We start from the raw sequence: 57,671 nt of genomic DNA, 5'->3' as shown, positions 1-57,671 counted from the left end.
GTCGCCACGCAGTGGAATTTCAAAAAGTTGAACAATGACTACAAGAATGATGGTGGCTTCGATGATACCAACAACAATCCCCGGAATAGCTTTACCAATTAGAATCTCAACCGGTCGCATGGGGGTAACGAGTAATTGGTCAAAAGTACCCGCTTCGCGCTCGCGTGCTACAGACAGTGCGGTTACTAATAAGGTCACTACAAGTATCAACATGCCTAAAATTCCCGGAATAATAAACCATCGTGACTGCAAGTTTTCGTTAAACCAATAGCGTCCGCTCAATGCCACATTGGTCCCCGTTATGCCGTGATCTTCATTCCACTTTTGGTTAAAGGCAATGCTTAGCGTCGCAAGGTAATTCATGGCAATGCTAGCAGTGTTGGAGTTTCTGCCATCTAGAATCACTTGAATGCCGCCTGAGCTGCCCTGAGCAATATGGTCACTAAAGTTAGGTTCTATATTGACCACCAGTAACACTTCTCGGTTATTAATCAGTGGTGCTATTTCCGCATTTTTTGCAATAATAGTGGTGATTTCAAAGTTAGGTGAGCCATTTAGCTTACTGATGTATTCACGAGAGGCTACGCCTTGGTCTTGGTTGTAAACCGCGATAGGGACATTATTAATATCGTATGAGGCTGCAAAACCGAAGATCAGCATTTGAAAGATCGGAGGGGCAATCAAGACCATGCGACTGCGACTATCGCGCAGTAACGCTAAAAATTCTTTTTTGGCTAGCGCAATAATTTGTGCAATGTTCATCGGCTGCTCACTCCAAACGCTTTTTAAATTTACGTAAAACAATGACGTAGAAAAATATCAACATCGCTAACAAAACAAGTGAATTTGGAATAATCACGGGCCAAACATCACCCGCTAGAAACAGGGTTTGCAGTAATGAAACAAAGTAACGCGACGGCACAATTAGCGTCACTGCCTGAATCGCAGTCGGCATGGAGTTAATATCAAACAGGAAACCCGACAAGATAAATGCAGGTAGAAACGTAATGATAATAGCGAGTTGGCCTGCTACGAATTGGTTTTTTGACACGATAGAAATCAATAAGCCAATCATCAATGACACCAACATGAACAGTGCGGAAGTGACAATGACGATCCAAAATGATCCGCGCAGTGGCACTTCAAATTGCCATACGGCCAGTGCTAGGCTTAAAAACATGCTTGCCATTCCTAGTATGAAATAAGGAATCAACTTACCGACCAGCATTTCTTTCATGCGCAGCGGCGTAACCATCAGCGCCTCCATCGTGCCCCGCTCCCATTCACGAGCCACCACCATGGCCGTTAACAGCGAACCAATAATGGTCATGATGATGACGATGACGCCAGGGACTAAATACATGCGGCTGGATAGCGCGGCATTGAACCAGACACGCTGTTTAATCTGTACCGTCTGACTCAGTTCAACGCCTTTTGACTCAGCAAAATGTGTCAACCAAGCTTGCCAGACTCCCTGAATATAACCGTTGGTAATGTTGGCTTGGTTGGAGTCAACACCATTGATAATGATATTAATAGGCGCATCCAGACCCGCTTGTAGGTTGGATGAGAAGTTACTGCGCATCCATACAATCCCATCGATCAGACGTTCATCAACCGCTAACTGCGCTTCTTGTATCGAGTTGAAAGTCATGAGATTAAAAAACTCAGAGCGTTCAAATGACCCTTGTAATGATTGGGTAATCAAATCAGGTTTGTCCGCGACTAAACCTAGCGGAATGTCTTTAGCATTGAGAGAAATACCGTAGCCAAACAAATACAGCAGTACCACAGGCATGACAAAAGCAATCGCAATACTCGAAGGGTCACGCACAATCTGCCAAGCTTCTTTACGAATAATTCCCCATAAGCGCATGTTAGATGGGCTGATCATGCAATCACCGCCTGATGTTTTTGATCGTTACTGTTCAGCAGATAAATAAACGCATCTTCCATGGATGGGTCAGGCTGCTCATCGTTGCGGGCTAGGTTTTTCATATCTAGCGGTGTACCTGCGGCTAAAATTCGCCCCGCTTCCATAATCACTAGGTGATCACAGTAGTTTGCCTCATCCATAAAGTGAGTGGTGACAAGGATGGTTACCCCCATTTCTGCAAGATGATTGGTGCGTTCCCAAAACTCACGCCGAGCCAATGGATCTACACCTGAGGTTGGTTCGTCTAAAAATAGGATCTCTGGCTCATGCATTAACGCAGCGGCAAATGACAGTCGTTGCTTGTAACCTAGAGGCAAGTTTCCAGCATTGGTGTTTTTGTAATTTTCTAGCTCAAAGGTTGTTATCGCCCACGCCAGACGTTGTTTTTGTTGTTTACCACTCAAGCCGTAGGCACTTGAGAAGAAGTTTAGGTTTTGCGTGACGGACAAGTCGCTATACAGTGAGAATTTTTGCGCCATGTAACCAATACGTCGGCGTGCATCAGCGGCGGCGACACGTAAATCCAGCCCTGCTACTGATACCTTGCCACTACTAACGGGTAACAGCCCGCATAGCATGCGAAAGGCCGTAGACTTCCCCGCCCCATTAGCACCTAATAAACCAAATACTTCGCCTTTTTTGACGTTAAAGCTGATTTTATTTACAGCAATGAATTCACCAAAAGTCCGTGTCAGATTATCAACACTGATGACTGCTTTGTCAGCTGAACTGCTGACTGATAACGGTGCAATGGTTGTTTGTTGAGTGATAGTAGACTTGGTTTTTAATCGAGCGATAAAGGCATCTTCGAAGCGTGGTTTAACGGGATCAATACTGACCGTTCCATGAGTCTCTTGTGTCAACACTTGAGGTAACACGATTGCTTTAGCATCAACCACCTGTTCCATGACGACACGAACACCTTCGCCTTCGATTAAGGCATCTAGTACATCTGGGGCATTACTTAAGACTTGTTGTAATGTTCGGTGTCGCACGCCCTCAACACTGATATGAAAGGTTCGCCCAGACAGTGGTTGGCTAAGGTCTTTGGGTTTACCCTGCATGAGAAGCTTACCTTCGTGCAGTAGCACAACCTCATCACAGCGCTCGGCTTCATCCATGTATGCGGTACTGAGCAATACACTCATACCCACTTGACTGACTTGTTGGTAAATGATTTCCCATAGTTCTCGACGAGAAACAGGATCAACACCGACGGTAGGCTCATCAAGTATCAAGAGCTTTGGAGAGCGTAATAGTGTGCAGGCGAGGCCGAGCTTTTGTTTCATGCCGCCGGATAAGTTTCCCGCTAATCGTTTGGTAAACGGGCTCATACCCGTCATATTCATCAGTTGATCAAAACGGGGCTGACGGTCTTTATAAGCGATATTTTGTAGGTCAGCATACAGGTCGAGATTTTGCTGAACCGTTAAGTCATCATACAAACCAAAACGTTGAGGCATATAGCCAAGTTGGGATTGCACCGCTAATGGGTCGCTAATAACATCAATACCGACGACCTCGATGGCGCCGCTTGCAGGGACCAATAAGCCTGAAATAAGTCTCATCAAGGTTGTCTTGCCTGCGCCATCAGGGCCAATCAGTCCTGTAACTTTTCCCGCTTGGATTTCAAAGCTGACATCATCCAGTGCTTTTATGACACGACCATGACTCTCAAACAGCTTGCTAACAGAAGATAGTTTGAGCGCCGCATCTGACATCATTTATTCCCACAATTCTGGATACCACTTTCCTGTGATGCAGGCGGTTTGCTTATATCCACACTCACTGTCGTCGGCATGCCTAAGCGTAATTCATTCTGTGGGTTGCAGGCATAAATACGTACCGAGTAAACAAGTCTCGTGCGTAATTCACTGGTTTGAATGGTTTTAGGGGTGAACTCGGAGGTGGGTGAGATATAACCCACCCAGCCTTCATACACTTTATCGGGGTAGCTGTCAGTGGAGATCATTGCTTTACTACCGATGGCAACTTTGCCCAAAGCCGTTTCAGGTAGGTACGCTCTCACCCATACAGGGTTGATAAACGCTAACGTCATCACCGGCGTTGCTGGAAATGCCATGCTGCCCACTTCGAGAATACGGTTTCGAATTATGCCGTCCGCTGGCGCGTATAACTTTGCGTTATCGAGTTGTTGCTTAACAAGAGAAACATTGGCTTCCAGACTTTTTAGGGTGGCAATAGCAATTGCAATATCTTCTTTTCTAGTACCGCTCTGTATTAATAACAGAGAGTGTTTTGCGGCTTCTGCTTGCGCTTTTGTGGACTCTGACAAGGCTCTCGCTTTATCGTAATCATCTGGTGATATGACGCGTTTTTTTAATAGCGGGATGGTTCGTTTATAACTACTCAATGCTATTTTATAGGTGGTTACCGCGGCATTGTATTGCGAACGGACTTGTTCAATCTCTTCCTTTCTAGACCCTGCCTTGAGTTTAACAATGGTTTCTGACTGAGCATGTAGTTGAGCCTCAGCCTGTTGTAATTGAGCCTTTAGGATTTCGTTATGTAGTCGTGCGAGTAATTGCCCTTTTTTAACCTGCTCACCTTCTTGTACTAAAATTTCGGTGATATGTTCAGAGCTATTAAATGCGAGTTGTGCCTCTCGAATATCAATGTTTCCGTAAAGTAACAGTTCGTTTTCATTGATGGGTTGTTTGCCAAATAACTCACTTATTTGAAGCTCTATTTTAGGAATGATGTCACTCCCCGTCACTAAAGGGTTTTGCAGATGCCAATAATAAGCACTGCCCCCGCCAGCCATTAAAAGAATGAGTAGGGTTAAGATTTTTTTCATGCTGTTTTGCTCTGATCTGGGTGTACGACAAGGACATCACACATGGCTTGCTCTTTAACGATATTAATATTTAATTGGTTGTCATCCGTCACCTCATCACCATGGTACGAGCCAATAATGATGAGGTTAGCTTTGATTTCTTTGGCCACTTCAATGATCTCATTTTCAATGCTGTCCTCAGATAAACGCAGCATTGGCGTGGTATTTTTGATCGGAATTGCTTTGACGAACGTATTAATCTTGGTTCGGTTTGTTTCCATTAGTTCTTCAAAGGTATCAACACTCCCTTGAAAGTCTTCAGGGTGACGTTGGATAACATGTAATAGCGTGATCTGGGCATTAAAGTGCCCCGCAAGATTGACAGCCTTTCTGGCAACTTCTTCACTGAGTTTTGTTAAGTCAGTGGTCAGTAAAATCTGTTGATACGCTTTCATATGCTTTGCCTACATTTTCTATAGTCGTCTAATGATTATTTATTGTTATGTTGATTTTGAATAAATTATAGGCTTTATAGAGTGCGGTTGTGATAAGGAGATATTCGTAGATTGACTGTGGTAACTACGTAGTAATATGATTCTAACTACGCATATTTACCGATGTGTGGCCTAAATAAACCTGTTAGGATTTTAATATACTAGTTTTGTTATTTCTCTAAACACTAGATTTTAAGCTTTTCAGAGACACTTGGAGTCACTCATGGATAATTTTGAACGCGATTTAGTACCTGATATGACGGAAATATTAAGGCGTGCAGAAGAGCCTTCTCCGAGTATCAATCATGATGACTTTTCATTTGAAGCATGGAAGCCAATAATGGACTCTATTCGCCCTTTTTTGGCTGATGAGGTAAAGCGTTTGGGTATTTCAACAGGCGGGAAATCTGAAATTGAGTTAGTTAAAGAAGTCTTTACCGCTCAAAAAAATATGAAAGCCTAATATGCTGAATATCTATTCGTTACAAGATGGCGCGTTGGTTGAAACAAGCATCGTGTGTTTTGAGCAACTGAAAGAAAATGCATTGTGGGTCAACCTTACAACGCCAACGGAAGACGAGCGTCAATGGGTCAGGGATGCCTACGAACAAGAGTTAACAACAACAGAGTTGATGGAAGAGATCGAGGCAAGCTCTCGGTTTTATGAAGATGAGCAAGGTCTGCATTTACATGCCTACTTTCTCAAATCTGTTGGTGACCGGGTAGTGAATGTTACGGTTGGGTTTACGTTAAATCAGAATCGTATATTTACCCTAACCCCAGAAGACTTGCCTGTTTTTACTGATTTTGCACAACTGTTAAAACGCACACCAAGCCGGGTCAATTTGCCCTTTTCTATTCTGCTTGGTTTGTTTGAAACTGAAATCGATCGTTTGGCCGATTTATTGGAAAGACTTTATAAAGAAGTCAGTCAATACGACAAGGCATTTTTTAGCTCTGGCCAAAAGGATCTTGAAAATATATTAATGCATATTGCCAGTATTGAAGAGATGAATGGTCGTGCACGCTTAAATCTGATTGATGAGCAGCGAACTTTATCTTCGTTGTTACGCAGTGGTAAACTTTCTGAGAAGCAACAAGTGCGACTCAGTGAAATGTTGAGAGATATTGATTCTTTACTCTCTCATTCAGCAGCACTGTTTGAAAAAGTAAAATTTCTTATGGATGTGATCATGGGAAAGATTAATATTGAACAAAACAAAATCATTAAAATATTCTCTATTGCCGCAGTAGTGTTTCTTCCTCCTACGTTGGTGGCTAGTGTTTACGGAATGAATTTTGAATTTATGCCGGAGTTATCTTGGGAACTAGGTTATCCATTTGCGATACTATTGATGGTGACTTCCGGAATTGCGCCTTATTGGCTATTTAAACGTAAAGGATGGCTGTGATATTGGCGGCAAAAATATTATGAATAATAAACGCATACTTTCAATGTTAAAAACGGCAGTTTCAAGCGCTGCTTTGGTGTTAATTGCATCTTCGAGCGTTGCAGCGACGGCAGATGAGTTGGTAATCAACTATAATTATATCGAGGGTGCAATAGAGTATTCTGATACTGATGAAAACTCGACGGATGTGGAACGCTTGACGGTCTCCTACGGCGTCACTTCAGAATATAATGTGTTAGCTGACTACTCAACAGGTCAAGACATCGACTCTACAATCGATTTTGATGAAGTGTCACTAGGTGCTGGGTACCATAAAGAGGTCGCTCATAATACCGACCTTACTGCTAACGCTAAGCTGGTTTATCAAGACTTTGATGAGGGGTCTAGTGACACAAGGCTTGCTGCTGGCGTCGGTCTTAGGCATCAACTCATGGATGATTTAGAGGTGAATGCGAATCTAGACTACAACGATGGTGCAACTTTTAGAGTCGGTGCGCGTTATTATTTAATTGATGCGTTATCTGCTGGCTTCAACTTTAGTGCATCAAGTGGTGAACAAATTGCTTATATCAGTCTTCGATGGGATTACTAGCTGGTTAGGTTTTTTCCTCCTAACTAACCAGCCTATTAATCATCTTCTGTTTTCAGAGGGTGATTTTTTTTGTCAGTTATTTAGGTGTTTACAGGCGTTCAGTTTTACTTGATCACTACATACACATCAAAAATTAGATAATAAAAGAAAATATATAAAGCGATACGGTTTTATCGGTGCGCTACCGAACAGATGGAAAAGCTTAAATGGCATAGTCTTAAGTTTGTGCTGGCTAAACAGACACGGTAAATCTGCATGGGTCTAACCAGTCAACAAGGAATGTAAAATGCTTAATTTTATTGTAGTTGTATTGATTGTCCTTTGGTTGCTGGGCTTTGTTTCTTCCTACACGATGGGCGGATTCATTCATATCCTATTGGTCATCGCTGTTGTGATGATACTCGTTCGTCTCATTCAGGGGCCACGTTTATAACGCTGTCTGCTTAGTTTTTGGCTATCTGAATTCCCTACTCAGGTAGCCTTTTTTCTGATGCTGCTAATTATTCAGTATTTTAAATAATTAGTTTCATGTGTATTAAATACCACTAAAGGATAAGTAATTATGGAAAATTCAACCGTAGAACTGGTAGACAACATTAATAACATTATTGAGGAATTTAGCGTTGCGATGTTGATTAGTACCGACACAGAAGGTGTCATGCATGCACGTCCAATGTCAGTGGCTTATCATGAAACAAAAACCGGCAATATATTTTTCGCGACCAGTGCCGTGAATGGCAAAACAGCCGAAATTGAAAATAATCCACAAACAGCATTAACGCTTCAATCTAATAATCAGTTCGTGTCGCTATCAGGCCAGTCGGACGTTATTAATGATCGCGCACTGATTCGCGAATTATTTAGCCCAGCATGGAAAGCATGGTTCCCGCTAGGAGCCGAACAGGTAGATATTCGCCTCATTAAGTTCTCTCCCGAGCATGGTGAATATTGGGATTTATCCGGCTCAAAGGAGCTTAGGTTCTTGTGGAAGGTCGGTAAAGCTATTTTTCAGGACGAAGAAAAGGTCACCATTGATGGCCCGGGAAATCACGGCAAAGTGATCATGTAAAGCTATGACGCCATTCGCTTATTTAGGAGAAGAAAGATGATTCGTTTTGAAAATAAATCAGGCTCGGGGTTCAGTATGGTAGAAGAGGATGCAAAACAACTCCTTGGACTAATGAAGCATAGCAGTGATGTACCGGGCACTATCCCCTCTCAGGACATCAGCGCTTATCTGCAAAATCTACAATCAGCAATTATTGCTGAGTCCAGTGAAGAGCAGGCTGAAGATATAACAGAAGACGAACCTGCTGTAGTGATTGGTACCCGTGCATACCCTTTGATTGAGTTATTTAAAATGAGCTTATCTAAGGACGAAGATATCTTTTGGCGCCAAAATAAAAGTGGTTTATAAAACTATTTTTACTTATCTACCTAACCACACAAGGAATAACAGCATGAGAAATAATAAAATTTTAATAGCAACTTTACTTTCGGTTAGCCTGTCGACACTTACAGGTGTGGTCACCGCAAATTCACACATGGAAGGTTATAACAGTTCTGTTGAGTACTCTCAGTACAGAGGCGAGAAAAGCCCTTATAAATTACGCATTAGTGACCTAATGGGTACACATCTGAAAAACGCTGACGGCGACAACATCGGTAAAATTGATGACCTGATCATCGCCCGAAATGACAACAAACTGATGGCAATTGTATCCGTTGGCGGTTTTTTGGGAATGGGTGATCGCTTAGTTGCAGTCCCTTACGAAGATCTACGCATCGGCACCGATGAAAAGGCGTTTTATCTAAATGCGACCAAGACAGACCTAGAGGCAAAACCTGAGTTCAAATATAACGAGGGTGAGCGCACGGGCATAATGATGATTAAAGAACGGAAGCGCTATACCGCTGAAGTTGAAGAATATCTCAATCAAACTACACAAGAAATCAAACAGAATGTGCAAGAAGCTAAGCAGGAAGTTAAATCTGCTGCAGCCACAACAATTGCCGCTGTTAGTGATACAGCCAAAAGCTTCAAAAACTCCGTGAGCTATACCGAAGTCAGGGATAGTGAAAGCCCTTATCACCTGCGTATGAGTGAAATTGTCGGTGAAGATGTTAAAAATGCAGCTGATAAAAAAATTGGCCACGTCGATGATCTGATTATGTCCAGAGAAGATGACTCTCTGATGGCGATTATTTCTGTAGGTGGTTTTTTAGGAATGGGTGATCGACTGGTTTCCGTCCCTTACAAAGATCTCCGCATGAGCACCGATGGTAATGATGTGTATCTTGACTCTACCCAAGCAGTGCTAAAAGCAAAACCTGAGTTCCAATACAACGAAGGTGAAGTATTTGGCAGAAACACACTTCAGAATAGAATGAATGCTGATAAATAACGACGGCCAGTCCACCCAACACCAGAACCCTGTTTAATTGGCTAAAAATTGCCATTGCCAATGCCACGAAATTTGGCTCCTTAATTTTTACTGCTTACCAAAGAGAGATAATGGAATTAATCGCATCACAAATAAAGGATCTATATTATGAATACCAAAGAAGATTATCAACAGAAAATCCAAGCTGAATTAGAGCTAACCCAAGTCAAGATTACGGAGCTTAAGGCGCGTGCAAAACTGGCCTCAGCCGATGAGCGTGTTAGCTACAAAGAGCATATTCACGACATGGAGCAGAAGCTGGCTACAACCAAAACGAAGTTGAAAGTGTTTAGTGAGGCCGGCGATGAGGCATGGGAAGAGCTAAAAAGTGGCGTTGACACCGCATGGAAATCGTTTAGTGCTTCCGTTCAAAAGGCTTCGGATAAATTTAAAACCTGAAACGGATTTCGTCGCTAGTGTGATATAGAAAATAGGGATCTAAAATCAATACCTTAGCCACTCAAAGGAGTATCTCAATGGAGCAAAATTCAGATAAACATGAGATGGCGGGTGAGCATAGTGCCCATCAAGATCATCATGCCCACATGGCGGCTGATTTCCAGAAACGGTTCTGGATCGCACTGGCGCTTACTGTCCCCATTCTGATCCTCTCTCCCTTACTCCAAAAGCTGGTTGGTTTGCGCGATACCTTCAGTTTTTCCGGCGACCTCTATGTTCTGTTCGGGTTTTCTTCCGCCGTCTTCTGGTATGGCGGTTGGCCATTTTTAAAAGGAATGATCGAAGAGCTTAAATCCAAACAACCGGGGATGATGACACTGGTGGCGGTCGCCATCACTACCGCTTATGCCTACAGCAGCGCCGTGGTGTTTGGCCTGACCGGGAAAGTATTCTTTTGGGAATTAGCGACTCTGGTTGATGTGATGTTACTCGGTCACTGGATCGAGATGAGGTCGGTGATGGGCGCATCCAAGGCCCTAGAGGAATTGGCAAAACTGATGCCCTCCAACGCCCATAAACTCATGCCTGATGGCAGCGTAAAAGACGTGCCGTTAAACGAACTGGAAGTGAATGATACCGTCCTGATCAAACCGGGTGAGAAGATTCCCGCCGATGGCCTTATCAAAAAAGGGGAAAGCGCGGTCAATGAGGCCATGCTCACCGGAGAGTCAATGCCGGTGACCAAAAAAGTCGACGACAAAGTCATCGGTGGCGCTATTAACGGGGAAGGTTCGTTGACCATCGAGGTCAAAGGTACCGGCAAGGATTCGTTCCTGTCGCAGGTCATTGACCTGGTCAAGCAAGCTCAGGAAAGCAAATCTAAAACTCAGGATCTGGCTAACACGGCGGCGATGTGGCTTACCATTATTGCCTTAAGTGGTGGTGCGATTACCTTCTTTATCTGGTTGGGCCTCATGGGTAAAGATCTCTCCTTTGCCATCGAGCGCGCCGTCACCGTTATGGTCATCACCTGCCCTCATGCACTGGGGCTGGCCGTGCCGCTGGTCATCGCGGTCTCCACGGCGTTGGCCGCGAGCAATGGGCTGCTGATCCGCAATCGTCCCGCTTTTGAGCGTGCCAGAAACGTTCAGGCGATCATTTTCGACAAAACCGGCACACTGACGGAAGGCCACTTTGGGGTGACCGATACCCTGTTGTTATCGCAGGACATTGACGAAGACACGCTGCATTGCTATGCGGCCTCGGTAGAAGCGAATTCTGAGCATCCTATTGCGAAAGCCATCGCCACTACGGTCGAAAACACACTACCCGTTGAAGATTTTAAAAGTATTACCGGCAAAGGTGCGCAAGGCCGGGTCGAAGGCAAAGAGATTAAGGTGGTGAGTCCGGGCTTCCTGCAAGAGCAGACTATTGCCGTAGACGACAAGCGCGTGGAAACTCTGAAAGCACAAGGCAAAACCGTCGTCTTTGTGCTTGTTGATGGAGAATTGAAAGGCGCGATAGCACTGGCGGATATTATCCGGCCAGAGTCGAAGCAGACCATCACCGCACTCAAGGCAATGAACATCAAGTGCATGATGCTCACGGGGGACAACCAACAGGTTGCCCAATGGGTGTCAGATCAGGTCGGTCTGGACGAATACTTCGCCGAGGTTCTGCCGCAAGATAAAGCAGCCAAAGTCAAAGAAGTCCAGTCCCGGGGCATATTAGTGGGCATGACCGGCGATGGTGTCAACGATGCCCCTGCACTGGCGCAGGCGGATCTGGGTATTGCCATTGGTGCCGGCTCGGATGTGGCGGTCGAAACCGCCGACATCGTTCTAGTGCGAAGTAATCCATCAGATGTGGTCGCGCTTCTGGAGCTATCCAAAGCGACCTATCACAAGATGATTCAAAATCTGGTTTGGGCTACCGGTTATAATGCCTTTGCCATCCCGTTGGCCGCTGGCGCACTTTACGCCTGGGGTGTCGTGCTTTCCCCAGCATTGGGCGCGGCACTGATGGCGGCCAGTACAGTGATTGTGGCGATCAACGCACGACTGCTGACGATCCCCCGGAGTTCCAATGCAACAGCGGGGAAATGAAAATGTTGAGTGAGCACCATTGTCAGGGCTGGCTCGAAGGTTACTTGCTGACCGGACGTCATGGTTTTTTTTCATGCTATGAAGCCTTTATCCACATTGTTGATTCGATGTTCAACCAGCATGCCAAGTGGCTTGATGTGTCGCGTGACAAGCTGCTCGACCATAAAGCCTACATCGAAAAACACGGCCAGGACATACCGGAAATTCGAAACTGGAAGTGGCAGGATTAATAAACCTAAGACCTCAATCTGGACCGGTTTTCGATTTGATCGCTATGTACGGTAGCCAACAGATAAACCAATGGCTTCCGCTCAGTATCTGTTGTCGATACCTACTTTCTGTCAATCCATTAATTTCCAATCAAAAGGCAAACAACATGTACACCATCGGCACCTATCTCGCAGAACGACTTTCACAAATTGGCCTTAAACACCACTTTGCAGTAGCTGGCGATTACAACCTGGTCCTGCTAGACCAACTGCTGACCAACAAGAGCATGGAACAAGTCTACTGTTCTAACGAACTGAATTGCGGCTTCAGTGCTGAGGGCTATGCGCGCGCTCAGGGTGCTGGTGCTGCCGTCGTCACCTTCAGTGTCGGAGCGCTCTCCGCATTAAACGCCATCGGCGGGGCCTATGCCGAAAATCTTCCTGTCATTCTGATTTCTGGCACACCAAATAGCAATGACCGGGCGACTGAACATCTACTTCACCACACCTTGGGCACGCACGACTTTCTCTACCAATTGGAGATCGCCAAAAAGCTTACCTGTGCCGCTGTGTCCATTACGTCTGCGCAGGATGCCCCAGCACAGATCGACTACGCAATTCGCACCGCACTGCGTGAGAAGAAACCGGCCTACATCGGTATCGCCTGCAATATCGCTGCGGAGCCTTGCGCAGCGCCGGGCCCGGTCAGTGCCTTGATCAACGAAGATCCCACTGATAGCGAGACATTAACTGCCGCCGTATCTGCAGCCACTGAATTTATAATGGGCAAGGAAAAGCCGGTGCTACTTATCGGCAGTAAACTACGTGCGGCGGGAGCCGAAAAGGAAGCCATTGAGCTGGCAGAAGCACTCGGTTGTTCCGTTGCGGTGATGGCTGCTGCCAAAAGTTTTTTTCCGGAAGAACATCCCCAATATGTAGGCACCTATTGGGGAGGAATCAGCACACCTGGAGCACAAGCAATTGTAGATTGGTCAGATAGCACTATATGCGTCGGTGCACTCTTCAATGATTACTCGACTGTGGGCTGGACTGCCATGCCAGACGGACCCGGCGTGATGCTAGCAGACCAGAACCATATCAGCTTCGAAGGTCATGATTACAGCCGGATTCATCTTCGCGACTTCCTTTCAGCACTGGCCAAAAAGGTAAGCAAGCGTGATGCGACGATGATCGAATATGAGCGCCTACGTTCTGAATCACTATCAGAAGATCCCGCAGCACCTGATGTCAAGTTGATGCGCTCAGAAATGGTTCGTCAAATCAGACCTCTAGTCACCGCTGATACCACGGTCATTGCCGAAACCGGTGATTCCTGGTTTAACGGTGTCGCTTTGGCATTACCCGATGGCGCGCGCTTCGAGGTTGAAATGCAATGGGGCCACATCGGCTGGTCAGTGCCAGCCAGCTTCGGCTATGCGCTGGGCGCTCCTGAGCGGAGAGTCATCGCCTTGATCGGTGACGGTGCATTCCAGCTCACCGCCCAAGAAGTAGCACAAATGATTCGTCAAAAACTACCAGTCATCATTTTCCTGATGAACAATCATGGCTACACCATCGAAGTCGAAATCCATGATGGCCCATACAACAACGTCAAGAACTGGGATTACGCCGGGCTGATCAAGGTCTTCAATGCTGAAGACGGACATGGGGTGGGCCTGCGAGCCAATAACGGTGGAGAACTCGCCGCCGCTATCGAAACAGCACTGGCCAACCACGATGGCCCGACGCTCATAGAATGTATTCTGGATCGCGACGACTGCACTCCGGAACTCATCTCTTGGGGAAACCTGGTTGCAACCGCAAATGGTCGGCCACCAGCTTCGATGTAATTCTAAAAATCTTTGGTATCTTACCCCGAGCTTACTCACTCGGCCCTAACACTTTTACGATTCAAAAGAGAACTAATGTCAACTTCCTCCGAAAACAAAGATCAGAGTGTGCCGCAGACGAATAACGTTCCGGGTAAGAGTGATACCTCCCCTCCGCAGGATTTGAAACCCCTGTTTTTCTTGGCGTGGCTGATCTGCGCGCTCTTTTATTTCTTCCAATATGCTGTCCGTTCCGTTCCTGGAGTGATGCAAGAGGAACTCACGTCAGCTTGGGGAGGGAACCATATCGGTGCGATGATCTCGGCCTATTATGTTGCCTATGCCCTGATGGCGCTGGTGGCAGGTATACTGCTTGATCGCTACGGCCCCCGCCTCACCATTCCTTTTGGAATCGCAGTAGTCGGCATCGGTTGCCTGATTTTCGCGCAAGGCAGCGAGGTGGCGGGGATGGTCGGCTTTGTTGTACAGGCGCTCGGCGCGATTTTCGCCTTCATCGGCTCGTCCTATGTTGCGGCTCGCTATCTGCCCTCGAGAATGTTGGCAATGTTCATCGGCTTGACGCAAATGCTTGGTATGGCAGGCGCAGCATTCGGGTCGAAGCCTGTCAGCATGGCGATCAATCCGGCCGGCAGTTTCAATATCGGATGGCAATATGTCTGGATCGCCTTTGCGTGCATGGGCTTTGTTCTGGCAGTTGTGAGCTGGTTCGCCATGCCGAAAGAGAAAGGCGACAGCGCGAGTCACCATGGCCCGTTATCAATAACCAGCGTGCTTCATCCATTTAAGATCGTCTTCAGCAATCTGCAGAGCTGGCTGGCCGGTATCGTCGGAGGTTTGTTGTTCCTGCCCACCACTATCGGCGCACTGGTCTGGGCTACGTCATTTCTTCATTCAGCGGAAGATTTGACGATGGCTGCGGCAGCAGCAGACGCAGCGATGGTTCCTATCGGCTGGGTAATTGGCTGCCCATTGTTAGGATATATCTCGGACAAGATCGGCAGACGTAAGCCAGTTCTGATCATCGGCGCGCTGCTTATTCTGGCCGCCAGCCTCGCCGCTATTTATGTGCCGGTGGGAACGCTGCCGACCTATTCTGTGGCGCTTGTTCTTGGTATCGCTTCTGGCGCAGCGATGCTTCCTTTCTCTATGATTAAAGAGACCAATCCTTCGCAGGTAAAAGGTACGGCAGCGGGTGTGATGAACTTTTTGGTATTCGTGACGACCGGAATTATGTCGCCCTTCATTTCGCGTTTAATGATCCCTGCAGACGGAATAGCACTGACGCTGAGCGAATACCAGACCGCCTTCCTGCCGCTTGTCGGCGGTGTTATCGTCGCCATTATCCTGAGCTTCTTCCTGCACGAAACCGGCTCCTCGGGAACCAAGACCGCTATTTAGGAACAACATTCGGCGGTAGGCTAGATTGCCGGATTGCAGAATCTTGAACATTACCGATTATTCTGCGATCCGGTCTGGTAATAAGCGATCGCACTCGGTCTTGACCACGGCATAGCATTCGCAACAGCGATCTTCCAATCCTTTGCGGTCTACCACGGTAATATGGCCACGTGAGTAGGCAATAAGGTTTGCTTGTTGAAGTTTGCCTGCCGCTTCAGTGACACCCTCGCGGCGTACGCCCAGCATGTTGGCAATCAGTTCTTGAGTCATCACCAACTCATTTGAAGCCAGACGGTCAAGACTGAGTAATAACCACCGGCACAGTTGCTGGTCAACAGAATGGTGCCGGTTACATATCGCAGTCTGCGTCATTTGTGTCATCAGCGCCTGCGTAAAGCGCAGTAACAAATGCTGCATGGGGCCGCCGCGAGTGAATTCGTCTTTAATTATTTTGCTGGACAGGCGATAAGCTATTCCAGCGCTCTGAACCACCGCTCGGTTAGTGGTCGTTTCACCACCCATAAACAGCGCCATACCAACGACACCTTCATTACCGATTACGGCAATCTCGGCAGAACCACCATCGGCCAGCAGGTTGAGCTTTGACACAATCGCGGTGATGGGGAAATAGACAGCGTGAATGCTGCCTCCCGATTCGTGCAGCACATCCCCTAACTTGAATGTAACTAACTTCAAATGCAATTCAATGCGTTTAAAGTCTTCCACAGGTAATGAGGCCAGCAAGTGGTTTTGTTTTGGATCAGTGGAAACTGACATTCGGAGCCTTATTACGGCGGGGTAAAGAGCATAAAGTATGTCACATTACTCAGTCGAACATATCAGTCATTACTCCTTTCCAAATGGATAGCTCTGTTCGATGGCGTACAGACGCTTAAAAGATAGGTCTGTATAAAAAGAATATTAAACCCTTAAAAGGAGTTAACCATGAAACGCATGAACCTTCGCAAGTACTTGAACGTTGCCGTCTGGATAGGTGGAAGTGGTGTGACGACCAGCGCACTGGCCGACATGCACCAAGGCGGTTACGGCATGATGGGGATGGGTGGATATGGCGGAATATGGTTGCCGATCTTGCTTATCGCCGTGATTGCCGGCTTCATGGGATGGGTCATCGGGAAAAAAAGAAAGTGAACCTAGCCTCAAGAAATAAAGAACATTCCGTATATCCACAACCCCACAGGAGAATCTCATGAAGATCCAACTCAACACCGACGTCCATATCAACGGCACCGAGTCACTGGCTGCCCAAGTATCCGCTACCATCGAGCAAGCGCTGGAGAATTTCAGTGAACGGGTCACCCGAGTGGAAGTTCATCTGAGTGACGAGAATGGCGACAAGAGCGGACAACAAGACCAACGCTGCATGCTGGAAGCCCGTCTCAAAGGCCTCCAACCGGTGGCGGTGACGGACCATGCCGCGACGCTCGATCAGGCGGTGAATGGAGCCGCGCAAAAGCTGGAACATCTGCTGAGCAGCACTCTCGGACGGCTGCATGAACACTGAGTAGCCATCCCTCATCATTTAACAACCGGAGTGCAAATATGCCGAGCATGAACTCTCTCCTCCTTGATCAGGATCCTTACGGATGATTCCGGGCGAGCGAAGCAACAGACTTGATCGGCCTGTCGATCAGCAGATTGATCATGTTCTCGGTCCCGAGGATGCGGAGATCACGCTTGTCGAATATGGAAGCTATGGCTGCCCGAACTGCCGAGCTGTCAATAATGTAATCGCAGGGTTACGCGATCAGTTTGGAGATCGCCTGCGCTACGTTTTTCGGCATCGGCCGTTGGTGGACAGCGACATAGCGCGTCGTGCCGCGGAATTAACAGAGCGGACGACCGACAACGAACAATTCTGGACAATGCATGTAGCACTGATGTCGCGCTCCAATCCACTAACCGAAAATGATTTGCAAGTAGTCGCTTCGTCACTGGAAACGCCGAACGAATCGGGAATACCCGACACAAACGACGCAGATATCCGTGCCAGGGTGGACAGTGATATCAATAGCGCAGAGGCAAGCGGTGTATTGGTTACACCCACATTTTTCATTGATGACCGTCGCTACGAAGGGCCTTGGGATCAACATGCTCTGAGTGACGCAATGCTTCATATGCCTGGTCAGCGCTCCCGACTAGCTACCCTGGATTTTCTGCGGTGGGGGCCATCCGCTGGGTTGCTGTTACTGCTGGCGACGATTTTGGCCGTTATTCTTACCAATTCATCATTAGGCAGTGCGTTTACCGAGTTATGGCAGCAACCTTTGGGGTTTACGCTCGGCAATCTCTCGTTCGGAATGTCAATCCATCATTGGATCAATGATGGATTACTGACGTTTTTCTTCCTGGTCGTCGGTCTGGAAATCAAGCGTGAATTTACCGTGGGGCATCTCACAAATCACCGCACAGCTGCACTACCAATCGCAGCTGCATTAGGTGGTATGGTGGTTCCAGCACTATTGTATGCCTTGCTCATTCCTGACGGGCCGTGGGCGTCTGGATGGGGCATTCCAATGGCAACGGACACCGCCTTCGCAATTGCAGTGATTGCGGTATTAGGTTCACGGGTCCCAGTGGAGCTACGCGTATTCTTGACCGCTGCTGCGGTGGTCGATGACATCGGCGCAATTCTGGTTATCGCGATTTTCTATTCATCTGATTTACAAATTACTTACCTTATTTCTGTAGCCGCGGCTACAGGCGTGCTTGCATTGCTTAATCGTGCTCACGTTTACAGGCTTTCGCCGTACGTATTTGTTGGCGTCCTGCTGTGGGTTTTCATTTATGCGGCTGGAGTGCATGCCACTCTGGCCGGAGTCATACTGGCAATTTTTATCCCAACCAGACCACCGCCAAACCTCAAGGCACTGGTCGCACAAGCGAATGCTATTCTCGCCGCAGACATGCGCTACGGTGGTGACGTGTTACGCGACGGGCCTTCTTTGCCCGCGCTCAACGCAATTGATACTGTGCATAACCGACTGGAATCACCTGCCGCCCGACTGCTAAGACAAGTCGGTACCCGATCAAGCTACGTAGTTCTGCCGCTTTTTGCATTGGCGAACGCCGGCGTTGTAATATCAATGGATGTGGTCGGTACTCATTCGAGCCTGATGCTGGCAATCGTGGCCAGTTTAGTCATCGGTAAGCCCATAGGAATGATCGCCGCCGTGACATTAGCTGTACGAACCGGCATCGCCAGTAAACCCGGCACCTATTCTTGGCGTCAGTTGATTGGCGCTACAGCTTTAGCAGGGATTGGTTTCACCATGTCCATATTTTTTGCTGGCGAGGCGTTCGAATCTGAAATGGATTTAGCGGCAGCGAAGATAGCAATTTTTGCCGCGTCTGTTATTGCTGCTTGCATAGGAGCTGCTTTGTTATGGCGCGATTCAACCAAAACTAAAGATCATTAAGTGCGGCAGCGCACCGACATGGCTACTGATTGGAAGCAAACTAAAAATTTGAAGAAGGAGCCACTCATGTCTAAGAAAACTGTAATGACCGATATCAAAATATTGCGTAGCAATGCACGTAAACATATTGAGCAAGGGGCGGTTACCGCTGGATATTCTGCAGACCGGACACAAGTGCTGAAGTTGCTTAACGAAGCACTTGCTACCGAAATTGTTTGTGTGCTGCGTTACCGACGCCATTACTTTATGGCCCGAGGTATTCATGCAAAAAGTATCGCCAATGAGTTCCTTGTTCATTCTAATGAAGAACAAGGACATGCTGACCAGATTGCCGAACGCATTGTACAGCTGGGTGGAGAACCGGATTTCGCACCTGAGAGTCTTGCTAGTCGAAGTCATGCTGAATATGTGGCAGGTAGCTCATTGCTTGATATGATCAAGGAGGATTTGGTGGCGGAACGTATAGCCATCGATAGCTATCGCGAAATGATTCAATACCTCGGTGATCAAGATACAACGACTAGTGACATGCTGAAAGTTATCTTAGCGGTTGAAGAAGAACACGCCGATGAGCTTGCTGACTTACTAGAAGATAAGCCAGCAGATTTGCTCAACAATTGAAGCGCAAAGAAAATCTAAAAAACCAACCCCGCGGAACTTAGGGGGTTGGTTTTGAGTCGCCATGCTTCACTGCCTCTATCCAGTAACCAGTAAGGCCATAATGTTTGTAGATATACATTTCTGTCTTACGATCCACTTGCATCTCTGGGTTATACGGAGGAGAGTCTTTCACTGCCTGTCGTGTTAAGTTGACAGACACTTGAGCATCTGGCCAATTCATATTTTGGATACAATTTGGCGGAATAAGTACTTGATGACCAAGCCACCAGTTACTTGTATTCACTATCATATACCGCATAGCCCAAGACTCGTCATCGACTAACATGTCTTGTATGTGGCCTATATCACCATCAGTGGCATGAACATGATAGTCCTTTACCGCCTCACAACTGCGCAGGTGGAGGTCATCATCCTTGTGTAGCGCGGCTTGGGCTTCTACAGAAGCCCTCTTTAATTCTGGATCTTCATGATTGTGTGGTGGACTCAAGTTAGCGTAGCCCGACAACAACAGGTTCGGATAGACCCCTCCACCCATGCTCCCGTAACCCTCCCAATAATAAGGGTAGCCGTAGTGGTCTAGAACCTGCATTTCCTGCTGCCTAGAGACTGGCATGTCGGTGTTGATGCTGGGGCTATTCCTCACCTGATCTTTTGTGATCGAGACGGGTAATACTTTATTTTCCCAGTTCGGATTGCCAATCGCGATTGGCGAGATTAATACTTTTTGATTCGAAAGCCAGGTTCCGGTGTCGACAACGAGATATCGAATAGCCCAAGTCTGGTCATCAAAATAGACATCTTTCACGTGACCAATGTCGCCGTCGGATGCGCGGATGGCGTAGTCTTCTAGATCATTGATGGTGCGTAACATAGGTTCTCTCCTTCGAATTTCAGATTTCCCAAAAGGGTCGGTACAGAGTTTTTTATACGCCAAACGGGTAGACCCATCTGTGCGACAACGAACATACCTGCCGATCGCTTGAGCAAAAGCTATGGTGTTGAACAAGCTGGGTGGCTGCCACAAACACCTAGGAAATACTGTGGAGCAGAATGTTCGCTAGCGTACATATGACGCAATGCTTGAGTGATATCGTTTTATAAAACACCTACTGATGTGTCGCTACTGAACTTTTCAACTGAATCAGGGGCACTCTGAGGCCAAATGAGAAAAAGTTATGTCTATGAAAACGAAAAAGGAAACTAAAAGATGAATACTAAAGACAAAGTCGCGCTAATCACGGGCGCCGGTCAGGGAATTGGACGAGCCATTGCTCTAAGGCTAGCAGAGGATGGTATGGATATTGCTATCGTCGATCTCAAGAAAGATAAAATGGATGCCGTCGCCAAAGAGGTACAAGTACTCGGCCGCAAAGCAACGGTTTTCGTTGCAGATGTGACGAGTCGCGACCAAGTCTATGCCGCAGTTGACCATGCCGAAAAGGAATTGGGCGGCTTCGACATAATGGTCAACAATGCAGGGATCGCTCAGGTACAGCCGTTGGCCGATGTCACACCACAGGAAGTGGACACTATTTTTAAAGTAAACATTGAGGGTGTGATCTGGGGAATTCAGGCGGCAGCCAAGAAATTCAAGGCTCGCGGACACAAGGGTAAAATCATCAATGCATCGTCGGTTGCCGGTCATAACGGTTTTGCCATGCTCGGCGTGTATTCTGCCACCAAATTCGCCATCCGCGGCTTAACTCAGGCTGCAGCGCTCGAATATGCCAGCGACGGCATAACTATCAATGCCTACTGCCCGGGTATTGTTGGAACGGACATGTGGGTTGAAATTGACGAACGCTTTGCAGAACTGACTGGTACGCCAAAAGGCGATACCTACAAGAAATATGTGGACGGGATTGCACTGGGCCGAGCGGAGACACCAGAAGATGTAGCCGCTTTCGTCTCATATCTGGCTGGTCCGGATTCAGACTATATGACCGGACAGGCACCCATCATCGATGGCGGAATCGTTTATCGCTAATGCAGCACCAGTGTAAAAGGATGATATCTTCAAAGTGTCAGGAGACGCCTAGTAGGTTTTCTACTAGGCTTTCTGTTTAACACTTCAAACAAACCATATTTTATTAATTATCCACCACTACCCAATAGCGCACGATCACAAATACTCAGGAAGGTGCTCACGAATCTCTTGAGGCGTCATCATCGTCAAGTCCTTATCAAGTTGAAATGATACAACCTCATCAATGGCCGCACTTAAGTCTTTACGAAGCATCCCTAAAAAATGAGGTGCTGCGACCAATGTTAACCTCCCAAAAGATTTGCTCTGCAAACTAGCTTCTAAATATTCACTCACTTCTTTTGAAAACCGAATAGCATATTGCGCTTTATGAGACGTTTTTTCTTCAAAAGCGTGCTTCCTTGCACCTGAGTTACTCTCCCCCCTTCCCGGCTTATCCGATACTAAGTCCTGCTCTAACATAGTCGCCTCTGACGAAGTCATTTCTTTTATTTCCGTAAGTGTTCCCTTCGGCTTCTCGGCAGAAAATATTCTCACTTTAGCCTCGTCTGCAACTACTACCCATATCTTTGACATATCAATTCTCCTGTTAGTTGGTAAATAGCAAATCATTTACCCAACTTGAGTTTTTATATTGGCATGGCTGTCGTGTTTACAAGTTGACCTGCATCAACTATCAAATCTCACCCCTATGTAAACATGGTCAGGTATAGGGTTCCCCACCCTCAACAACAAGATTAAAACGACAGTAAAAACAAAAGGAGATGCATGAAACTATTTACCATGGAACATAGCAAAATAGCTTATCGAGCTGATTTTGCACTATATGGCATCGCAGTAATGGTGCTAGCAGCTTTTATCATTATTGCTGAGCCACACGGACAGTGGTTGGAGTCGTTGGTTTTATTAGGGATAGGATTGGTGAGCTGGACGCTTCTAGAGTATGTATTGCACCGTTTTGTGATGCATGGCTTGCAGCCATTTAGCCGTTGGCATGCAGAGCATCATCAGCGACCAAGAGCGCTAATTTCTACGCCCACAGTTTTAAGCATGATGTTGATCACAACCCTGATCTTCCTGCCTGCATTCATGTTATCAGACAATCTGTGGAGTGCCTGCGCCCTGACTCTCGGGATTGTCATTGGTTACCTGTCCTTCGCCATTGTGCACCATGCAACTCACCATTGGAGCACTAATAGCGCTTGGTTAAAACGGCGCAAGCACTGGCACTCACTGCATCACCGCAGTAACAAGCAGCCTAGCTGTTTCGGTGTGACTAGCACATTCTGGGACTATGTATTCGGAAGTACCCGCAAGCAGAGAAAGTGAGTTCGGCGTGACCGAGCTTACACATTGAGGTTATTTCATAAAGCAGGCCTGGCCTGTTAAATCTTATGATTAAAGGAGCAATAATGTCATCAAAGAACGATAGTAAAGACACTTGGCAAGATATCGCCACAGATTCTGATAATCTCCAAGAAATAGTCAGCAAGGGACAAAGTAAGTTTAAACAAATTTCCCTTGTTGGCCGGCTAATTCCCATTGCCCTAATCCTATTAATCGGCTTTGGCATCATGACCGCGTGGTACACCGTACCCAGTGACTCAGTCGCGGTGGTGCAACGTTTCGGTAAATACCTTAAGAACGTCGAGCCCGGTTTACATTTCAAGTTACCACTAGGGATAGATGTCACGACCATTGTGCCTGTTAAGCGACAGCTAAAACAAGAATTTGGCTTCACTACACCGGGAGCAAAAGACCCTTACCAAAGCCCACGTGGTGGCGCTCAAGAAACAAAACTTGAAACAGAAATGGTAACGGGTGACCTCAATGCGGCGTTGGTTGAATGGGTCATTCAATACCGTATTGCAGACCCTGTTAAATTTTTATTTGAAGTGCGTGAACCGAGTGAAACATTACGTTACGTCTCGGAATCCGTGATGCGGGAAGTGGTCGGTGACCGTACGGTAGATGAAGTCATTACCATTGGCCGCCAAGAAATCGAAGTTGAGGCGCTGACTAAGATGCAGGGTCTCTCAACCAAATATGCGATGGGTATCAGCATCGATCAAGTACAGTTGAAAAACATCAACCCACCAAAACCTGTGCAGGCGTCTTTTAACGAGGTTAATCAAGCTCAGCAAGAGAAAGAGAAGTTAATTAACGAAGCCCGTCGCGATTACAACAAGGTCATTCCTCTAGCCGAAGGTGAGAAAGATCAGCGTATTCGTGAAGCCGATGGTTACCGACTCAAGCGAGTCAATGAAGCAGAAGGTGATGCTGCCCGCTTCAGTGCGCTGTTTGCAGAATACAGCAAGGCGCCAGAAGTCACTCGTCGCCGCATTTACATTGAAACCCTGCAAACCGTATTGCCGAAGATTCGCTCAAAAATAATCATCGATGAAAAGACACGCGGGATTTTACCGTTACTAAACTTGAGCAGCCTAAATGGAGAACAACCATGAAAAAATCCCTTATCACTTTGGCGATTATCGGGGTTGGAGTCTATCTGTTGAGCGGCTCAGTCTACACAGTAAGCGAAGTTGAACAGGTGATCATTACCCAGTTCGGCAAGCCGGTAGGTGACCCAGTGACCTCTGCTGGACTAAAGTTGAAACTCCCCTTCGTCCAAGACGTTAACCCTATTGACAAGCGGGTACTCGAGTGGGACGGTAATCCGTCAGATATGCCCACCAAGGACAAACTCTACATCTCCGTCGATTTGTTTGCTCGCTGGCGTATTGTTGATCCTCTTCAGTACTTTCTGCGACTGCGTGATGAGCGTAGTGCCCAGTCACGGTTGGATGACATTTTAGGCAGTGAGACTCGCAACGCCGTTGCCAAGCATGAGCTGATTGAAATTATCCGCACCACCAAGGGCCGTGTGCCGTTACGTGATGTTGTTCTACTGTCGGATGTCAAACAGGATTTTGGAGCATTGGTGCCCATTACCAAGGGTCGTGAAATGGTAGAAAAAGAGATCTTCACTAAGGCCGCTGAAAAGGTGCAAGTGTTTGGTATTGAATTGCTTGATATCCGCTTCAAGAGAATCCATTACAACGCCAGCGTGCGACCGAAGATTTATGACCGAATGATCAGTGAACGACGACAGATCGCAGAACGTTTCCTTGCAGAAGGAAATGGTGAAGCTGCCAGAATCCGAGGTAATCGGGTACGTGATCTCAATAAAATTCAGTCTGAAGCCTATCAGCAAGTCGAGGAGATTCGTGGTGTCGCAGATGCAAAGGCCGCCGCGATTTACGCGAATGCTTATAACCAAAGTCAGCAAGCGGTGGAATTTTACGAGTTCACACGAACCCTACAATCCTACCAATCCATAATTTCTGAAAATACCACGCTGGTGCTTTCCACTGACAGTGATCTGTTTGAGTTTTTGAATGCAATGAAGCCTGTTGATTAGACTTGATAGTCATCTCATAAGCACTTGCACAACAATGTCGTATCGTTGCGATGGCGGCGATGGCATTGAACTCGGAGTCCGTGATCAGTAATGCGCTCAGGTTACGTAATAAAACGTTGTAATGAGGGTAAAAAATCCCCTCTCAGCTTGAGCTTTATTTGACGTTTTTGGTAGATGTAACTCTGATATAAATAATACCAAGGATTGCGGATAACAATGAGGCAATCAGGATTGATGTTTTCGCGGTTTGAAGATGTTCTGGTTGCCCATCAAAACCCAGTGCGGCAATAAACGTGGACATGGTGAAGCCAATCCCTGCGATGAGCGAGATCCCAATGACATGTTTTAAAGTAACCTCATTAGGCAAACTGCCGAACTTATAGCGGAGGCCCAACCAGCATGCACCAGAAATACCAATAAACTTACCAAGCACGAGTCCGGTAATAATGCCTAAGCCAGTGGGTTGCAGGAAGCTCTCAGTAATCGAGCTAGCGCTAAATACAACGCCAGCATTGCACAAAGCAAACAGCGGCAAGATAAATAATGCGACGGGCAAATCTAGTGCATCTTCCCAGCGTCGTAAGGGTGTACCAGCAAGCTCCGCATAAGCGCGAACTTTTAGTAATTTCTCATGGTCTCGTTTGCTACCCAGGACATCCACTTCTTTTGTTTTATTTTGCAGTGAAGTGATCAGCGATTCTTCTTTATCAAGAAATTTTCCCGACGCTAACTTAGCTCTGGCAGGTACAGTCAAAGCAATGGCGACACCTGCCACCGTCGGGTGAACGCCTGATTTGAGCATCGCCCACCACGCAGCAATACCGACAATAATATAAAAGATTGGCTGCCTAACACCTGCATAGTTAGCCAACGCCAAAAATGCAATAAGCGCGAAAGCACTGGATAGGTATATTAGCGATACTTCTTGTGTGTAGAAAAGTGCGATGACCAGTATCGCACCTATGTCATCAACGATAGCGAGACCGACAATGAAGGCCAATAAACCAACCGGTATATGTTTTCGTAAAATGGCCAATACGCCTAGCGCGAAAGCAGCATCGGTTGCCATGGGTATCCCCCATCCAACCTGTGAATCTAGTGACCAGTTGAATAAGGAGTAAATCACAGCAGGACAAACCATGCCACCCACTGCACAGATAATTAACATACGTCGGTTTTCAGGCTGAGCGAGGTCACCAGCGAGTACTTCACGTTTGATCTCTAAACCGAGTAGGAAGAAAAAGATCACCATCAAGCCATCATTAATAATATGTTTGAGTGACGCTCGCAGTTCAAACTCGCCAACAGAAAAACCAATAGGAGTGTGTATTAGGTTTTGATAACTAGCAGAGTAGACTGAGTTTGCCCACCAAAGGGCTGCTATAGTCGCGATCAAAAGGAACAGACTTGAGGTAGTCTGGGTGCGAATAAAGTTGGAAAATGGATGGTGGATATTCTCCAACCCACGTTGCAACTTATTTTTAGGGGTTGCCGCTTGCTCTGATCGCATTGAATAAATTCCTTTTTGCTTACTGAGTTAGCTATTGCACTGAAACATCTATCGACACCATGATTTATGGTTAAAACAACGTTCTAGGCTAAAGTGGCCCTAACATTAATTCTGGCCTTACCCATTTATCGTACTCTTCTGCGCTAAGCACACCACTCTTAACAGCCTCTTCACGCAAGCTTGTATCGTTTTTATGAGCTTGTTTCGCTAGTTCCGCAGCTTGGTCATAACCAATTTTTGGCACTAAAGCAGTCACTAACATTAGTGATTGTTGAAGGTTCGCGCTGATATTAGTAAGTCGCGGTTCTATGCCAATAACACAGCGCTGATTAAACGATGCTACGGCCTCAGTGAGTAGTTGAATGGACTGTAAAACGTTGTAGGCAATCATCGGTTTATACACGTTCAACTCAAATTGGCCCTGACTAGCAGCAAAAGCAATCGCGGCATTATTACCATGGATATGTGCACAAACCTGAGTCAGTGCTTCGCATTGAGTTGGGTTCACTTTACCGGGCATAATAGATGAACCTGGCTCATTTTGTGGTAGCGCCAACTCGCCTAATCCAGCACGGGGGCCAGAAGCAAGTAAGCGAATATCATTGGCGATTTTATAACAAGCCATCGCAGTAACATGAATAGACCCATGCACGGCTAACACGCCGTCATGCGCAGCCAGCAAGGCAAACTTATTGGTAGCACTTTCAAACGGATAACCACTGTCATCGGCTATTTGCTGTGCGACCATTTCGGCAAAACCAACGCTGGTATTCAGCCCTGTGCCGACCGCAGTGCCGCCTTGAGCAATCATTAGTAATTCAGAAGCACTTTGTGTTATTCGCCGGATGGAAGCATTTATTTGCTCAGCATAGCCAGAAAACTCATGCCCCAAAGTCAGTGGCGTTGCATCCTGAGCATGTGTGCGGCCAATTTTGATAATGGCGCTCCACTGCTCAGCCTTAAACTGCAAAGTCTCAGCGAATGCAGCTAATGATGGAAGCAACTCCTGATGAAGCTTCAGTGTGAATGCCACATGCATCACGGTTGGGAAAGTATCGTTTGATGACTGTCCCAGATTGACATGATCGTTCGGATGCACCGGTTTTTTTGAGCCCAAATCGCCCCCCAATAACTCAATGGCACGGTTAGCAATCACTTCGTTGGCATTCATATTAGTTTGAGTTCCAGAGCCAGTTTGCCAAACGACCAAAGGGAAATGATCGTCTAGCTCACCGACAAATACTTCGTTGGCCGCTTGTACGATAACCCCACCAATGGTTGAGTCCAATACGCCAAGTGCCATATTGGTTTTAGCAGCAGCGGCTTTCACGAGGCCAAATGTTTGAATAATTGGGCGTGGCATAGGCTCATTTCCAATAGGAAAATTCTGCAAACTACGTTGTGTCTGCGCACCCCAATAACGGGATGCCCCCACTTCGATCTGGCCGAAACTATCTATTTCAATTCGTGAAATTACCTTGTCACTCCCAATATTCATTGCTGCTGCCTCTTCGCCGTTTTAGGTTGATTGTTTAAGTGCCAGATCTCGTAATACATAATGCAAAATGCCACCGTGTTCGTAATATCGCCACTCAATATAAGTGTCGATTCTAACCTTAGTTTCAAACTCAATTAATAGGCGATCTGGGTGTTTTGCGGTTACTTTTAATGTGTCAGGATGGCCTTCAGGTGACTCAATAGAGAACAGTTCATCACCCTTTAAACCTAGTGTCTCAGCACTGTCATTGTCACAAAATTGCAACGGTAAAATACCAAAGCCCACCAGATTTGAGCGATGAATACGTTCGTAGCTTTGCGCGATAACCGCATGAACGCCTAATAATTTAGGTCCTTTCGCTGCCCAATCACGACTCGATCCTGTTCCGTATTCTTTACCAGCAATAACAATTAACGGTACCTTTTCTTCGGCATACAGCATAGCCGCTGCAAAAATAGTGGTGTCAGTCGCATCAGGGAAATGTCGGGTGAATCCGCCCTCTGTACCGGGTGCTAGTAGATTACGAAGCCTGTTGTTGGCAAAGGTGCCGCGCATCATTACTTCGTGATTACCACGACGTGACCCTAGACTGTTGTAATCTTCCTTTTGGACACCCTTTGACGCAAGATACTCTGCGGCCGGACTGCCAACAGCAATCGCGCCTGCCGGAGAGATATGGTCAGTGGTGATTGAATCTCCCACCATGACCAAGCACCGAGCATCATTTATAGGCTTTAGTGGTTCTATCTTTAATGTCATGCCCTCAAAGTAAGGGGGACGCCTGACATACGTTGACTCTGACCATGTATAGAGTGAACCCTCGGGAGTCTCTAGTTTCTTCCAATCTTCGGTGCCTGCAAACACATCAGCATACCGTGACTTAAATATTTCAGCCGACACGTATTTTTCAATGTAGGCATTAATTTCGCGTTGCTCAGGCCAAATGTCAGCAAGAAAAACAGGCATGCCACTAAAATCATTTCCTAACGGGTCTTTGTAAAGATCATGCAGCATAGACCCAGCTAATGCGTAGGCGACCACTAAGGGTGGAGATGCAAGATAGTTAGACTTTATACTTTGATGAATTCGCCCCTCAAAGTTGCGATTACCCGATAACACCGCAGCAACATTCAAATCCCCCTTCTCGATCGCCTGATCTATCACTGGCGACAATGGGCCTGAATTTCCGATACAGGTAGTGCAACCAAAACCCACTACGTCAAACCCCAGCATGCGCAAAGGCTCCATCAGTCCTGCATCATCTAGGTATTGAGGTACAACCTGTGATCCTGGCGCTAATGAGGTTTTAACCCATGGTTTAGCGGTTAGTCCAAGATTTATGGCCTTTTTTGCCAATAGACCTGCCGCAATCATTACTGCAGGGTTAGAAGTATTGGTGCAGGAAGTAATAGCAGCAATAACGATATCGCCATGATCTAAGGAGTGATTAAACCCATCCAGATTAATCTTGACTGAAGACTGACTCGTTATTTCATTGATGTCAGTGTCTGCATTGCCACCATCATCCTCAAAATTCATGACGGACCCAAGGGATACTTCTTTATCAAGAGATTCATGATCCAGAATTTTACGGAAACTATTGGCAGCATCCAGAAGTGATATTCTGTCTTGAGGCCTTTTAGGACCTGCAATGCTCGGTACCACCTTATGAAGGTCAAATGAAACCAAGTCGCTATACTCAGCCGGCGTATCACCATCGGATCGCCACAGGTATTGTGCTTTGCAATAAGCTTCGACCAAATTGACAGCATCCTCGCTTCGTCCTGAAAGCCTGAGGTAATGTAAAGTCTCATCATCAACCGGAAAGAAGCCACAGGTTGCGCCGTATTCAGGTGCCATATTACTGATGGTCGCTCGATCAGCCAAAGACAATGAACTGATGCCGTCGCCAAAAAACTCGACAAATTTACCGACCACACCCTTGTCTCGCAATAGTTCAGTGACCATTAAAACCAAGTCTGTGGCTGTGGTACCTGCGATGAGTTTGCCCTTAAATTCAAATCCGACTACTTCAGGTACCAGCATTGACAATGGCTGTCCTAGCATAGCCGCCTCAGCCTCTATACCGCCAACGCCCCAGCCCAACACCCCTAAACCATTAATCATGGTGGTGTGTGAATCTGTACCTACTAGTGTGTCTGGATAGGCTACTAGCTGAGTCCCCTGTTTCGTGCTGACAACATCCGCTAAATACTCAAGGTTGACTTGATGAACAATACCAGTGCCAGGCGGAACAACTCGAAAGTTATCGAAGGACTCTTGACCCCAACGAAGGAATTGATACCGCTCCTTGTTACGATGAAACTCAAGTTTAGTATTTAAATCCAGAGCATCAGGCGTACCAGACTTGTCTACCATCACCGAGTGATCAATCACTAAGTCTACTTTTTCAAGCGGGTTAATGAGGTTCGCATCGCCTCCAAGCTCACTAATGGCATCTCGCATAGCGGCCAAGTCGACAAGCGCTGGTACACCGGTGAAGTCCTGTAAAATTACGCGTGCAGGAGTAAAGGCAATCTGCTCAACAGATTTTACCTGTGGCTGCCATTGAGCAATCGCTTTAATTTGTTTGTCTGTAACAATTTGCCCATCCTCATGTCGAAGCAGGTTCTCTAAAAGTATCTTCAAGCAAAATGGGAGGCGCTTGATATTGTATCGTGGCTGGAGTGCATCGAGTGAGTAGTAATGATGATTCGAATTACCGGCATTCAAGGTATTTAGGCTTGAAAAAGTGTCCATATTACTTCCCTTGTTTTAATAAGTTTTTATCAAAAAATGAATATAAATTATTTGAATTTAACTATTATTAATTTATTAATAATAGTTCATATCTGACTAAGGTGGTATCTTCGTCATCGTATGTTTTTTTCATATGTAAATCATTGGCTAAATGTTCCATATGAGTATTGGCTCGCATCTCGTAGGAATAGATTGTTTTTTTATTTTTTGATCGGGCAAACTCAATCAGCGTGTCCATTAATGCTCGACCTAGTCCTTTGTTTTGCCATTCATCTGCAACGGTTAAGGCACATTCGCAACCTCCTTTATCATCAGCTTCATAACGACTTACTCCGACCTCTTGAGGTTTATTGTCCGTACTTTCGTTATTGATAACTGCAACAAATGCCATGTGATCTTCATAGTCAATATCACAAAATCTCGTTGCCATTTCGTCACTTAGCTCGCGAATTCCGCCAAGAAATCTGAAATGTCGTGTTTCTGATGAAAGATTGGTAACAAAGTCTTTTTCTCGCTGTAGGTCTTCAAGAGTAATTGGGCGAATAACAATATTTTCACCATCGATTACGATAGTTTTCTCCAATATATTCATAATTCCCTCTCTTTTTAGATATTGGTTGTATCAAATAAGTCTTTACTTACTATGTTTAATTTAAACATTCTTAAAATATTTAAATCTTGATACACATCAACAATTAGATAATAAATTCATGATTCTAGATTACTTGTATTGTTGACTTCATTAACTAAGTAGATTCCACACCTTTCATAAGTACAATACCGAATGGTATATGGCACTGGAATGGGTGATTATTATCATAATTAAACTATGTTTTTTTAAGGTAACTTTAATATGACAACAAAAAGTCTGACAACAGATATACACAATACTTATCAAATGATGATTGATGCTGTGGAAGAGTTTGTGGTTAAAGAAGGTAAAACTGTACCGCAGGCCCTTGATGCAGCCGAAAAAAAACTGAATGAATCATCAGTAATAAGCAAAGATGAAATCAAGCAAGTTAAACGAGATTTGAAGGATAAATTACGCTTACTTGCAGAGAACGCAGAGGGTGTTAGTGAGGCTTACAAAGAACAAATAAAGCTAAATATGGCCTATGTAAGTACCGAAATCTGGGACAAGTTACTGAAAATATCTGATTCAAACACTGCACATTTAATAGCGTTTAAGAGAGAACGTGAAGAAGCACAACTAGTACTGACTAGCGAGCATCTCTCTGCTCATCAGGAACACAATCTGTGGAATTCTGAGTACGATTTTTGGGTAACTGAAGCTAACTTATGGAAATCAGAGCATGATCAAGCCATAGATAAACTGACAGATATTAAAAAAATACTTAAGCAACAGTCAAAGGTATTGCATGAACATGTTCATGCAATCGAGTTCCATAAGGAAAGGGATCATGACTATGAAGTCGCCATGGCGAATGCTGAGAAAGATCCAGGTAATGAAGACTTTAGAGCAGCAGATCAGAAGGAAGCTGTGCACCAGAAACAAGAACGAAAAATACACGAGCAATATTCAGAAATGCATCATGTGCTAAAAGTGCAGCACTACAAAATAATGGGGATGATTAATATGCTACATAAGAAAGCGACTTAACTGTAATCAATACACCTTCAATGATGAGGTAGGTACTAGAATAAGAAATTAGTGCGAACGATTATAGATAACGGTACCTGCTTTTTCTTCAATAATTTGTAATGCATCTTGCAATTTACCAATACCAGCTTTTCTACCTACAGACATAGCAAAGTCACAAGCAGCTTCAACCTTCGGCCCCATAGATCCCTTTGCTAGGTTCATTTTTTTCATCTTTTGTGCACAGCCATGCCTGATAACTGATTGTTCTGGCCCACCCCAGTCAGTATAAACTGCATCTACATCCGTCAACATAAGCAACATATCTGCACCCAGCTTTTTAGCGAGTAATGCACTCGCCCTATCCTTATCAATCACAGCTTCAACCCCAATCAAACTTCCATCATTTAGACGGACAACTGGAATGCCTCCCCCACCGGCACAAATAACTGTCACTTGCTGTTTCAGTAATAGGTTTATGATAGGAATATCAGGTATTGATATTGGCAAAGGTGAGGCAACTACACGTCGATAATTTTCTCCATCGGGAGCAACTGCCCAACCTCGTGTCAATGCCATTTGATCAGCTTCTGCTTTGGTATAAACAGGTCCCACTGGTTTTGAAGGTGTGCTAAAAGCAGGGTCTGCCGCATCTACTTCAATCTGAGTGATTAGCGTTGCCACCTGATACCCTGCAGGCATGGCATTTTCAAGTTCTTGTTCAATCAAATAACCAATCATTCCATCAGTTTCTGCACCTAACAGGTCCAATGGATACATTTCATCGGGGTTGTAAGCAGCACCTTGTAAGGCTAGCAAGCCAATTTGAGGCCCATTACCATGGGTGACAACAACCTCATGACCTGCATTAATAACCTCAGCAATTGCGCGAGCTGCAAGCTGAACGTTTGCACGTTGATTTTTCGCAGTTAGAGGTTCACCACGATGAAGTAAAGCATTTCCACCCACTGCAATCACTATCAGCATAACTAGTCTCCTATCATCGTGACTAACACTGCTTTAATCGTATAAGCACTTGGAAATCGAGATTGTATTTTGTTTACTAAATTTGAGTTGTCTTTTGTCGCGTCATAAGTTTCATTCATAGATCTTCTCCAATGAGGTCAAGACCGACTGAGGCCTAAATTGACAGAGCTAAATGATCCACTAAAACATCATTCACTTTTAGTCGGAGATATACGTAAGTTAATGCGGAATATACTTAGCAAATAAATATTTCCACTCAGGAGTGAGTGGAAATATTTTATGAATAGAAATAGATAAAATTATCTATCAACTAATACCGCACAGGGTGCATGGCGCACTACCTTTGAAGTTGTAGAGCCTAGTAAATAGTCCCCAAATCCTGGCTTGTGTGGATTAATCAAAATCAAGTCAGCGTTATTCGCTTTAGCTGACTCAATAATATTGTGATAAGAGCCGCCATCACGAACTTCTACCTCAGCTTTTACACCCGATTTATTAATCCATTCATCCAATGTTGAACGTGTCTTTAAAACGTCATAAGGAACGTCTTCGAGGATATGCAACAAGATGATGTGGCCCTGTTCAGATAAATTTTCTGCCTTTTTAAGCGATTGAATAGTTAGATCTTCATTAGAAAAGTCAGTTGGTACAATAATCGTGTTATACATTTAGCACCTCCTTTGTAATTGAAGTTACTTACTTTACTAACTATTAACCATCTAAGGATTGACACAGGTCAACTTTCTATTTTAAAACAAATAAAATCAACAATATAGAATATTAGTTTATTCATTCCAAACTGATAATAGCGTGCACCCGCGTTAGCTTTTTGAGTAGAAGAACGAGCTTCTTCCCTCTGTTAGCAAATATAAATCATCCTTTACCCCGTGGTGTCTTCGTAAGTCAGAGTTATACGTAAGTACTTGCCGCAGTTAGCTAGGGATAACTTCTAATAATATTCTCGTCACCTTAAGCGCATGATGTATCAAATACCTCAAGAAGTGCTTCCCTAAATTTGAATTACAAAGGACATCAGTATGAAAAGAGTAGAAAACAAAACAGCATTGATAACTGGATCAGCAAATGGAATCGGCAAGGCAGTAGCGCTGCTTTTGGCAAAGCAAGGTGCTACGGTCGCCATCACAGATGTAGATGATGAAGCGGGTAATCGTCTGGCAGAAGAAATTGTTGCGGCTGGCAACGTCGCGAAATTTTGGCATCTCGATACTGCAGACGAAGATAACGTCAAACACGTGTTTGCAGACGTTAAACGCGAGTTTGGGGCAATAGACATTCTTGTGAATAATGCGGGAATTGCTGGTGTAAATAAACCAACGCATGAGATATTAAAAGAAGAATGGGAGCACCTCATGAACATCAATGTCACGGGGGTATTTCTTTGTACCAAGCATGTTATCCCTCAAATGATGGAAGTTTCTGCAGGAAGCATTGTTAACCTGTCATCGATTTATGGCTTGGTTGGAGGCGCAGATTTACCGCCTTATCATGCCTCAAAAGGTGCCGTGCGATTGATGAGCAAAAATGATGCATTGACCTATGCCAAGAACAACATCAGAGTCAACTCGGTACATCCCGGTTTTATCTGGACACCGCTCGTTGAGTCACTTGCGAATGAGTCACCGATAGGTCCTGAAGCTTTCAAGAAACATCTCGATAGCCTTCACCCTATGGGGCATGGTGGCGATCCCGATGATGTCGCTTATGGTGTGTTGTATCTCGCCTCGGATGAGTCGAAATTTGTTACGGGTAGCGAGCTGGTAATCGATGGAGGCTATACTGCCCGTTAGAGCAAAGATTGTTTCAGGTGCTTAAAAACCACCTGAAACGACTATCACCATCCTTTTTCACGTATCGCAAAATTTCCAGCATCACACCAGTACTTTCCCCCTGCACCGATCAACATCATGAACATAGGCTCTGTCACGACACTGAGGACAGGGGCGGATTTTTTTGCATGGTAATCACAAACTCAAGCATATCGTCATATTATTCATCACTGATAAGCGACATTAAATAATACGAAACTCTTCCCAAAACAGCTCACTAATCGTATGCCATTTGGTAATCTGTGAATTGTTTAAAATCTTCTTCAGTTCTCCGTCTTTTTCTCTTGTTAATTTGATGAACTCATCGCGCTTGTTGATCTTAGGGTTATTTGAAGCGGCCAAAATATTGTAGCGAGTAGAAAAGTCTTCATTGATAAAAGCTACTTTGTTTTTTTGAACCTCCGTTAAGCTTAACTCCTCCACCATTTTTTCCGTAATTATGCTGGCACGTAAAGTTGGGGAAGTAGAGTTAATCGTATTTGCAAAATTTTGTCTTTTTTGATCTTCATACGTGGCATTTTTATATTTAGAACAAGCAGTTAGACTTGTCACGGCTAGTACAGTTAAAACTAACGCAATCTTTTTCATGGCGATTATTCCTTTGTATTGAGTGTCTAAGTAAAATATTAAGATTTTTTCTGGAGATATTGAAAGACGTTGTTCCAGAGTTACATCATCCTTAAAAACAGGCTTATCTATAAGTCGGGGATATACGTAAATGAGTGCGAGTACTACTTAGTCCAAAATACTTAACGCGCTGCATCATATCGAGCACGCCGTTGATTTCGGTGTTTAAAAACGACCTGAAACAACTGCAGTTGTCCGCTACGGAACGCACCGGCACACGTCAGTAAATAAAAGCGCCACATGCGTCTAAAACGCTCATCATACTGTTCGCTTAACTTAGGCCAGGCGTTCTCAAATCGCTCATGCCAAGCCATTAGCGTTGTATCATAATCTGGCCCCATATTTTGCACATCATCGATTACAAAATACGGTTCGCATGTGGTGGCGATCTCCTCAAGTGCTGGCAATTTTCCATTGGGGAAAATGTAGCGGTCAATCCAAGGATCAGTCACACTAATTTTTTGATCCACACCAATGCTATGTAGTACAAAAGTCCCCTGATCTTTGAGTAATGCTTTGACCACTTTGAAGAACTTGTTATAGTTTTTTGCGCCCACGTGTTCAAACATACCGATAGAAACGACTTTGTCGAACTGGCCTTCCAGTTCTCGGTAATCCATTAGCAAGATGTCGACCTCTAGACCTTTGCAGCGCTCTTTAGCGAGTTTGACTTGCTCTTTAGAAACAGTGATACCAGTGACTCTAGCTCCATACTTCTCGGCGGCATATTGAGCGAAACTTCCCCAGCCACAACCAATTTCCAGTACATGGTCGTTTCGCTGTAAATTCAACTTGCGGCAAAGCAAGTCTAATTTATTTTCCTGGGCTATATCAAGGTCATTGGTTCCTTTCCAGTATCCACAGGAATAACAAAGCCGCTGATCAAGCATGGCCATGAACAAGTCATTACCTAGATTGTAATGCACATCAGCGACTTGATAGGCACGCCCTGAAGACTGGAGGTTAAACAACCTCGCTTGGAGAATATGCCACCAGTATTTAGAGTTTTGCTTAACCTCGTGGTCAAGGTCAGCTTGAAACATGTTCGAAACCATTTGGTCGATAGAGCGACTGTCCCACCAGCCATCCATGTAACTTTCTCCAAGTCCTAGTGAGGCTTGGGATAAAATACGTTTATAAAATTGCTCATTATGAACAGTGATATCGAGATCTTGTAGACCATTAATAGTAATTCCTGCTTTATTGAACAAGGACTCAATAACGCCATGATATCCATCCACCATCGTCAGGTTACTTGCCATACCAGACTCCCTGTCCATTAAATGTCTCAACTAAAGTTCATATCAGATTATGTTGATATTTTCGCTTATAAGTTACCGATTTATCATTCGGAGATGTACGTATTCAAACTTCGGTAACTACTTAAAACCAGCCAGATTTAATTGATTCCTAGGGGAATGGGTTCATAAAGAGCATACTGAAAATACAGTCGATACTAAAATTTGATGAAAAGAAGCACTTTTATCCTGATTGATGAGGAGCAACTCACCTCGTTGGATGTTGTTTTAAATAAAACACTGAATAGGTAGCCTGCAAGTGTTCTTTTTTTCAAAAATAAAGAAATCCTTACTGATTAAGTCCGTGCTGACAGCGGTCTTAATTGTCAGCATCGTGTTTGCGATACTTGTCCCAAGAGCCTTTAAATTATTAGACTCAATCGTCGAAGAGCAAATACGTCATCACAGCTCAGAGTTAGCGGGAGTAATAGATTCTGCCGTTAGAGCCTCGCTACTTTCACGCGACCCAAAGCTTGGTAACAAGGCATTAAATCGATTACTTAAACAGCCAGCATTGAGCTTAAGGTATGCCCTAGTGTATGACAATAAGGGAAGCCTTTTCGCTCAGGCAGGATTGGTAAACCCTGCCTTAATACCTGCTAAAGATACTAGCCTGACGCAGACACAACAGGATGGTATCTACGATGATCACCATATTTTAAAGCTTGAAAGTCTGATAATCGGCAGCGTTGAATATGGCTTTAGTGTCGATAATGAACTTCGCTTCAGAAGCAAATTACGTAGACAAGGTACCATTGTTACCATGTCGGCATTACTGGCTACAGCTGCTTTTTTTGGCCTCTTCGGTTTAAGCATAACGCGCCAACTAAAGAAGCTAATAATAGGGACGCACGCGATTGCCGCTGGCGACTATACAAACAAAGTAAACGTTTCAAGCAAAGATGAAATAGGCCAACTTTCTAGTGATTTCAATAGCATGATTGATGCTATTCGAGATAAAACCGACACGATAGATGAGAGTAAGCGATTTTTAGAAGGTATTACCGATAATATCGAAGGAATGATCTACCGTTACAATAATAGCCAGCAGTGGAATTTGAGGTATGTCAGTGCCGGTGCAGAAAAGTTAACGGGCTATAGCTCTCAAGAATTAATATCTAATGATGGTTTTGACTTTTCAGCCTTCATTTTTCAAGAGGACCGTCAGCTTGTCTGGGATGCAATTCAATACTCTGTCTCTAACCAGCAAGGCTTCTCGATTAATTACCGCATCTTAACTCGTAAGGGTGAGGTGAAATGGGTATTGGATCGTGGCCGACAAATCAAAACTGATGAATCCCAGATAGAAGGGATCATTATTGATATCAGTTCGCAAAAACAGGCTGAAATCGAACAAAAAAAAGCAGAACAGCAATCAAGACAATACTTGGGTCAACTTGCTCAACTAAACCGTGTCAATACGCTAGGTGAGATGACTGCGGGTATTGCCCACGAAATAAATCAGCCGTTGTCCTCAATCGTCACACGCAGTGGCGCTGCTCGTAGGCGTCTTGCATCATTAACGCCAGACATGAAGAAAGTTGATAGCGCCCTAAAGGCCATCTCTGAGCAGGCACTTCGGGCAGGTAATGTGATTCAACGGATGCGCGATCTAGTAAGTGTTCAAAAGAGTGAGCGTGATTCTGTTTATCCAAATGAGTTACTTAAAGAAGCACTTAAAATCATCAAAATTGATGGTGCATGGTTTGATAATTCTATTGAAACCAAGTTCAGCCCAGACCTTCCCCCTGTGCTTGTTGATAAAATACAGATACAGCAGGTCGTTCTCAACCTATTACGAAATGCACAAGATGCAATGCATTTACTGCCACCTGATGAACGAATCATTATATTGAGAAGTACGCAGCTTGATGATGACTTCGTGCAAATTTCTATCATCGATCAAGGTGTTGGTATTGATTTTGAAACTGAGTCAGAGTTATTAAACGCTTTTTTTACCACCAAGAAAACCGGTATGGGAATGGGGCTGTCTATCTGTCGCACAATTATGACAGCACATGAAGGTCAATTATGGTTTAGCCGCAATGACAATAAAGGGGTGAGCTTTCATATCACATTGCCAATAGTGCATGAAAAAAACAACGATGGAGGTAATAAATGAGCAATGAAGATTTGATGGTATATATTGTTGACGACGACGAGTCGGTAAGGGATTCATTAACCGACCTCATGGACTCAGTTGGACTCAAGAATGAGTCCTTCGCCAGTTGCCAAGATTTTTTGACTAGGTATGAACCGGGACAACAAGGCTGCCTTCTCTTAGATATTCGCATGCCAATGATGAGTGGACTCGAATTACAAGAAGAACTCAACAAACGCAATACTTCACTGGCGATTATTTTCATTACCGGCCACGGGGATATCACCATGGCTGTAAAAGCTATGAGTGATGGTGCGCAAGACTTCGTCCAGAAACCGTTTCGCGACCAAGACTTGCTTGACCGTATCAACCATACGCTTGGTAAGTGTAGCAAGGGTTATGAACTTCAACAGGAACGCCAAATAATACAACAGCATCTCCTTGAACTTACCTCACGAGAAAGTGAGGTGATGAGGATGGTCATAGACGGAAAAGCTAATAAAGTAATCGCTATTGACCTAGGTTTGAGTCAGCGTACTGTTGAAGCCCATCGAGCTAAGGTGATGGATAAACTGGGCGCACGTTCGCTAGCTGATCTGGTACGCATCGTTATTCATTCAGACTTAGCTTGATAATCACTCCATAAATACTTATGGGGGTCTTTTTTCAAGCGCCTCTGCCCTGACAACCAGCACATCGCAGCGTGCCTTATCGACCACAGTTTGCGTTGTGGAGTCATGAAATACAGCGAGTCCTTTATTGTTATGAGTCGCAATAACGATCAGGTCTGCTTTGGTTTCGTTGGCAACTTGGATGATTGCGTCCTTTGCAGAATCTATTGACATCCGTACAAGCAATATTGCGCCTTGGTGTTTGATGCGTTTGCTAAACTGCTTGAGCCGCTCACGGGTTTCTTCCATTACGAACTGCGATGTATTTTTATTTTCAGAGGTTGCCATCGGCACTGCACTTTCATCCGAAAAGTGCTCCACCACATGTAGTAAAGTGAGTCTAGCATTGAAATACCCAGCAAGACTGACTGCTTTACTGGCTGCTATTTCACTAAGCTCCGAAAAATCGGTTGCAAGTAGGATATGTTTATACGACTTCATAACAGGCTATGATCCTCTAAACTTGGCGACACTGTAATGCGTACATATCGTAAATTTATTGCGGGAACTACGGAGAAACAATAATCATAAAAATGCACATAGGTTGACAAGCATCAAGACAAGCAAGGCATATAACTGTGTTTAATGTACTGAACGAACCCACCCGTAAAGGAGTTTGAAGATGTCACATAACGTACAGCCAGCGCTGATCAAAAATTTATTATCAAACCTTCGTCAATCACCTGAGACGCCCTCACCCGATAGTGTCACGCTACTGGAAACTCATATTTCATGGATTATTCTCACGGGTAGTATCGCCTATAAGCTTAAAAAGCCGGTAGATCTGGGCTTTCTAAACTTCAGTACCCTAGCTCAACGTAAATACTACTGTGAGGAGGAGTTACGCCTTAACGCTAGACTGGCTCCGGATGTGTACCTGGGTGTCAACACGGTCAACGGATCTGAAGATAAGCCCATGATTGAGGGTGATGGCCCTGTCATCGAATACGCCATTCTTATGCGCGAGTTTCCGCAATCAGCACAGCTGGATAATCGCCTAAAGCAAGGTTTATTAAGTTCTGAAAATATGGAAGCAATCGGCACTATGTTGGCGGACTTCCATCTTCAACTTCCACCCGCGCTTTTAACAAATGAATATGGCGATCTGGCGCAGATTCATCAGCTGGTTGATGACAATATAACCGTGCTAAAAGCCTATTTATCAGATGATGAAACAACGCTTTCTAGCATTGAGGAATGGATAGACAAACAAAACAAAGCACTAGCGCCCTTCTTCATTCAACGAAAGCAAAACGGTTTTATCCGTGAATGCCACGGTGACTTGCACCTCAGAAACCTCATTTGGATAGATGACCACCCCGTCGCTTTTGATTGCCTAGAGTTTGACGAATCACTACGGTGGATTGACGTAATGTGCGAAGTCGCCTTTCTGGTCATGGACTTACTGAGTCGCCAACAGACAGCACTCGCCTACGCCTTTCTCAACCAATACCTGCAACAAACCGGAGACTACGCTGGCCTTGCGTTACTGCCCTATTACATTAGTTACCGTGCATTAGTCAGAGCGAAGATTGATGCGCTGAGAGACCAACAATCAGGCATTAGCCCGCAAGAATTCAAAGCCACCGAGACTGAGCTTCATGCTTATATGGACTTAGCGTTGCAAATTAGTCAGTACAAGCAACCAACACTGATCATTACTCGTGGCTTGTCGGCATCGGGTAAAAGCAGCATTAGCAAACCATTGGCTGCTGAGCTGGGGGCGATACGTATTCGTTCTGATGTTGAGCGGAAACGCCTCAACAACTTGAAAGCGACTGATTCCGCCGCTACTACCGTCGAGACTGGTCTATATAGCAAGCAAGCCACGCAGGATACGTATCACCGATTACTAGAAGTGACCGAGCAGACATTAGCGGCAGGGTTTGATGTGATTGTGGATGCCGTGTTTATGCATAAAGCGCAACGACAGAGTTTTCAAAGGCTGGCTGAAAAGATGGGATACCGATTTGTTATTCTGGAATTTACCGCAAGTGTGGAGCTTTTAAAACAACGCATTGTGTCGAGAAAGAAAGAAGCATCGGATGCGGATTTGAACGTATTGGTGCATCAATTGAGGCAGTGGCAAGCTCTTGACTCCGATGAAGCTAACTATTGCTTAGAAGTCAGCACTGAAGTCCCTGTTGATGTAAATGCACTGGCCATATTGACGACTAACTTTCCGCAACATTAGGCTTGTCCGAATCAATCCTGCCATCGACCAATTCAATAATACGATCACAGCGCTTCGCCAACCTTGGATCATGAGTCACGATAATAAAGCTGGTGTTACTGGTTTGATTCACACGACGCAGCAAGTCAAATATCGTATCGGCGGATTGGGTATCTAGGTTACCCGTCGGCTCGTCGGCCAGTACCAGCGCTGGTTGCATGACCAATGCACGGGCAATGGCGACACGTTGTTGTTGTCCACCCGATAAATTATTACTCATGTGTTTGCCAACGCTAGTAAGCCCTACTTGCTCAATCAATTCTGCCGCGCGTACACCTATCGCTTCATCAGGACGACCTCGGGCGGCGAGCATCGGTAACATGACATTCTCTAACGCGGTGAATTCTGGCAGTAGGTTGTGAAACTGAAACACAAAACCAATGGACTTAGCACGTAACATTGTGAGCTCACGATCCTGTAACTGGGTTGTCGCCTGTCCAGTAATGAACAGCTCCCCCGACGTGGGTTTGTCGAGCAGACCTATGAGATTAAGCAGTGTGCTTTTACCCGACCCCGAAGGACCGATCAATGCCACAAACTCACCCCGTTTGATGATCAAATCGATGCCATGCAGGATCTCTGTTTCAGCGGGCAACCCGATATTATAGGCTTTCCGGATGTCCTTAAGTTGCAGGGTAATCGCGTTAGAATCAACCACGAATAGCCACCGCTGGGTCAAGCCTCGCCGCTTGGAGTGCTGGGAAAAGCGCGGCGAGTATTCCAACCAATGTCGCTCCAACAGCGGCATACACAAACAACATCGGGTCAAAGGTAATCGGGAATAATTGTGTGCCATCGTCGTTTATCGCAACGTTGCGCCACACGGTTAAAAATAACCAACCAGCGCCTGCACCTAGCAACGATCCCATTAACCCGGTCAACGCACCTTGCAGCAAAAACAGTCGCAAGATTTGTCGTCGTGACGTGCCGGTCGCCCTTAAAATACCAATCGCTTTAGATTTTTGTACTACTGACACCACCAGTACGCTGGCGATACCTAAAGCAGCGGTCAGTCCGACGAAAAAACGGATCACATTATTGGACATGGATTGCGCTTCAAGCGCGCTAAAGAACTGTGCGTTAGCAGCAATCCAGCTTTCGACCTCTAAGCCAGTTTGCGCTTGGATGCTTTGAGCGACGGTTTCGGCCGTAAATGGCGCATCCAGATTAAGCTGCACACTGGTAACACCGCCTGATAAATTAAGCAGGCTTTGCGCGGTTCGTAGTGCGATAAACACTGACCGAGAGTTTGCGCCACTATTACCAAAATCAAAAATTCCACGGATGATTAACGTTGCAGTACCACCTGAGGCCGTTTGCAAATTGAGTTTATCACCCGTCCACACACCTAAGTCTTTAGCCAAGTCGCTGCCGACGAGTATGTCCGTACTGCTGATATTAGGCGTTCCCGCAATGATTGAATTACGCAGGGCGATGAGTTGCAGGTAAGTATCAGGCTCAATACCTGTCAGGCTAATGGCTTTATTGGCTTCCCCGCGCACGATAAAACCTGAGCCAGAAACTACTGGACTGACCACCTCGACGGATTTCATTTTCTCTACTCGTTTCATTATTTTTTGCCATTGATCAACCGACTGTATGCGTTGCGCTCGGGGTTGTACCAAGGTAGCTAGCTTTCCATTACCTGCTTGGCGCAAAGAGCGTGACACTTCTTTCGGCGGCAGAATGACGATTTGTGCCTGAAAATCTAGGGTCCGACGAAATAAGTTCGTTTGCAGACCACCAATCAAAGCCGAAATGAACACAATCACTGAGACGCCAAGCGCAACCCCCGACATAATCAGCAAGGTTTGCATACGAGCTTCGCGCATGAAGCGAGTCGCCAAAATCCATTCAAATGGCATTATCGAGTTCATGGCAGCAAAGTCACCCGCACTCGTTGGTCGGCCTTAATGAGCGCCAAACTAGCCAGAATAACTGGCTCACCCTCTTTGATCCCGCTCAGCACTTCTACATTTTCATCACCAAGCAAACCCAATGTTACGACTTGGCGAACGGTATGCTTATTGCGTACCACTAGCACCCATGGCGCATCGCTACTAGCATCATGCAATGCATCAGTCGGTATAACCAACGCCTCCGCCTTTTTAGCGGTTTCTATATCAACAGAAACTGTCATATCTTGAATCAAATAATCAGGGGGGTGTTTGACACGTAACTTCACATCAACCGCACCGCGTGTAGCATCCACACTGGGGTTGATATAGGCAATTTCTGCATCAAAAAGCTGTTGAGGAAAGGCATCAGCAGAGCTTAGTGCAACTTGCCCAAGGGCCAGTTTAGCTAGATTTCTTTCGTCAATTTGCACTTCGATCTGGGTTTCACCTTTTACCGCCAATGACATTAACGTTTTGCCAGTGGTGACAATATCTCCGGGCTCAATACTGCGACTCACCAGCGTGCCATCGGCGGATGCCAAGATAGAATCTTGCGTCAACTTGATCTGAGCCAATTTTTGACTGGCTAGGGCTTGGTCCAGTGAACTTTGCAGGAGCTGTGTATCGCTACCATTGGATTGGTTACTTTGCACTTGTAAACGTGCCGCTGTTAGCTTGCTCTTAGCAATATCATAATTGTGCTGGTCAGTTTGCAGCTCCTTATTGCTGATGTAGTTTTTGCTATTCAGAGTACGACTACGAACGAATTGCTGTCGGGCTTGTTCAACATCCGCTTTTACCTGACGTAAGCTTTCTTCGGCAGTCGGTAATAGCACATCCTGCTGCTGTTTCAGTTTGACCTTCGCCAACGTTACGGCCGCGACGGCTTGTGCGAGACTGGCTCGGTCAGTACTGTCGTCAAGCTGGATAAGCAATTGTCCGCGTTTGACTTTCTGGCCTTCTTTCACCGGAATAGAAATGACTCGTCCGGAGACTTCAGAAGCGACAGAAATGCGTTGTGGCCAAGTCACTCGCCCGCTAGCAACAAGCGATTGGCGCAATTCGCCTTGAGTTACCACATGGGCTTCTACTGGCGTACCTAAAAGGGTGTTGCGTGAAAAATAACCGGTGATTAGCACAATAACTAAAACGGCTATCGTTAGTTTCGAAAAATTAATCATCCCTGTTGATCATATTTCGTAGCACATCAATTTCTAATATTTTTATACTGCGCTGGTGCCCTATGATTCTGATAAACCCTTTTGCGCAGAAACGTGCAAAGACACGACTTAATGTCTCTGCGGCAACCCCTAGATATAAAGCAATATCCTTTCTTGTCATAGGCAAGGTAAATTCATCTGCACGGTATCCACGCTTACTCAAGTTGTCTGAAAACTTGATAAAGAACCAGGCAAGACGACGACCAGCCGAACAGTGCAGTAGCATCATCGTGTGATCTATATCCCTATTATGATTAATACCGACTTGCTGCATGAAGATTTTATAATCACCGCTATTTTCTCTTTTCAGCAATGTATTAAAAGGAATTAAGGAGATATTTGAAGTCTCCAAGATAGTAGCGCTGGATTGACTCTTACCATCACTCAAGGCATCTAAGCCAAAAATATCACCCGCCGTGTAGAATCCAAGAATTTGCTCCTGTCCAGCTTCATTGCTTCTGTACAGTTTTACGGAACCTGAATTAATCCTATAGATACCACTGAGGCGATCACCAATATTAAACAGTTTTTCGCAATTTCTTATAATAAAGTCATTTCTATCTATGGAATGAACATTGCTTAGTGTATTAATTTTCGTATGGCTAACCGAGTGATTCATCTTATTCTCCTTGGAAAAAGTATTTGACTACAACTTAACTAGTTATAAGCCACCATGAATATTGGTATATACCGAGAATAGATAAGTACATATACCTATAGAGGTATTTTTTAGTTTAATCAGGCACTAAGTAGTTAACACATTATTCTAAGTATATTTCCGAATACTTAATATTATTAAAATTAGATAATCTATTTACTAGATTCTAAGCACGAAAAAGTTAATTAATAGAGTCTAATAAAATATAAAACTGAGATTATTATTTATCATCTCATATTTTAAAAAAATGATATTTATCGAAATAGGAAATTATGATGAAAAGCAAATGTATACTATCAATTTCTAGAGCAGTATTGGCAGGATTAGCTTTCTCAGGTCTGTCAGCAAGTGCACAAGCTGCATACAGCTATGGAGATGATGCTCAAGTACCAGAGTTTAGCTATAACTTTGTTGAAGGTGCATACGACAACTATGACTTTGATGGTCTTGATGCCGATATTGGTCGATTATCTATGTCGTATGACGTTGCTTCAAAGCTCAATATCATTGGTGAATATGCCAATGGCGATATTGACAACCCTACTGGTGGAAGCAGTCTGGATTATGAAGCGTTTGCTATCGGCCTGGGATATCACACACCAGTAGCACCAAGAACAGATGTAACCGCTAATATAAAATATATCAATCAAGATATTGACTCTATTAGCGATGATGATGGTTACGGTGTTGGCATAGGTCTAAGACATAAGTTAATGGGTAAAGTAGAGCTTGATGCAAATATTGACTATATGGATCTTGATGATAATGACGATACAAGGTTTGGAGTTGGTGCTCGTTATGACATCAATAACAAGGTTTCTGTAGGTGTTGATTACAGCACATCCTCTGAGGATGTGGATATTATCTCTAGTAATATCCGTTTCAATTTCTAAGCAGGAAGATGTGAGTAAGTGTAAACGGGATTTTGAACATAGTTTTCCCCTAATCCAATATCCCCATTCATCATCTTCTAATTATTTAGAAGGTGATTTTTTTTATAAAATTGCATGACATTAAGTATAAATAAAGGAGATACACATGGACGCTATTCACCGCATTCTAATCGCTAATTTTCCTGAGCTTTTTCAAGAGGAAATTAAGCCTTCAAATATTGCTAAAGAACCAATGGACATGAAAAAATGGCAATCTCTAATTACCTCAGTACGCCCCTTTCTAACAGCTGAAATAAAACGACTGGGATTATCTACTGACGGTAAATCTGAAATGGATATGATTCATGAGGTTGTTTCTTTTGAAGAAGCGTCAAATATATAGCTAAAAAGTTACTGGCTAAGCTTATGTGAGAGCACTAGCGTCTAGGTAGTTAACGCATAACACTAAGCATATTTACGGATACTACTCATAAATGAAACTTGTTAACCTTTGTATTGAGCTCAGCTTTAGGATCTAGCCCCCTCCCCTTACAGCTCAGATCCTCATACATCATCTTCTGATTTTTCAGGGGGTGATGTTTTTAATACCTATATTGTTGGCAACAAGCATTCCATCAATCGGTGGATCACTCATTGTCGCTATTATTATAAGGTCTAGATGGCCATTTCCAGTCTGTAATTTCAGGCATATCTTTACCATGAGCGGTAATATAAAGACGGTGCTCAATCAGCTTATCGCGAATATACTGCTTAATGTAAGCACCTGACTGAGTAAGCCGTGGCACTCGGTCAACGACATTAGCCATCAAGTGAAAACGGTCTAACTCGTTAAGCACAACCATATCAAATGGCGTCGTGGTAGTACCCTCTTCTTTATAACCGTGAACATGAAGATTTTTATGATTAGTGCGTCGATAGCTTAAGCGGTGAATCAACCAAGGATAACCATGATAGGCAAAAATGATCGGTTTATTGGTTGTAAATAAACTATCGTAGTCCTTATCAGACAAGCCTTGAGAGTGCTCTTCACTGGGTAACAACGTCATCAAATTTACTACGTTAATCACCCGTATTTTTATATCTGGAACATGCTGGCGCAATAAATCTACGGCGGCGAGTGTTTCGATGGTTGGCGTGTCTCCAGCGCAAGCCATGACGACATCGGGCTCGTCATTGTGATCATTACTCGCCCATGACCAGATACCAATTCCAGCCGTGCAATGTTTAATTGCCGAACTCATATCAAGCCATTGCGGCTGTGACTGCTTACCAGCAACGATAACATTTATAAGATCTTTGCTACGCAGGCACTGATCAGTGATGGCTAATAAGGTATTAGCATCAGGTGGTAAGTACACACGAATCATCGTGGCTTTTTTGTTTAGCACATGGTCGATAAACCCAGGGTCTTGGTGAGAGAAACCATTGTGATCTTGTCGCCAAACGTGTGAAGTCAGTAAATAATTTAGTGATGCAATTGGTTGACGCCACGGTATCTCTCGACTTACTTTTAACCATTTAGCATGCTGGTTAAACATGGAGTCGACAATATGTATGAAGGCTTCGTAGCAGGAAAAAAAACCATGGCGGCCCGTTAGCAAGTAACCCTCTAACCAACCTTGGCAAGTATGTTCACTTAGAATTTCCATGACACGACCATCTGCCGCAAGATGATCATCTTCGGGTAGTTTGCTGGCCATCCATGCTCGGTTTGTCACTTCAAACAAAGCACCCAATCGATTTGAGTTGGTTTCATCAGGTCCCATTACGCGAAAATTTTGTGCCTCGTAGTTGAGCGTCATGACATCTCGTAATAAGCACCCCATAACCCGAGTCGCTTCAGCTAACACCTGACCTGGCGCTGGTACCTCAACCGCATACTTTCGAAAATCTGGCAGCTGTAGACTTTTAAGTAACAAGCCTCCGTTTGCATGTAAGTTAGCACTCATACGAGCGATACCTGTTGGTGCTAGCGCAGTGAGTTCATTAATTAGTGTGCCATTTTCATCAAATAACTCTTCGGGCTTATAACTTTTCATCCATGTTTCGAGCAGTGCAACATGCTCCGGTTTTGTAGCCATTTCTGACAAAGGCACCTGATGCGAGCGCCAAGAACCTTCCGCTTTATGACCGTCAACTTCCTTAGGGCCCGTCCAGCCTTTCGGCGTTCGTAAAATTATCATTGGCCAAATTGGGCGCTCGGTAACGCCTTTAATACGAGCTTCATGTTGGATAGCCTTGATCTCTGCAATTGCAGAGTCCAAGACCGCTGCCATACGCTGATGCATCATTTCAGGATCAGAACCCTCTATAAAATATGGCTTATACCCATAACCTACAAAAAGTTTCTCCAACTCATCATGGCTTATGCGTGCCAATATCGTTGGACTTGCGATCTTGTAACCATTTAAATGCAGAACAGGAAGTACAGCACCGTCTTTAATAGGATTTAAAAACTTGTTTGAGTGCCATGCTGTAGCCAGTGGCCCAGTCTCTGCTTCGCCATCACCCACAACGCAACAGGCAATCAGGTCTGGATTATCGAAAACAGCACCATAAGCATGTGACACCGAATAACCCAACTCACCACCCTCATGGATCGAACCTGGGGTGTCCGGTGAACAATGACTAGGAATGCCACCCGGAAAGGAGAACTGTTTAAACAGATTTTTAATACCCACTTCATCTTGAGAAATATTGGGGTAAACCTCGCTGTAAGTCCCTTCCAGAAAAGCATTCGCAACAATACCGGGACCACCATGACCGGGCCCCGTGATATTCATAACATTTAGTTTTTGCCTTTTAATCACCCGATTAAAATGTACATAAATAAAATTCAAACCCGGCGTGGTCCCCCAATGTCCAAGCAATCTGGGTTTAATATGTTTTAATTTTAAGGGCTTCTTTAATAAGGGATTATCCAATAAATAGATTTGACCAACCGATAGATAATTTGCCGCCCGCCAGTAAGCATTTATGTTGGCTAACTCCTCAAGACTTAGAGGATCATCCTGTGTTTCTGTGTTGTGTACGATTTTCATATTGTCACCAAATAGTCAGTTGAGGATTTAGATATCCCAAAAAGTGGCTCTTGTGCGTTAATGACTAACCACTTAAAGAACCACATCAACATCATGGACAGCCCCTGCTTCGCTTAACGGAATAAGAGTTGAGGTAAACAACTCACCATCCAGTCGAACTTCTTTGACGCCATGCCCGGTGCCTGAGGTATTCAATACCTTTATGTTCAAGCGAGTTGGGTTGTCCCCTTGCCCATAAACGGTTGCATTAAACCCTTCCCATGTTGCAGGGATACAAGGGTCAATAGACAAAGAATCGCCAACGCGCCTTAATCCTAAAATAGCCTCACCTCCCAGACGCCATGCCCATGCAGCAGAGCCGGTGTACCAAGTCCATCCACCTCGACCAACATGCGGCGCTACCGATGCAATATCGGCGGCCATCACATAAGGCTCAACCTGATAACGTTCGACCGCTTCGAGTGTGGTGGCGTGCATAATGGGATTAATGTGTTGCAAGATACGCATTGCCTGATCGCCATCACCGAGCTGTGTATAAGCCCAGCCTAGCCAAGTTGCCGCATGGGTATATTGCCCGCCGTTTTCACGGATGCCAGGTGGGTAGCCTTTGATATAACCGGGGTCACGGTGAGTCTTGTTAAACGGCGGGTCTAGTAATAACACCAGACCATCCTGCTCGTTGATGAGTCGACGCTTAGCGGACGCCAGTGCCTGAGCGGTTCTTTCGGGGTTACCTGCGCCTGAGAACATCGCCCAAGATTGGCTAATCGAATCGATTTTGCATTCTTCTGAGCGGGCAGCTCCCCATGGCAATCCATCATCGTCAAACGCACGCACGTACCACTCTCCATCCCAAGCACTCTCCTCAATGGATTGCTTAAGTTTGGTGATACGTACTTGCCAATCGTTGGCCAACTCGGGCTTATCTAATTGCTGACACAGTGAAACAAATTCCTGCATGGCAGCCACTGCAAACCACCCTAACCAGACGCTTTCACCGCGTCCTTCAATACCAATACGACTCATGCCGTCATTCCAGTCGCCACCGCCCATTAGCGGTAAGCCATGCTCACCACTCGTTACGCCTTTTTGCAATGCGCGATGGCAATGCTCAAACAGTGAACCCATTTGTTCGCCCTGAGTAAACTCTGCATAACGGTCACCTTCATTGGCTTGTAACAAAGGAGCACTCAGAAACGGAATTTGCTCATCAAGAATAGCCAGATCACCTGTGGTCTGAATATAGTGAGCTGTTGCATAAGGCAGCCATAGTAAATCATCCGAACAATGAGTACGCACACCGCGATGAGCGGGTGGATGCCACCAATGCAACACGTCGCCTTCTTCAAATTGCGCGCCAGCACACTGTATAAGCAATCCGCGCAACCATCGTGGGTCGGTATGTACTAATGCCATTGCATCTTGAAGCTGATCACGATATCCAATTGCGCCACCCGGTTGATAAAAGCCACAACGTGCTAGTAATCTTGATGAAACCGTCTGATATAATAACCAGCGATTTAACATCACATTCATAGCCGGCTCAGGGGTTTGTACCTCTATCTTGCCTAGCAGATTATCCCAGTGCTTGCCTAGCGCATTGAATGCGACGTCCACTTTGTCTGGACTGTTCCACTCGTCAACAAGCTGCAAAGCATGCTGTCGATCATTGCCTTGCCCAAGTATGAATACAACCTCCGCTTCACTATTGGCTTCAATGTCTATATGCACTTGTATTGCGCCGCAAGGATCATTGCCAGTATCGGCACGGTTCGACAATCCCCAACGTTTCAGTGCGGCAGGAGCTGAACGATCACCTTCATGTCCCAGAAACTCCGTTCGGTCGCTGGTAAAACCATGCACTTCGTGGTTGGTGGCCAGAAAGGCGGTACAGTCCGAAAACTCAGCATTCCAGGTATTACGCGCCAGTAAGGCGTTGTGTGTCACGTCATATTCACTGGCTATAAAGTTCAGCCCAGACTGGCGTGATTCACCCAGAACCCACTCGACATAAAAAGTGGCCGTAATCCGTCGTCTTCGAGACCATGTATTACGCAAGCGAAGTCTTGTGATCTTTAACGGATTTTCGAGCGGTACAAACACTAATAACTGCTGTTCAATCCCGTGGCTATTATGAAGCCACTGTGTGTAACCCGCGCCATGTGCAACTTGATAAGCACTGTCTGTCGGCACTGGTTTGGGCGTCGGACTCCAAATCTCGGCAGTCTCTTCGTCGCGCAAATATAAAATCTCACCTGGGGTATCAAGTACAGGGTCATTGTTCCAAGGTGTTAAGCGGTTTTCAGCACTGTGCAAAAACCAGCTATACCCTAGCCCTGACTCGCTGACCAAGGAGCCAAATTGTGAATTCGCCAATATATTGCACCACGGCGCTGGTGTTTGCTTTCTATCATCAAGGTGGATGACGTATTCGCGGCCATCGGCGGTGAAACCACCTAGGCCATTGTTGAACAATAAATCATCTGGGCATTCCAGTCGTGGTGTTGGGGGTTCCGAACTCCATTGATGCGCGGGTGTAAAGGCAGGCGGTAACTGCCTGCTCTCATGATGTAATGATAATTGTTCAGCAAGTGATCCTGCATTAGCATTCAAAATCACACTTGCTGCAACCTCAAGCAACTGCGCTTCCTGCTGCGAAATCTGCTCAAGGCGAACTAGATGAACACCGCCACGCGCCCCCAGCCAATCCTGCATATCCAGTGTTTGTAAAATAGGATTAAGCGCATTACTTGCATCATCCGCATAACCCGCACTACCGAGCCAAAGCACCACGATATCAACCATCACTCCCCGCTGCTTCCAGAGACGTTGTGCCCGCAGTATCTTAATCAGTAGACTCATTTGTCGACGCGCATCAACACGAAACAATAGGATAGGATAATCACCCGAAACCCCTTGCCCCCAAAGCGTCGTTTGCCCCATCTGATTGTGAGCAACAGTGGATGTATCGCAACGCATAGCCGCATTTGGATACAGCAGTAGAGAAAGTAATTGTTGATAGTGTGGCAAATCTTCTGCGAGGATTTCTAGTCGATGAGCTTCACGACGAGCCTCAGTAATCGCATCTTGCATAATCCAGTCAAGCGCTGGCAGTGTTTGATAGCGACGTGCCATTTCCAATAATCGTTCTTTAGAACCACCAACAAGGGTCATAAATGCGATTCGGGTCTGTGCATAAGGCTGCAACGTGACATCGGCTTCTAACGACATCACTGGATCAAGCACAACGCCCGCCGTATTACTCAAGTGAGGATAATGCTTGTAGCCTTTACCTTCACGACCCAGTAGTTTAAGGCGACTCGTTTCAAAGCGTCCTGCACTCACTGCGGTATCATCAAAAATCAGCGTATGCAGTAGCATAGGGGCTTTTTCATCTGGCTCACGAGGGCGTCTATGAAAAAACAAACCTTGCACATCCTGCAGATATTCACTTTCAATAAAAAGCTTACTAAAGGCGGGATGACGTTGATCTGCAGCAGGCTGTGCTAACACCACTTCAGCAGCACTAGCGACACTCAAGTGCCGTATGCGGTCGGTTTGATTGTGTAAGGTTATTACTCGAATCTCGACATCATCCATCGGTGCAACGGTGGTTTCCATACGCAGCGTAATGCCATTACTATGACGATGTGATTCTACTCGGTGGCTTTCAAACGTCACGGTGGGTGCGTCAGGCTCACCACCAACGGGTTGGCTTGTCGCTGAAAAGTGTTTAGCCGTGTCATTATCTCGCAGATAAATCCAATAGCCTGCATCATCCAGTGTTGTATCAGCTTTCCAGCGTGTGATCGCATACTGTTGCCAATGCAGTCCACCTGCGCCTGACGCGTTAATAATACTACCCAGTCGTCCATTACCCAGTAAATGAGCCTGCGGATGAGTACTTGGCGATTCTGGCTGCCATGACTGCAGATCTGGAATCTTATTTGAAGGTGACAGCTTAGCTTCATCTTTAGCCTCCAATGGTACTTCCAGTGGTGGGTGATGTGGCACACGTTCGTGCAACAGTAAGGCATAACTTTGCACGCGCGGATGCGCATGAAAGCGCCTCACCATGGCCTGGTTACACAGTAAATTATCCAGTGCCGTGAGTATCATGCCTTGATGGTGTGCCATGTATGACTTTACCGCAGACATTTTACGACCTTCTGGTACTCGATCTGGCGTATAGTCAGCCGCCTCATAAAAACCATAATTTCCCATCAGCGATAAATCGGCCAGTGCCATTAAATTCTTTGCGGCATCAGCGGGGACTAGCGGTAAAGCAAGTGCGCTGGCATAAGGTGCAATGACTAGGTTATCTGCAAGGCCACGTTTCAGACCCAGCTCAGGTACTCCAAAGGCTTGATAACTGTAATGATGGTGCAAGTTGATGTGCGCATAGCCAGATTCTGAAATACCCCACGGCACCTTGTGCTGCTTAGCATAAGAACGCTGTACCGCAATGGCTGCTCGCTGGCTAACAGCCAACAAGGTGTCGTGTTGACTGTTTAACAATAATGGCGGCATAAGGTATTCAAACAAGGTACCACCCCATGACAGCAAGACCGTTTTACCAGCTGCTTTGCTAAGGGGGCGTCCTAATGAAAACCAATGCTTTAAGGGAACATCTTCTTTGGCAATGGCAAGAAAACTGGTGACTCGTGCCTCTGAAGCCATCAGGTCATAGTGATGGGTATCCATGCGGTCACTGCTCTGATCATAGCCAATGTAAAATAGGTCCTTTTGATCGTCATATAACACACTAAAGTCCATTGCCATGGCGTCTGCTTCAGCTCGCTCTGCCAGCCTTAGCAACTGCATGCGTAAAATCATTGCATTAGTAGCCGCTTTCTCCAGTGCAGCGTCAAGCGTATCAAGCCAATGACTACTATCAAAAGATAACTGCGGATTTTTTCGTAAACAGGTGATTTCGTCACGCGCCTCAAGACACTGCGCAGGGATAATATTCAGTGGTAGGCCTACAGGTAACAACTCATGTAGGCGCTGGGTAGAATGACTAGGTATAGACGCTGGGCGCTGCGTCATGAGTACAATCCATGGCAACAGTGCATCGCAGTCGTGCTGCATATCCCTAACATGCTCATGAATACGCTCAACCCACAGACGAACATCGCTCATCAAAGTAGTGTCCAGAGCCGCGTTTTCTATGTCGGCCCACTCCACTAGCGTTCGCTCAAATTCTGGTATCGCTACTGTTAGGAAGTGCGTTAGTAAATCTACACCTCCTTTATTTTCTTGGCTGGTAGATTTGGCATCATTAAGCAGTTTATCCACCTGTTCACGTAAGCGCACTGTGAGCCCATCAGCACCTGCGCTAATCAATCGGTCAAGATCCTCTCGAAGAAGACCCAGAGTGTCGGCCAGCCCCTGCCAGCGAATAGCGTTTGACACCGTACTGCTTGCCGCTTCAATGCAGCCTTGCTGCAAGGCAATCAATGCTGCTGCGAGGTTGCCACTATCTACGCTTGAGACGTAGTTAGGCGGTAGAGGATTGAGGTCATGAGTGTTATACCAGTTATAATAATGCCCACGATAACGCTGCAAACGCGAGAGCGTGTCAAAGGTATTCTCAAGACGAGTAGCTAGGTTTGATAGACCAATATAGCCAAGATCGTTGGCAGACAACGTCGATAGCAACAGCATGCCGATATTAGTGGGTGAAGTTCGGTGCGCAGTTGATGGATACGGATCTTCTTGGAAATTATCAGGCGGTAACCAGTGCTCATCAGGCCCGACAAAGGTCTCGAAGAATAACCAGGTTCTGCGCGCGAGATGACGCACAAAGAGAGTTTGAGTTGCACTTAACGTCTGTACTTTTACACTTGGCTTACGACTGATAAACAGCGCAATCTCAGGTGCTAAAAGCCAGATCAGCAGCAGCGGTAAGGCATACGGAAGCGCTGATGGGTTCCAAAATGCCAAGATAGTCACTAGGCATATGGCAATAATAGGCGACGCCTGCATTTCCTGCCAAGTACGTCGTCTTGATCCTTCATCAGCAAAATGAGCCGCGATATTGGAAGCCGTTGTCCATTCTAATAAGTGATGCTTACTCACTTGCAGACGGAACAAGGTGCGTGCAATGGCATCTAGGCTGAGCATGCTTTCATAAGGCAGAAAGACCAGTAATAACACCCAGCGCCCAATACCCGATTTAAGCTTGGTAGGGATCGTCGACCAGTATTTCCAACCCGATAAATGACGGATACCCTGAGATGTTTCAATGCCCAGTCTTAAAAATAGATCAGTTGCGGGGCCAAATGCCGCCAGCAATGTCCACGCGAGCGGACTGGCAGGAAGGAATAGCCAGCCAACAACGAAGAAAGCGAGTAACGCTGGCGGTACGAGGCTACGCCGCATATTGTCGACGATTTTCCAGCGATCAATCAGTGACAGTTTGTTAGTACCCACTCGGCGACGACCCAGCCAAGGCAGCAATTGCCAGTCTCCACGCATCCAGCGGTGCAGTCGATGGGCATAGGCTAAATAGCTCGGTGGATACTCTTCGTACAAAATAACGTCTGTGGCTAATGCGACTCGCGCACTTACGCCTTCTAGCAGATCATGACTTAGCACCGCATTATCAGGTATTTTTCCACCTAGAATTTTACGGAACGCCTCGACATCATAGATGCCTTTACCGACAAAAATGCCTGTACCAAAAAAATCCTGATAGGCATCTGAAACTGCATGACTATAAATATCAATCGCGGTATCTCCCGCATAAAAGCGGGTAAATAATGAGGGCAAGCCAATGTCTGGAGAGATTTCTACACGGGGTTGTATGATGCTGAAACCGGCGATCAGTTGCCCATTAGATGGATCAAAGGTTGCTTTATTTAAAGGATGTTCGAGTATACCAACGAGGCGCGCTGCAGTACCTGAAGGTAGCAAGGTGTCAGTATCCAATGTGATGACATATCGCACCTTATCAAGACTATCTCGTACCCCTTGGTAAACGCCAAAGCTAGTGTCTGAACTTCCTGCGAGCCAGTTATTTAGCTCCTCTAACTTACCGCGTTTACGCTCCCAACCCATCCAGCAATCCTCAGCTTCATTAAACCGTCGTTCACGGTGTAATAAGTGAAACAGGTGCTGTGTGTCTGGTGCGTAGCGCTGGTTGAGTGTCTGAATGCCGTTAACAATAAATTCAATGGCTTGCTCATCACCTTCCTTGTGCTGAGTGGGAGCATCTCTAAAGTCAGTGGCTAATGCAAAGCGTAACTGAGGGTCGGGATTGGAAAGGTAGTGTCGCTCAAGGTTTTGCAACAGATGATTAGATTGTGCGTTATTGTCCAGTAAGGTGGGAATGACAACCAGTGTTTTGCAGCTTTCATCCAAGCCATTGCTAAACTTAATTTTGGGCAAGACACGTGGTTCAACCCATTGTGTGACCAACCAATTAACAACACTTTGCGCTAGGATGCTGGCTGGTAATAGACTGACAAAAAAGGCAATAATCCAAGAAGAGACAACGGCATCGGCCATGTACAGCAAGCTTGCGGGTAAGGCTAAGGCTGCGATGGTGATACTAATAATGCCACTCAGGTAAGTGGCGGTAGCGTGATCTAACAAGCCCAGCCTAACACGCTCATGCCAGTCAGGCTGATAACCAAGAACGGTTGCAAACGTTTTGCGCCCATCATCAATCAACCAATAACCCACATGAGACTCACGCTTGCCCTTGCCTGCTAATGCCT

The 57,671-nt window shown here is 45.5% G+C and carries 50 protein-coding genes (2 of these 50 running past the window's edge); 27 read left to right on the top strand and 23 right to left on the bottom strand.

What is annotated here, in order from left to right; translation table 11 throughout:
* The 5 genes in view from DKT75_RS19740 to DKT75_RS19720 are tightly spaced (at most 7 nt apart) and all read right to left on the bottom strand, a layout consistent with a single transcriptional unit that may run on beyond the window.
* A protein-coding gene (locus DKT75_RS19740; RefSeq protein WP_109826196.1) for an ABC transporter permease crosses the window boundary here: on the bottom strand, positions 1-762 show its 5' portion. 351 nt of this gene lie to the left of the window's left edge; only the first 762 of its 1,113 coding nucleotides appear in the window; the start codon lies at positions 760-762; the stop codon falls past the left edge of the window.
* A gap of 7 nt (positions 763-769) precedes the next feature.
* Positions 770-1,894, bottom strand: a complete 1,125-nt coding sequence (locus DKT75_RS19735; RefSeq protein ID WP_109826194.1) for an ABC transporter permease — start codon at positions 1,892-1,894, stop codon at positions 770-772.
* Positions 1,891-3,657 carry an ATP-binding cassette domain-containing protein gene (locus DKT75_RS19730; RefSeq protein ID WP_211665501.1) on the bottom strand — a complete coding sequence of 589 codons (1,767 nt, stop codon included), beginning with the start codon at positions 3,655-3,657 and terminating at the stop codon, positions 1,891-1,893. The genes DKT75_RS19735 and DKT75_RS19730 overlap by 4 nt, the downstream gene beginning before the upstream one ends.
* On the bottom strand, positions 3,657-4,754 hold the full coding sequence (locus DKT75_RS19725; RefSeq protein ID WP_109826190.1) for an HlyD family secretion protein: 1,098 nt from the start codon (positions 4,752-4,754) through the stop codon (positions 3,657-3,659). The genes DKT75_RS19730 and DKT75_RS19725 overlap by 1 nt, the downstream gene beginning before the upstream one ends.
* The gene (locus tag DKT75_RS19720; RefSeq protein WP_109826188.1) at positions 4,751-5,188 is read right to left on the bottom strand and encodes a universal stress protein; all 438 of its coding nucleotides are present in this window, start codon (positions 5,186-5,188) and stop codon (positions 4,751-4,753) included. The genes DKT75_RS19725 and DKT75_RS19720 overlap by 4 nt, the downstream gene beginning before the upstream one ends.
* A gap of 262 nt (positions 5,189-5,450) precedes the next feature.
* Between DKT75_RS19720 and DKT75_RS19715 the strand changes: the two genes are divergently transcribed.
* The 12 genes from DKT75_RS19715 (at position 5,451) to DKT75_RS19660 (ending at position 15,636) form a co-directional block, all read left to right on the top strand.
* Positions 5,451-5,690 carry a hypothetical protein gene (locus DKT75_RS19715; RefSeq protein ID WP_109826186.1) on the top strand — a complete coding sequence of 80 codons (240 nt, stop codon included), beginning with the start codon at positions 5,451-5,453 and terminating at the stop codon, positions 5,688-5,690.
* Between the two features lies 1 nt (position 5,691).
* The gene (gene corA, locus DKT75_RS19710) at positions 5,692-6,639 is read left to right on the top strand and encodes a magnesium/cobalt transporter CorA (RefSeq protein ID WP_109826184.1); all 948 of its coding nucleotides are present in this window, start codon (positions 5,692-5,694) and stop codon (positions 6,637-6,639) included.
* Positions 6,640-6,658: 19 nt separating this feature from the next.
* The gene (locus tag DKT75_RS19705) at positions 6,659-7,231 is read left to right on the top strand and encodes a porin family protein (protein ID WP_109826182.1); all 573 of its coding nucleotides are present in this window, start codon (positions 6,659-6,661) and stop codon (positions 7,229-7,231) included.
* A 286-nt stretch (positions 7,232-7,517) separates the two neighbouring features.
* Positions 7,518-7,664 carry a lmo0937 family membrane protein gene (locus tag DKT75_RS22550; RefSeq protein ID WP_109826180.1) on the top strand — a complete coding sequence of 49 codons (147 nt, stop codon included), beginning with the start codon at positions 7,518-7,520 and terminating at the stop codon, positions 7,662-7,664.
* Between the two features lie 129 nt (positions 7,665-7,793).
* The gene (locus DKT75_RS19695; protein ID WP_109826178.1) at positions 7,794-8,300 is read left to right on the top strand and encodes a pyridoxamine 5'-phosphate oxidase family protein; all 507 of its coding nucleotides are present in this window, start codon (positions 7,794-7,796) and stop codon (positions 8,298-8,300) included.
* 36 nt (positions 8,301-8,336) lie between these two features.
* Positions 8,337-8,648: a DUF1840 family protein gene (locus DKT75_RS19690; RefSeq protein ID WP_109826176.1), complete on the top strand. Its 312-nt coding sequence runs from the start codon at positions 8,337-8,339 to the stop codon at positions 8,646-8,648.
* A gap of 43 nt (positions 8,649-8,691) precedes the next feature.
* Positions 8,692-9,636, top strand: a complete 945-nt coding sequence (locus DKT75_RS19685; RefSeq protein ID WP_109826174.1) for a PRC-barrel domain-containing protein — start codon at positions 8,692-8,694, stop codon at positions 9,634-9,636.
* Positions 9,637-9,783: 147 nt separating this feature from the next.
* The gene (locus tag DKT75_RS19680) at positions 9,784-10,074 is read left to right on the top strand and encodes a sll1863 family stress response protein (RefSeq protein ID WP_109826172.1); all 291 of its coding nucleotides are present in this window, start codon (positions 9,784-9,786) and stop codon (positions 10,072-10,074) included.
* A gap of 77 nt (positions 10,075-10,151) precedes the next feature.
* Positions 10,152-12,179 (top strand): copper-translocating P-type ATPase, encoded by a 2,028-nt coding sequence (locus DKT75_RS19675; protein WP_109826171.1) that lies wholly within the window; start codon positions 10,152-10,154, stop codon positions 12,177-12,179.
* Between the two features lie 2 nt (positions 12,180-12,181).
* Positions 12,182-12,409, top strand: a complete 228-nt coding sequence (locus DKT75_RS22335; RefSeq protein ID WP_245923274.1) for a phosphoketolase family protein — start codon at positions 12,182-12,184, stop codon at positions 12,407-12,409.
* Between the two features lie 146 nt (positions 12,410-12,555).
* Positions 12,556-14,238, top strand: a complete 1,683-nt coding sequence (locus DKT75_RS19665; RefSeq protein WP_109826169.1) for an alpha-keto acid decarboxylase family protein — start codon at positions 12,556-12,558, stop codon at positions 14,236-14,238.
* Positions 14,239-14,313: 75 nt separating this feature from the next.
* Positions 14,314-15,636 (top strand): MFS transporter, encoded by a 1,323-nt coding sequence (locus DKT75_RS19660; protein WP_109826167.1) that lies wholly within the window; start codon positions 14,314-14,316, stop codon positions 15,634-15,636.
* A 57-nt stretch (positions 15,637-15,693) separates the two neighbouring features.
* On the opposite strand, the gene DKT75_RS19655 is transcribed toward DKT75_RS19660, so the two are convergent.
* Complete coding sequence (locus tag DKT75_RS19655; protein WP_109826165.1) at positions 15,694-16,413, bottom strand: Crp/Fnr family transcriptional regulator; 720 nt, start codon at positions 16,411-16,413, stop codon at positions 15,694-15,696.
* 168 nt (positions 16,414-16,581) lie between these two features.
* Here DKT75_RS19655 and DKT75_RS19650 point away from each other — a divergent pair, with 168 nt between their 5' ends.
* The 4 genes from DKT75_RS19650 to DKT75_RS19635 all read left to right on the top strand — a co-directional run bounded on the left by DKT75_RS19650 (position 16,582) and on the right by DKT75_RS19635 (position 19,697).
* On the top strand, positions 16,582-16,788 hold the full coding sequence (locus tag DKT75_RS19650; protein WP_109826163.1) for a hypothetical protein: 207 nt from the start codon (positions 16,582-16,584) through the stop codon (positions 16,786-16,788).
* Between the two features lie 58 nt (positions 16,789-16,846).
* Positions 16,847-17,161 carry an HPF/RaiA family ribosome-associated protein gene (locus tag DKT75_RS19645; RefSeq protein ID WP_109826161.1) on the top strand — a complete coding sequence of 105 codons (315 nt, stop codon included), beginning with the start codon at positions 16,847-16,849 and terminating at the stop codon, positions 17,159-17,161.
* A gap of 82 nt (positions 17,162-17,243) precedes the next feature.
* Positions 17,244-19,076 (top strand): Na+/H+ antiporter NhaA, encoded by a 1,833-nt coding sequence (nhaA, locus tag DKT75_RS19640; RefSeq protein WP_109826159.1) that lies wholly within the window; start codon positions 17,244-17,246, stop codon positions 19,074-19,076.
* 66 nt (positions 19,077-19,142) lie between these two features.
* A complete protein-coding gene (locus DKT75_RS19635) occupies positions 19,143-19,697 on the top strand; it encodes a ferritin-like domain-containing protein (RefSeq protein ID WP_109826157.1) in 555 nt (184 codons plus the stop codon).
* Positions 19,698-19,734: 37 nt separating this feature from the next.
* Here DKT75_RS19635 and DKT75_RS19630 read toward each other — a convergent pair whose 3' ends face one another.
* On the bottom strand, positions 19,735-20,568 hold the full coding sequence (locus tag DKT75_RS19630; RefSeq protein WP_109826155.1) for a PRC-barrel domain-containing protein: 834 nt from the start codon (positions 20,566-20,568) through the stop codon (positions 19,735-19,737).
* Between the two features lie 336 nt (positions 20,569-20,904).
* Between DKT75_RS19630 and DKT75_RS19625 the strand changes: the two genes are divergently transcribed.
* Positions 20,905-21,684 (top strand): acetoin reductase, encoded by a 780-nt coding sequence (locus DKT75_RS19625; RefSeq protein ID WP_109826153.1) that lies wholly within the window; start codon positions 20,905-20,907, stop codon positions 21,682-21,684.
* A 135-nt stretch (positions 21,685-21,819) separates the two neighbouring features.
* Here DKT75_RS19625 and DKT75_RS19620 read toward each other — a convergent pair whose 3' ends face one another.
* Positions 21,820-22,257, bottom strand: coding sequence for a host attachment protein (locus DKT75_RS19620; protein ID WP_158278924.1), 438 nt, complete (start codon positions 22,255-22,257; stop codon positions 21,820-21,822).
* Between the two features lie 192 nt (positions 22,258-22,449).
* On the opposite strand from DKT75_RS19620, the gene DKT75_RS19615 reads away from it, so the two are divergent.
* The 3 genes from DKT75_RS19615 to hflC all read left to right on the top strand — a co-directional run bounded on the left by DKT75_RS19615 (position 22,450) and on the right by hflC (position 25,102).
* The gene (locus DKT75_RS19615) at positions 22,450-23,010 is read left to right on the top strand and encodes a sterol desaturase family protein (RefSeq protein WP_109826149.1); all 561 of its coding nucleotides are present in this window, start codon (positions 22,450-22,452) and stop codon (positions 23,008-23,010) included.
* Between the two features lie 83 nt (positions 23,011-23,093).
* Positions 23,094-24,146, top strand: a complete 1,053-nt coding sequence (gene hflK / locus DKT75_RS19610; protein WP_109826147.1) for an FtsH protease activity modulator HflK — start codon at positions 23,094-23,096, stop codon at positions 24,144-24,146.
* Positions 24,143-25,102, top strand: a complete 960-nt coding sequence (gene hflC, locus DKT75_RS19605; RefSeq protein WP_109826145.1) for a protease modulator HflC — start codon at positions 24,143-24,145, stop codon at positions 25,100-25,102. Before hflK ends, hflC begins: the two co-directional genes overlap by 4 nt.
* Before the next feature lie 154 nt (positions 25,103-25,256).
* Here the strand turns inward: hflC and nhaA (DKT75_RS19600) are convergent, their stop codons facing one another.
* The 4 genes from nhaA (DKT75_RS19600) to DKT75_RS19585 form a co-directional block, all read right to left on the bottom strand.
* Positions 25,257-26,612, bottom strand: coding sequence for a Na+/H+ antiporter NhaA (nhaA, locus tag DKT75_RS19600; RefSeq protein ID WP_109826143.1), 1,356 nt, complete (start codon positions 26,610-26,612; stop codon positions 25,257-25,259).
* Between the two features lie 88 nt (positions 26,613-26,700).
* Positions 26,701-28,086 carry a class II fumarate hydratase gene (gene fumC, locus DKT75_RS19595; protein ID WP_211665521.1) on the bottom strand — a complete coding sequence of 462 codons (1,386 nt, stop codon included), beginning with the start codon at positions 28,084-28,086 and terminating at the stop codon, positions 26,701-26,703.
* A 45-nt stretch (positions 28,087-28,131) separates the two neighbouring features.
* On the bottom strand, positions 28,132-30,870 hold the full coding sequence (acnA, locus tag DKT75_RS19590; protein ID WP_109826139.1) for an aconitate hydratase AcnA: 2,739 nt from the start codon (positions 30,868-30,870) through the stop codon (positions 28,132-28,134).
* 67 nt (positions 30,871-30,937) lie between these two features.
* Positions 30,938-31,462, bottom strand: a complete 525-nt coding sequence (locus DKT75_RS19585) for a GNAT family N-acetyltransferase (protein ID WP_109826137.1) — start codon at positions 31,460-31,462, stop codon at positions 30,938-30,940.
* A gap of 261 nt (positions 31,463-31,723) precedes the next feature.
* Here DKT75_RS19585 and DKT75_RS19580 point away from each other — a divergent pair, with 261 nt between their 5' ends.
* Positions 31,724-32,494 (top strand): zinc ribbon-containing protein, encoded by a 771-nt coding sequence (locus DKT75_RS19580; protein WP_109826135.1) that lies wholly within the window; start codon positions 31,724-31,726, stop codon positions 32,492-32,494.
* Between the two features lie 48 nt (positions 32,495-32,542).
* Here the strand turns inward: DKT75_RS19580 and arcC are convergent, their stop codons facing one another.
* Positions 32,543-33,460, bottom strand: a complete 918-nt coding sequence (gene arcC, locus DKT75_RS19575) for a carbamate kinase (RefSeq protein ID WP_109826133.1) — start codon at positions 33,458-33,460, stop codon at positions 32,543-32,545.
* Positions 33,461-33,759: 299 nt separating this feature from the next.
* Positions 33,760-34,128, bottom strand: coding sequence for a universal stress protein (locus DKT75_RS19570; protein WP_109826131.1), 369 nt, complete (start codon positions 34,126-34,128; stop codon positions 33,760-33,762).
* Positions 34,129-34,497: 369 nt separating this feature from the next.
* Between DKT75_RS19570 and DKT75_RS19565 the strand changes: the two genes are divergently transcribed.
* Entirely contained in the window at positions 34,498-35,268 is a 771-nt protein-coding gene (locus DKT75_RS19565; protein ID WP_109826129.1) for an SDR family NAD(P)-dependent oxidoreductase, read from the top strand.
* Between the two features lie 222 nt (positions 35,269-35,490).
* Here DKT75_RS19565 and DKT75_RS19560 read toward each other — a convergent pair whose 3' ends face one another.
* Together DKT75_RS19560 and cfa are read right to left on the bottom strand one after the other, a co-directional pair.
* On the bottom strand, positions 35,491-35,895 hold the full coding sequence (locus DKT75_RS19560; protein ID WP_109826127.1) for a hypothetical protein: 405 nt from the start codon (positions 35,893-35,895) through the stop codon (positions 35,491-35,493).
* Between the two features lie 161 nt (positions 35,896-36,056).
* Positions 36,057-37,196, bottom strand: a complete 1,140-nt coding sequence (cfa, locus tag DKT75_RS19555) for a cyclopropane fatty acyl phospholipid synthase (protein WP_211665499.1) — start codon at positions 37,194-37,196, stop codon at positions 36,057-36,059.
* Positions 37,197-37,491: 295 nt separating this feature from the next.
* On the opposite strand from cfa, the gene DKT75_RS19550 reads away from it, so the two are divergent.
* Together DKT75_RS19550 and DKT75_RS19545 are read left to right on the top strand one after the other, a co-directional pair.
* A complete protein-coding gene (locus DKT75_RS19550) occupies positions 37,492-39,354 on the top strand; it encodes a sensor histidine kinase (protein WP_109826125.1) in 1,863 nt (620 codons plus the stop codon).
* Complete coding sequence (locus DKT75_RS19545; protein WP_109826123.1) at positions 39,351-39,965, top strand: response regulator transcription factor; 615 nt, start codon at positions 39,351-39,353, stop codon at positions 39,963-39,965. The genes DKT75_RS19550 and DKT75_RS19545 overlap by 4 nt, the downstream gene beginning before the upstream one ends.
* A gap of 18 nt (positions 39,966-39,983) precedes the next feature.
* Here the strand turns inward: DKT75_RS19545 and DKT75_RS19540 are convergent, their stop codons facing one another.
* Positions 39,984-40,445 carry a universal stress protein gene (locus tag DKT75_RS19540; RefSeq protein WP_109826120.1) on the bottom strand — a complete coding sequence of 154 codons (462 nt, stop codon included), beginning with the start codon at positions 40,443-40,445 and terminating at the stop codon, positions 39,984-39,986.
* A 181-nt stretch (positions 40,446-40,626) separates the two neighbouring features.
* On the opposite strand from DKT75_RS19540, the gene DKT75_RS19535 reads away from it, so the two are divergent.
* The gene (locus DKT75_RS19535; protein WP_109826118.1) at positions 40,627-42,198 is read left to right on the top strand and encodes a bifunctional aminoglycoside phosphotransferase/ATP-binding protein; all 1,572 of its coding nucleotides are present in this window, start codon (positions 40,627-40,629) and stop codon (positions 42,196-42,198) included.
* On the opposite strand, the gene DKT75_RS19530 is transcribed toward DKT75_RS19535, so the two are convergent.
* The 4 genes from DKT75_RS19530 to DKT75_RS19515 are packed head-to-tail and all read right to left on the bottom strand — an operon-like array spanning position 42,179 to position 45,974.
* The gene (locus DKT75_RS19530) at positions 42,179-42,895 is read right to left on the bottom strand and encodes an ABC transporter ATP-binding protein (RefSeq protein ID WP_245923269.1); all 717 of its coding nucleotides are present in this window, start codon (positions 42,893-42,895) and stop codon (positions 42,179-42,181) included. The genes DKT75_RS19535 and DKT75_RS19530 overlap by 20 nt on opposite strands.
* Positions 42,888-44,114 (bottom strand): ABC transporter permease, encoded by a 1,227-nt coding sequence (locus DKT75_RS19525; protein WP_109826114.1) that lies wholly within the window; start codon positions 44,112-44,114, stop codon positions 42,888-42,890. Before DKT75_RS19525 ends, DKT75_RS19530 begins: the two co-directional genes overlap by 8 nt.
* Positions 44,111-45,316, bottom strand: coding sequence for an efflux RND transporter periplasmic adaptor subunit (locus DKT75_RS19520; protein WP_109826112.1), 1,206 nt, complete (start codon positions 45,314-45,316; stop codon positions 44,111-44,113). The genes DKT75_RS19525 and DKT75_RS19520 overlap by 4 nt, the downstream gene beginning before the upstream one ends.
* Positions 45,309-45,974: a helix-turn-helix domain-containing protein gene (locus tag DKT75_RS19515; protein WP_109826110.1), complete on the bottom strand. Its 666-nt coding sequence runs from the start codon at positions 45,972-45,974 to the stop codon at positions 45,309-45,311. The genes DKT75_RS19520 and DKT75_RS19515 overlap by 8 nt, the downstream gene beginning before the upstream one ends.
* A gap of 314 nt (positions 45,975-46,288) precedes the next feature.
* On the opposite strand from DKT75_RS19515, the gene DKT75_RS19510 reads away from it, so the two are divergent.
* Together DKT75_RS19510 and DKT75_RS19505 are read left to right on the top strand one after the other, a co-directional pair.
* Positions 46,289-46,906, top strand: a complete 618-nt coding sequence (locus DKT75_RS19510; RefSeq protein WP_158278923.1) for a porin — start codon at positions 46,289-46,291, stop codon at positions 46,904-46,906.
* 145 nt (positions 46,907-47,051) lie between these two features.
* Positions 47,052-47,288 (top strand): hypothetical protein, encoded by a 237-nt coding sequence (locus DKT75_RS19505; protein WP_109826106.1) that lies wholly within the window; start codon positions 47,052-47,054, stop codon positions 47,286-47,288.
* 244 nt (positions 47,289-47,532) lie between these two features.
* Here the strand turns inward: DKT75_RS19505 and DKT75_RS19500 are convergent, their stop codons facing one another.
* Both DKT75_RS19500 and DKT75_RS19495 read right to left on the bottom strand, forming a co-directional pair.
* Positions 47,533-49,947 carry a phosphoketolase family protein gene (locus DKT75_RS19500; RefSeq protein WP_109826103.1) on the bottom strand — a complete coding sequence of 805 codons (2,415 nt, stop codon included), beginning with the start codon at positions 49,945-49,947 and terminating at the stop codon, positions 47,533-47,535.
* A gap of 72 nt (positions 49,948-50,019) precedes the next feature.
* A protein-coding gene (locus DKT75_RS19495; protein ID WP_109825956.1) for a GH36-type glycosyl hydrolase domain-containing protein crosses the window boundary here: on the bottom strand, positions 50,020-57,671 show its 3' portion. Its footprint extends 805 nt past the window's final position; 7,652 of the gene's 8,457 nt are visible here — the last part of the coding sequence; its start codon lies beyond the right edge, outside the window; its stop codon occupies positions 50,020-50,022.

The sequence above is a fragment of the Leucothrix arctica genome, from assembly GCF_003172895.1.
In the GTDB taxonomy this organism is placed as follows: Bacteria; Pseudomonadota; Gammaproteobacteria; order Thiotrichales; family Thiotrichaceae; genus Leucothrix; species Leucothrix arctica.
This window is presented reverse-complemented; position numbering and strand designations above follow the sequence as displayed.

Excerpts from the sequence above, each read along its gene's own strand:
- arcC (WP_109826133.1), bottom strand. The coding sequence starts at position 33,460 with ATGCTGATAGTGATTGCAGTGGGTGGAAATGCTTTACTTCATCGTGGT.
- nhaA (WP_109826159.1), top strand. The coding sequence starts at position 17,244 with ATGATTCCGGGCGAGCGAAGCAACAGACTTGATCGGCCTGTCGATCAG.
- DKT75_RS19500 (WP_109826103.1), bottom strand. The coding sequence starts at position 49,947 with ATGAAAATCGTACACAACACAGAAACACAGGATGATCCTCTAAGTCTT.
- DKT75_RS22550 (WP_109826180.1), top strand. The coding sequence starts at position 7,518 with ATGCTTAATTTTATTGTAGTTGTATTGATTGTCCTTTGGTTGCTGGGC.
- DKT75_RS19695 (WP_109826178.1), top strand. The coding sequence starts at position 7,794 with ATGGAAAATTCAACCGTAGAACTGGTAGACAACATTAATAACATTATT.
- DKT75_RS19675 (WP_109826171.1), top strand. The coding sequence starts at position 10,152 with ATGGAGCAAAATTCAGATAAACATGAGATGGCGGGTGAGCATAGTGCC.
- nhaA (WP_109826143.1), bottom strand. The coding sequence starts at position 26,612 with ATGCGATCAGAGCAAGCGGCAACCCCTAAAAATAAGTTGCAACGTGGG.
- DKT75_RS19665 (WP_109826169.1), top strand. The coding sequence starts at position 12,556 with ATGTACACCATCGGCACCTATCTCGCAGAACGACTTTCACAAATTGGC.
- DKT75_RS19615 (WP_109826149.1), top strand. The coding sequence starts at position 22,450 with ATGAAACTATTTACCATGGAACATAGCAAAATAGCTTATCGAGCTGAT.
- DKT75_RS19705 (WP_109826182.1), top strand. The coding sequence starts at position 6,659 with ATGAATAATAAACGCATACTTTCAATGTTAAAAACGGCAGTTTCAAGC.
- DKT75_RS19585 (WP_109826137.1), bottom strand. The coding sequence starts at position 31,462 with ATGAATATATTGGAGAAAACTATCGTAATCGATGGTGAAAATATTGTT.
- DKT75_RS19730 (WP_211665501.1), bottom strand. The coding sequence starts at position 3,657 with ATGTCAGATGCGGCGCTCAAACTATCTTCTGTTAGCAAGCTGTTTGAG.
- hflK (WP_109826147.1), top strand. The coding sequence starts at position 23,094 with ATGTCATCAAAGAACGATAGTAAAGACACTTGGCAAGATATCGCCACA.
- acnA (WP_109826139.1), bottom strand. The coding sequence starts at position 30,870 with ATGGACACTTTTTCAAGCCTAAATACCTTGAATGCCGGTAATTCGAAT.
- DKT75_RS19685 (WP_109826174.1), top strand. The coding sequence starts at position 8,692 with ATGAGAAATAATAAAATTTTAATAGCAACTTTACTTTCGGTTAGCCTG.
- DKT75_RS19620 (WP_158278924.1), bottom strand. The coding sequence starts at position 22,257 with ATGTCAAAGATATGGGTAGTAGTTGCAGACGAGGCTAAAGTGAGAATA.
- DKT75_RS19505 (WP_109826106.1), top strand. The coding sequence starts at position 47,052 with ATGGACGCTATTCACCGCATTCTAATCGCTAATTTTCCTGAGCTTTTT.
- DKT75_RS19690 (WP_109826176.1), top strand. The coding sequence starts at position 8,337 with ATGATTCGTTTTGAAAATAAATCAGGCTCGGGGTTCAGTATGGTAGAA.
- DKT75_RS19655 (WP_109826165.1), bottom strand. The coding sequence starts at position 16,413 with ATGTCAGTTTCCACTGATCCAAAACAAAACCACTTGCTGGCCTCATTA.
- DKT75_RS19625 (WP_109826153.1), top strand. The coding sequence starts at position 20,905 with ATGAATACTAAAGACAAAGTCGCGCTAATCACGGGCGCCGGTCAGGGA.
- DKT75_RS19560 (WP_109826127.1), bottom strand. The coding sequence starts at position 35,895 with ATGAAAAAGATTGCGTTAGTTTTAACTGTACTAGCCGTGACAAGTCTA.
- DKT75_RS19735 (WP_109826194.1), bottom strand. The coding sequence starts at position 1,894 with ATGATCAGCCCATCTAACATGCGCTTATGGGGAATTATTCGTAAAGAA.
- DKT75_RS19570 (WP_109826131.1), bottom strand. The coding sequence starts at position 34,128 with ATGTATAACACGATTATTGTACCAACTGACTTTTCTAATGAAGATCTA.
- DKT75_RS19535 (WP_109826118.1), top strand. The coding sequence starts at position 40,627 with ATGTCACATAACGTACAGCCAGCGCTGATCAAAAATTTATTATCAAAC.
- DKT75_RS19545 (WP_109826123.1), top strand. The coding sequence starts at position 39,351 with ATGAGCAATGAAGATTTGATGGTATATATTGTTGACGACGACGAGTCG.
- DKT75_RS19515 (WP_109826110.1), bottom strand. The coding sequence starts at position 45,974 with ATGAATCACTCGGTTAGCCATACGAAAATTAATACACTAAGCAATGTT.
- corA (WP_109826184.1), top strand. The coding sequence starts at position 5,692 with ATGCTGAATATCTATTCGTTACAAGATGGCGCGTTGGTTGAAACAAGC.
- DKT75_RS19660 (WP_109826167.1), top strand. The coding sequence starts at position 14,314 with ATGTCAACTTCCTCCGAAAACAAAGATCAGAGTGTGCCGCAGACGAAT.
- DKT75_RS19580 (WP_109826135.1), top strand. The coding sequence starts at position 31,724 with ATGACAACAAAAAGTCTGACAACAGATATACACAATACTTATCAAATG.
- DKT75_RS19525 (WP_109826114.1), bottom strand. The coding sequence starts at position 44,114 with ATGAACTCGATAATGCCATTTGAATGGATTTTGGCGACTCGCTTCATG.
- cfa (WP_211665499.1), bottom strand. The coding sequence starts at position 37,196 with ATGGCAAGTAACCTGACGATGGTGGATGGATATCATGGCGTTATTGAG.
- DKT75_RS19520 (WP_109826112.1), bottom strand. The coding sequence starts at position 45,316 with ATGATTAATTTTTCGAAACTAACGATAGCCGTTTTAGTTATTGTGCTA.
- DKT75_RS19635 (WP_109826157.1), top strand. The coding sequence starts at position 19,143 with ATGTCTAAGAAAACTGTAATGACCGATATCAAAATATTGCGTAGCAAT.
- DKT75_RS19680 (WP_109826172.1), top strand. The coding sequence starts at position 9,784 with ATGAATACCAAAGAAGATTATCAACAGAAAATCCAAGCTGAATTAGAG.
- DKT75_RS19565 (WP_109826129.1), top strand. The coding sequence starts at position 34,498 with ATGAAAAGAGTAGAAAACAAAACAGCATTGATAACTGGATCAGCAAAT.
- DKT75_RS22335 (WP_245923274.1), top strand. The coding sequence starts at position 12,182 with ATGTTGAGTGAGCACCATTGTCAGGGCTGGCTCGAAGGTTACTTGCTG.
- DKT75_RS19715 (WP_109826186.1), top strand. The coding sequence starts at position 5,451 with ATGGATAATTTTGAACGCGATTTAGTACCTGATATGACGGAAATATTA.
- DKT75_RS19645 (WP_109826161.1), top strand. The coding sequence starts at position 16,847 with ATGAAGATCCAACTCAACACCGACGTCCATATCAACGGCACCGAGTCA.
- DKT75_RS19630 (WP_109826155.1), bottom strand. The coding sequence starts at position 20,568 with ATGTTACGCACCATCAATGATCTAGAAGACTACGCCATCCGCGCATCC.
- DKT75_RS19510 (WP_158278923.1), top strand. The coding sequence starts at position 46,289 with ATGAAAAGCAAATGTATACTATCAATTTCTAGAGCAGTATTGGCAGGA.
- DKT75_RS19720 (WP_109826188.1), bottom strand. The coding sequence starts at position 5,188 with ATGAAAGCGTATCAACAGATTTTACTGACCACTGACTTAACAAAACTC.
- DKT75_RS19650 (WP_109826163.1), top strand. The coding sequence starts at position 16,582 with ATGAAACGCATGAACCTTCGCAAGTACTTGAACGTTGCCGTCTGGATA.
- DKT75_RS19540 (WP_109826120.1), bottom strand. The coding sequence starts at position 40,445 with ATGAAGTCGTATAAACATATCCTACTTGCAACCGATTTTTCGGAGCTT.
- hflC (WP_109826145.1), top strand. The coding sequence starts at position 24,143 with ATGAAAAAATCCCTTATCACTTTGGCGATTATCGGGGTTGGAGTCTAT.
- DKT75_RS19725 (WP_109826190.1), bottom strand. The coding sequence starts at position 4,754 with ATGAAAAAAATCTTAACCCTACTCATTCTTTTAATGGCTGGCGGGGGC.